Source organism: Psychrobacter pasteurii, assembly GCF_900162815.1.
Taxonomy (GTDB): domain Bacteria; phylum Pseudomonadota; class Gammaproteobacteria; order Pseudomonadales; family Moraxellaceae; genus Psychrobacter; species Psychrobacter pasteurii.
In genome coordinates, this window is record NZ_FUGD01000060.1 from 1 (window position 1) to 49,773 (window position 49,773).

Sequence of the window (49,773 nt, forward strand, 5' to 3'; positions counted from 1 at the left end):
GTCCTTGCCTATAGTATGCTATGACTTTTATCTTAAAGTCTAGGTCGTAACGCATAAAAATACCCCATAAGTTGTGTCCAACTTATGGGGTTCAGTTCAGAATCACTGGGCGCTTTTTATTCTATAAGCAGTTAACAGCTAGACAATTAGCCTAAGATATCAACCAACTCACCACGTACCATGTGCGGGCTGACGTAATCGTTAATTTTCACGGTCACAAATTTGCCCATCAGATCTTTTTTCTGTTGCTCAGTGGCTTTAAATAAGACTGAGCGGGTGTTGTCAGCGGTCCCTAATAGTTGGTCTGGGTAGCGATCAGCCACTTCTTCAACCATCACGCGTAAGGTTTTGCCGACCATCTCTTCGGTTTTCTTTAGCGTTGAATCACGAATCACTTTTTGAAAGATAGCCAAGCGCTCTTTTTTGGTCGCTAAGCTCACATCATCTGGTAATTCAGCAGCAGGCGTACCTGGACGCTTTGAATAAATAAAGCTATAAGAGTGATCGAAATCTAAATCTTTGGCTAGATTTAGCGTATCTAGGAAGTCCTCTTCAGTCTCGCCTGGGAAACCAATAATAAAGTCACTAGATAGGTGCATATCTGGGCGAACTGCCATCAGCTTTTTGATCTGATTGATATACACATCAATAGTATGGTTGCGTTTCATCGCGGCTAAGATTTTATTAGAGCCACTTTGTACGGGTAGGTGTAGGTGCGATACCAGCTGTGGCAACTTAGCATAAGCCTCAATGATGTCATCAGTGAACTCTAAAGGATGACTGGTGGTGTAGCGGATACGCTCGATACCGTCAACATGAGCCACATAGTGTAGTAACTCAGCAAAGCGGCAAATGCTGCCATCGTCTTTTTCACCGCGATAGCCGTTTACGTTTTGACCCAATAGGGTAATTTCACGTACCCCTTGCTCCGCCAAGCTATCGATTTCAGCCAGTACATCGTCTAGTGGGCGAGACAACTCTTCACCGCGGGTGTAAGGCACCACGCAGAATGAGCAGTATTTTGAACAGCCTTCCATGATAGAAACGAATGCACGGTAGCCTTCTACCTTTGGCTCAGGTAAGAAGTCAAATTTCTCGATGCTTGGGAATGACACATCGACCGTACCAATACGGTCTTTGGGCTTAACATCACGCTGATGGGTCGACTTATCATAAAGCTCAGGCAATCTGTGTAAGGTTTGTGGACCGAACACCATGTCGACATAAGGGGCGCGCTTTTGGATATTATCGCCTTCTTGTGAGGCCACACAGCCACCCACACCAATGACTAGGTCTGGATTGTCTTCTTTTAGCTTGCGCCAGCGGCCCAGCTCAGAGAATACTTTTTCTTGAGCTTTTTCACGGATAGAGCAGGTGTTCATCAACAGCACATCGGCTTCTTCGATATTGTTAGTGACCACCATGTCATGAGAGTCGCCCAGCACGTTACCCATTTTTTCTGAGTCATACACGTTCATCTGGCAGCCTTGGGTGGCAATATAAACTTTCTTCTTTGCTGTTCCTGCAGGCTGATTGGCTTGAGCTAAGCTATCCACAGCTAGGGGTTCAGCTGAGTGTGAGTTATCCGCTGGTTGCTGACGAATAGTTTTAGGGTCAAATAAAGTAGCACTCATATTAAGCAGTCCAAGATGATAGTCAGTAAAAATTATCAAATATAGATAATAAAGAGGGTATAAGACAGATACAGCGATAAAAATATCGGTAAGGGATGCCCATTTAAATGGCAATAATTGGACGTTATTATAACATAAGCTAGTGGGGGTTGAATGTTAAAGCTATCAGATATAGAGTCGATTGTTAAAAAATTAAACTTTGTAAGCAAGCCTGCAACATCAGCTTACATAAAGCATTTTGGCTCACCCTGTTTGTTGCCTATAATCTAGACGAAGACGTGTTTTGATTTAATAAGCTAACTTTTAAATTTTTTAATAATAAGATTGTATCTATGCTAAAAAAAACCTTTACTAATAAACTACCAAAACAGCTAAATACTACGATTAAAGCACGTGGTTTTGGGGCTAAGGCACCTATGGCTGTCTCCTTATTAGCCCTCATGGGTATGACCCAGTTTGCTTGTGCCCAGATCTCTTGGCCAGGCAGCAGCTCTAACTATAGCAATGACACCAGTATCAACTACTTTAATGAAGCCCTGGCAGCTGGTGAGCGCCGAGATTCAGGGGCTTTGTACCAGTATGAGCAAATGATGGGTAATGGCTTATTTGCTATGTATCCTGCTTACTGGCGCTTAAATAATGACATCTCTACCTTGCATCCCAACGTGGTAACCCAGTTTGCTAGCCAATATAGCGGCAGCGTTATGGCAGAGAAGCTGGCTGCAGACTATGCAGAAACCAAAGCTCAGTCTGGCGACTATAATGCCGTGCGCCAAGTGGCCAACTATGTTCACAATGCGGATGATAGTGAAAAATGTGCAGTGGCTTTAGGATTTAATAATGGCGGTGATGCCATGAGAGCAATGGCGCTAAAGCCAGATGTTTGGTTAACTACCAAAAAGCAGCCCGCTTTATGTAGCCAGCTTGCTACAGAAATGAATGGCAACCCGATGATTAATAACGCCGACCGTAAACAGCGCTTGTTGCGTATGTTACGGGTGGGGAATACCGGCGACATCATGGCCTTAGCACAGTCACTAGGTACGCCTATTGCTTATAGTGAACTAAGTGAAATTCAATTAAATCCTGCTGGGTTTTTAACCCGCTTTGGCAATCAGCCCAATAGTGTAAAAAACCAGTACTTATACCTTTATGCCATTGGACGCATCGCTGATAAGTCTTACCGTGAAGCGGCCATTCAAGTAGATTTCGACATTAAGCAAGATAACAATCGTCCGCAAAAACTAATTAATGAAGAGACTCGCCGTTATGCCTATCGTATCCTGGGCGTGAAGCGTATGTACTACAATACCGATGATGGCTTTAATGATGAAGCAATTACTTGGTTCCGTAACAGCTTGGGCGAATCATTTAACTATGAAGAAGCGGAAGACTATGCCACCGCAGCCATTCGTTTTAGTCAGTGGAATGATTTAATTAACGCCATTGGCAGCATGGACAATGAGGTTCAAAAAGAAAATATCTGGCAGTATTGGTTAGCGCGTGCCTACGAGCAAGTTGGAGATGGCAATAAAAAAGCCTTGGCTCGTCAGATTTATCAGCGCTTGGCCAACAACAGTGATTATTACGGGTTTTTAGCTAAAGACAAAGTCAATCAACGCTTTAGTGCGGGCAGTACCGCTTTGCCTAATGTGGCAAGTAGTGATACCAATCGTATGCTTAACGATCCTCACTTTGCCCGTGCCTTTGCTTTGTATAATGCAAATGCCAGCCGTACTTATGCCAACCGTGAATGGAACTGGGCGGTGAAAAAAGCGCGCGATAACAATGACAATAAGATGATTGTTGCAGCTTCTAAATATGCGCATGATATGGGCTGGCTAGACCGCTCTATTTATGCCATCGATAGCACAGAGGGCTTAAATGCCTTTAGTTTATCGCATCCAATGCCGCATCAAAACGAAGTGGTTCGTTACAGCCGTCAAGTGGGTATTGATCCGGCTTGGGCGTATGGCATCATGCGCCAAGAAAGTCGCTTCGTTAGTACGGCACGCTCAGGTGTGGGTGCCAGTGGTCTAATGCAAATTATGCCAAATACTGCCAAATATATTGCGCGTAACCTAGGCGAGACTTACAGTGCTAGCCGTGCCAATAATGGCGATACCAATATCCGTTATGGTACTTGGTATATGAGTGATATTATGGGTAAATTATATAATCAACCGGTACTGGCTACAGCAGGCTATAACGCTGGCCCTAATAAAGCTAAGCGTTGGCAACCTGTTTATGGCTCATTAGCTGCCGACCAATATGTAGAAAGTATTGCATATCCTGAAACTCGTAACTATGTCAAACGAGTGATGGAAAACGCCACCATTTATAGCAGTTTATTAGGTGCTAACATGTCTATTTCACAGCGTATGGGCACCATTCCTGCCGGCTATTAATAATTAGAGTAGGGGATAGCAAGAGATAAATTGCTATCCCTTATTTTTTATAAATTTACAGATAATTAGGTTTGAGCAAAATTTTGAAAGGTGCTACACTTTTACCGCATTAAAAATGTACACCGCTTTATAGAAGGCATTGTCAGCCTGCTACGATTTTTTTAATTGAATACTTGTGCTCTTATGATGATAAGTAATCAGTTCAAAGAGTCTTAGGTTAGGTTGACACTCTGGTAGTGATAGGATGCATTGTAGAGTGTGATTTGCAGCGGATGAAACAGCTGTTTAATTGGGCCCTGCTACATTTGGGCAAATGTGCCGTCACTTGCTAATGGTTGCCTATACATGACAGCTCTTGTCATAACCCAATGGAAAAAAACCTCACTAAATCTCTAGGAGAATTAAATGAAACAACCTGTTCGCGTTGCCGTTACTGGTGCTGCTGGTAATATTAGTTATGCTATGCTGTTTCGTATTGCTTCAGGCGAAATGCTAGGTAAAGACCAGCCTGTAATCTTACAGCTTTTAGAAATCACACCAGCACTTGACGCCCTAAAAGGGGTTGTTATGGAGCTTGAAGATTGTGCCTTCCCATTATTAGCGGGTGTGGTACAAACTGATGATGCTACCGTTGCTTTCAAAGACGCAGACTACGCTTTATTAGTAGGTGCTCGTCCTCGTGGTCCTGGTATGGAGCGTAAAGACTTACTTGAAGCTAACGCTGCTATCTTCTCAGCTCAAGGTAAAGCTTTAAACGAAGTAGCTAGCCGTGATGTTAAAGTATTGGTTGTGGGCAACCCAGCTAACACTAACGCTTTAATCGCTCAGCGTAATGCTCCAGATTTAGATCCACGCAACTTCACTGCTATGACTCGTCTAGACCACAACCGCGGTTTAGCTCAATTAGCTGAAGAGACCAACACTACTGTAAATGACATCAAAAAAATGATCATTTGGGGTAACCACTCATCAACTCAGTACCCAGATCTAACTGAGTGTACTGTTAACGGTAAGCCAGCTTTAGATCAAGTTGACCGTGACTGGTACGAAAACAGCTACATCCCAAGCGTACAAAAACGTGGTGCAGCTATCATTGAAGCGCGTGGCGCCTCATCAGCTGCTTCTGCTGCTAACGCTGCTATCGCTCACATGCGTACTTGGGCTCTAGGTTCTGATGAGAACGATTGGGTTTCTATGGGCGTATACTCACAAGGTGAATACGGTATCGCTGAAGGCCTAATCTACTCGTACCCATGTACTTGCAGCAACGGCGATTGGAAAATCGTTGAAGGCCTAGATACTTCATCTGAATTCTCACAAGAGAAGATGAAAGCGACTGAGCAAGAGCTTAGCGAAGAGCGTGATGCAGTTGAGCACCTACTTCCATAGTAGAGGCTTGATGGGTTTAAATTAATTTTTTAAATCCTTACTGCCATAAAAAAAGCCTGCATTTTTGCAGGCTTTTTTGTCTTTTATTTTCATAAAAATTTGAGGCGATTGGATTAAGTCGACTGACCCAAATTGTTAGAACTTAAAAGCCTTATTATTAACACAATCGCAAAGCTTCTAAATACTTTTCGCACAATCTTATTAAGGGCTTTTGCTAGAATAAATGAGTACTAAGCTATTTAAGCTATTAGCGACAATAAATAATACAAACTAAAAGCCAATAAATTTTTATTAAATAGAGGAAAAGCTATGTTAGGTGAACCAGAATATACTATGAATGAACTTTTTGCTCAGTTGGGTCTAGAAAGCTCAGATGAAGCCATTGATAAATTCGTTGCTGAGCATTTATTAGACAAAGACACTTCATTAATTGAAGCTGATTTTTGGACCGATTCACAGCGTGCTTTCTTACAAGAAGAGTGGAAAAGAGATGCCGCTTGGGTTGAAGTTATTGATGAGCTAAATGTTCGCCTACACCCTACGGCCTAATTTTTGGTCAGTAACTATTTATTCAGTAAGTTATTCAGTAGCTATTTGTATTAGTGAATAACTTATATTTGTGTATACAAAAAGGCCTTCTAATTAGAAGACCTTTTTTAATGCAGTTTTTAATATCAGCTTTTGGCTAAGATCTAGCTACCCACTATTGTGTATAGCTGTTGCTAGTAGTCCCAAAAGAGGTCGAGCTAGCCGCATAGTTTTCAGCTGGATAGCTAGGCTCTGAGGTGGCTGCGGCCACAGTATTAAACGAAGAGCTGCTGGTTTTATACAAGCTGTTATAACGATTAAGTACCCTTTGAACGTAGTTGCGAGTTTCTCTAAAAGGAGGAACCCCTCCGTATTTATCTACGTTACCTTCGCCTGCGTTATAGCCTGCTAAGATATGTTCAATTTTTCCGTTAAAGCGTCTGCTTAACCAAGCCACATATTTAGCAGCCCCTTCGATATTTTCTGAAGGGTTCCAAGCATTGACCACTGAGAAGCGGCGGGCAGTAGCTGGCATAAGCTGCATTAAGCCTTGAGCACCCACAGGAGAGCGAGCATTGGGGTTAAACGAGGATTCGGTGTGCATCATGGCTTTTAGTAATCCAGGGTCAATACCATGGCGTTTGGCCGACTCAAGGATGTAATGATCGTAGAGATTATTGCCAGACCCAATGCTACTGCTGTTTGAATTGCTTGGATTGGGGCTATTTGGCATATCACTAAAGCTTCTAGAGTTTAGCGTACTAAAGTAGCTAGGCTCTTGGATAGTTAAGGTGTTGGCCGTTGTTACATCTGCCCCTGAGTTTGGGTAGTAGTTAACTTTGACTTTCTTTGAGTATTTGTTGAAGTTACCAGAAGGATTCACATTGGTGAGGAGTACCTGACCAGAATCATCTTTATAAATGTACATATTTCCAGCATTTGCTGCCAATATGCTTGAAGAGATAATTATTGAACCGGCAACCAAACTGGCTGAACGAGTTAGAACTTTATTCAACAATTCAGTCATATTCATTATTCACTTATTTGAGGCTATACAATTTATATATTAGCAGGTTGTAATGTAGTAGTGGCTTACAGGTTTGCCGATAAGATAAGAGCAACTTATAAGCTTGCTTAAACTATATAAACTACGATAAGACAACGTAATATAGCACTATTAAACATTTATATCTAACAGATAATCCCTTCTGTATCCGATAAACAGCAGTTCAGAAAGAATAAGAAATATTGTTACTGGAAGTAAGTTTTAAGCCAGTATGGTCTGTTTATTGTTAAGAAAAACAGTATCGTTTTATGATAACCCCTCTTATAGCAGTGCCGTATAGCGATGCAGTAAAAACCTAGATTTAAAACTTATAATTTACAGCCTTACTGATAATTTACTTAAAGTATGGCCAGCAATTAAAGTAAGGCCGCCAAAAATATGGGTACCCAAACTGCAGTAACTAAGCCATTAACCGCCAAACCAAATGCTGCATATCTGCCCGCAGTCTGACTGATTTGCCAAGCTTCTACAGTACCAAAAGCGTGGGCAGCTAAGCCTAAAGCAAGCCCTTTGGCCCTATCATCTTGTACATTGCGGAATAGAGGTCTGGCTACCGCACCGCCGAGTAATCCTGACACAATGATAATGAGGTTGGCTAATGCTAGAGGGGATTTGATAATTTCCGCCACGCTTAATCCAATCGGAGTGGTCACAGAACGGGTGGCAAAGGCCAAAATTGTGTCATGGCTCAAGGATAAGGCATAAGCCATTCCCATAGGAAGTAAAGCCCCAACTAAGCTGGCTATTAATACAATAATAGACAGCTTTTTAATAGGCAATCCCTTTAGGTTCATCGTGGCCAAAGGAATGGCCAACAACACAGTCACGTAGCCCAAAAGAGGGTCAAATATGGGCTTAGCCACCGCATAGTAATGCTCATAGTCCCAGCTGAAAATAAATAAGAACACCAGTACCAACACCAAGGCGGTAATTACCATGGGTAGGCCGGCGATTCGTTTGGATAAAATGCGGGCCAACACGTGGGCTACCAAGGTCAGCATAAAAGCGGCAAATACCGTAAATAAAGTGGTGCCTTCAGGCATAAGTTGTAATAGATTCATCACTTATCGCCTTAATTATGAGTATCGTTAGAAGGGTTTGAGTTGGCCTTAGTAGAAGTTGGATCTTTTTCTACTGGGGTTATATCTTGATCAGTAGTGGCATTTTGCTCACCATTTAGCCAGACGTTAGACAGTTTTGCCAGACCCCATAAAGGAATTAAAGTACTGATAACCAGAGTTAGCATAATTCCCCATAGCTCATCGCCTAGTCCAAAGATTAGTAAGCCTGCCCCAGCAGATACCGGCAAAAATGCGAAGCCACTGTCTACCAATAAAGTGTTACTGGCATTAGTAAGCCATTCTGGAACTCCGATTGTAAAGCGCACCACCATCAGTAGGACAAAAAAAGCAATCATGCCCACAATATTGCCCGCACTGGCAAAGCCCAATGCCTGACAAACTAGCACTGCAGTTTCACGAATAACAATGACAATAGCTAGGGTTAAAAGAATGGCTATGGGAAGTGAAAGACTAGATCTGGGTTTCGACAACTGATTATTAGAAGAGTTTGAAGCGGTGGGCATGAGTCATCCTTAATAATCGAGACTAAAGCAAAGACAATAAGCTATGGAAGCTAGATTCTACCAAATCATATCAGTTAAAGGGGAAGCGTTAAGCAAATTTTAAACCAAAAAAAAGAGCCTTAAGGCCCTTTTTTAATAAAATTATGAGAATTGCTATAAATCGTTGTTATAAAACAAAGCTAAATTAATCGTTAGACTCTTGTTCAGAAAGTGACTCTGGGTTCTCGTCTAGCTCATAATCAGCAAGTTCTTCTTCTAAGTTAGCATCAGACAGTAGCGCTTGTTCAGCCTCTTGTTTTAACTCTTTTTCAAAAGGCTCAAGCTTAGGAATTAATAGCTCAGCTTGCTCTTTTGGTAATACCTCAAAAGGATCAATATCTGATTGACCTAACAACTGCTGCAATTTATCTGCAGGCAGACGCAAAGTTAAAATCTCATGACCAGACTCATCATAGCTTTCTTGTTCTACCACATCTAAGCGATACAACTCATTTTTTAGATTGCCGGCATGAAAAGGTAGGGTTAACTCAAAAGTATTTAACTTACCGGTAAGCAGTTGTTGCACTGCAGTGGTCAGCATGCTCATGCCTAAGTCTGATTTGGCAGAGACATAGACACGGCTGGGTACTCCAGGTTCACTATATTTGATGCGCGCAGGCTCATCTGTCAGATCAATTTTATTGTAGACGTTTAGCACGGGCACATCACTGTTAATCTCAGCCAATACCGATTTAACAGCTTTTATTTGCTCGTGCATATCTGGGCTTGAAGAGTCGATGACGTGCAGCAATAAGTCCGCTTCTAGCGTCTCCTCCAAGGTGGCATGGAAAGATTCAACCAATTCGTGAGGTAAGTGGCGGACGAAACCTACAGTATCTACCAACACTACGCGGCCAACACCTTGCCAGTCTAAGCGTCTAAGCGTGGGGTCTAGCGTTGCGAATAACTGGTCGGCTGCATAGATGTTTTCATCAACCAAGCGGTTAAATAAAGAGGATTTCCCCGCGTTGGTGTACCCCACTAAAGACACGGTTAATACATCAGACTTTTGACGTTTGGCTCGACCTTGAGCTCGGGTCTGCTTAACTTTATCGAGTCTGGCTTTTAGCTGCGTCACGCGAATTTGTAGTAAACGTCTGTCCGTTTCTAACTGAGTCTCACCGGGACCGCGTAAACCAATCCCCCCTTTTTGACGCTCTAAGTGAGTCCAACCTCTGACTAGGCGGGTAGCCAAGTGGTTTAATTGCGCTAACTCAACTTGGAGCTTACCTTCATAGGTACGAGCGCGCTGGGCGAAAATGTCTAAGATAAGCCCAGTGCGGTCTAACACACGACATTGTAATAAGGCTTCTAAGTTTCGTTCTTGAGAAGGGGTAAGGCTGTGGTTGAAAATAACAATATCTGCTTCTAAAGCTTGTACTTGTTCAGCGATTTCTTGCGCCTTACCACTACCAATAAAATACTTAGCATCGGGCTTTTGTCTTGATCCTGTGACTACAGCCAACTGCTCAGCCCCCGCAGAATCGACTAAGAGTTTGAACTCTTCTAAATCATCTGGGTCTGAGATTTGTCTAACTTCTAAATGTACTAAGATGGCGCGTTCACCACCTTCGTGTCTGTCAAAATACTGCAAAAATATCCACCTATTCTTAAAATTTAAGGGAGACAACCTGAGCGAAAATAGAAGTATTGAGTGATTCTCAGGTCGTTATGTCTTATTAATGCCGTTAAATGAGTGAAATTAAAAGGGGTAAGGGCAAAAATAGTACAAATATAAGACAATAAATAGTAAGCGAATCAAAACCAGTGAACAGTTGATTACTGGAATTAATTTATTTGCTATACTCTTTTATCTTAAAATTTTTTGGTTCAGAGTTTATGGTTAGGATAGGTCATCAAGCTGTTCAAGCCATAGCTTTTATATTTTTATTAATCAGTTAAGTACGGGCCTTGCTATGAGTTTGAAATCTAAAATTGAAGATGCCTTTAAGTTGACTACCAGAAATAGTGTCAAGCGGAGTAAAACAGCTGTGGGCCTAGTAGATACAGTAATTGGTGGCTATAGAGCCGCAACGAAGATTGATGCTTGGCGTGAGCCGCCAAGAGATATTTTGCCCAAGTATATTCAAGCTTTTTGTCGTAAATCAGCCAGAGCCTTAGGAGTAGAAGTCATTGAGGTTGAGCCTGTACCTAAGACACATGCGCTGTGGGCCTCTAACCATGTTTCATGGATGGATGTTCCTGTGATTGGCAGTGTTAGTCCGGCCTTTTTCTTATCGAAGGCAGAAGTGGCGAAAATGCCAGTCATGGGGCCTTTGGCTAAGGTTGCTGGCACTTTGTTTATTCAACGTGGCTCAGGGGATGCCGGCTCGGTCGCTTCACAAATGGCTACTTTTTTAAAACAAGGATACTCAGTCGTATTTTTCCCTGAAGCCACCACCACCAACGGAAGACAAATTAAGAAGCTACATGGCAAGTTACTACAAGCAGCGATTGATGCAGATAAGCCCATTCAGCCCGTAGTTCTGTGTTATGTAAACAAAGAGGGTGAGCTGGATGATACCGTGCCTTATTATGGTGGCATTAAGTTAAAAGATAGCTTGATGAGTGTTATCGATGGCGATTTGGTCACAGCTTACGTATTAGCCTTAGAGCCTTTGTACCCTGAAGATAAGACGCGTGATGAGCTGACGGCTGAGCTTCAAGAGCGTATGCAGGCAGGCTTAGAAGAGCTGCACAGTCGAGTGGTTAAAAGTAAAATGATTTCGTCAAAGTGATAAAAACAACATAATTGTAATCAAAATAGACGAAAACTGTGACATATTAACGGTGTTTTACCGCTATAGTGGCGCATAACTGATTCAATCAAGGAAGTTTTATGCAAAAAAACACTATAGCGACTGATAAAGTCCAAAACAAAAACAAACTAGGCAAGACCTCTATAAATAAGTCGATTGTCAGCAAGACGATAAAAACTAAAGCCGGCAAACTGCTGCCAAAGAAGTTAACTAAGCAGCTGAAACGAGCGCAAGTTATCAAAGGTATGGGCGAGACTATGGTCGGTGGTTATCGCGCCATCTCTAAAGTAGATGGCTGGGGTGAAGTACCGAAACGTGATGATTTACCCCGCTATAACAAGACTTTTTGTCGTAATATGGCCGCCGCCTTCCACATTGATGTTGTGGCTGTTGAACCGATTCCTGAAACTCATGGGCTGTGGGCGGCTAACCACGTGTCTTGGATGGACATTCCAGTGATGGGTAGCGTGGTACCTGCTTTTTTCTTATCAAAAGCAGAAGTAGAATCTATGCCAGCCTTTGGTCGCTTGGCCCGTGCTTGTGGTTCGTTATTTATTAAGCGTGGCTCGGGGGACTCAGGCAAAGTTTCAGGTCAGATTACTGAGTTTTTGAAAAAAGGCTATTCTATTATCTTTTATCCTGAAGGCACCACCACCGATGGCAGCCATATCAAAAAGATATACGGAAAATTACTGCAAGCAGCTATGGACGCCGACAAGCCTATTCAGCCCCTTGTCGTTTGTTATGTCAATGCGGAAGGTGAGCTAGATGATCAGGTACCCTTTGTTGGCGATACCTCATTCACCAAGAGCTTCTTAAATGTTATGGATTGTGGTCCGGTAACGGCTTATATTCTACCGCTTGAGAAAATTGAAACGGCAGGTAAAACCCGTGATGAGTTGACCCAGCTATTACATCATAACTTGCAGCAAGGCCTAGAAGACTTGCATGATAGAGTGCTTCATAAAGCTACTGACTCTAAGGCCACTAACTCAGATAATGCAAAAGAAAAGCAAAAGTCAGCGGCTTAGATCATAACTAACCGCTGAAATAAAAGCGGATTTAGTAGTAGATGTAAAAAAACCACTGGCTACTTAAAGTAACCAGTGGTTTTTGATTTATAGGAATATATTTATATAGATCAGCAGTGGCTTATATAAAGCGTGTTTGTTTCAATAAATGCTGTAACCTAAGGAGATGGGTTTGGCTGCTGAGTATGCACCGCCTCAATAGCTTGTAATACATCCTCACTCAATTCAAGATTAATACTCTCAATGTTAGATTCGAGCTGCTCAATAGAGGTCGCACCAATAATGTTACTGGTCACAAAATGACGACTATTAACAAAGGCGAGGGCCATTTGTGCCATATCCAGTCCCGCTTCTTCAGCAATACGAGCATACTGTTCAGTTGCCCATTTTGCTTCCTCATTAATGTAGCGCTGGAAGCGATCATACATGGTCAAGCGAGCCCCTTCCGGCTGTTTGCCACCTAAGTACTTACCTGATAATACACCGAAACCTAAAGGAGAGTAAGCTAGTAGGCCCACGTTTTCGCGGTGAGAAACCTCTGCTAAGCCCACTTCATACAGACGGTTAAGTAAGCTATAAGGGTTTTGAATGCTGATAGGTCCTTTTAAACCGTTTTTCTCAGCTTCCCACAAGTAGCGCATCACGCCCCAAGTGGTTTCGTTAGACAATCCCCAAGCTCTAATGCGACCTTTTTTGATTTCCTCATTTAAAGCTTCGATAGTTTCTAAAAACGGGGTTAAGTCTGATAAATCTTGTTGGGCCATTTCTTCTGTGTAGCCCAACTGGCTAAAGAAGTTGGTCTCACGCTCAGGCCAATGCAACTGGTAGACATCAATATGGTCAGTTTGCAGGCGCTTTAGATTGTCATCAAGGGCTTCGCTAATGTGCTTGGCATTAAAACGGGTTTTACCCTCACGCAAAAAACGCATGGGTGAGATTTTGCTGGCAAGAACGACTTCATCACGGCGTTTATTCTTTGCAAACCAAGTCCCAATAAAGCGCTCAGTATCGCCTTGCTTATCTTCAGCAGGCGGAGAAGGGTACATCTCTGCTGTATCCCAGAAGTTAACGCCTTGCTCTAAAGCAAAGTCCATTTGCTCATGTGCTTGAGCTTCAGTATTTTGCTGACCCCAAGTCATGGTGCCCAAACAGATTTTGGAAACTTTGTCACCAAGTTGGGGCAGGGTGGTATATTTCATAATAGATACCTTTTTCTTTATTGTATTTATTTGCTTAGTTTGACTTAGTATTTAATAAAGCCAAAAACTACATCAATTGCACGCCCACTTGACCAGGAGGGGTCACTTTAAAGATCTGGACTTTAAATAGTAGCGGTTGGCCGGCTAGAGGGTGGTTAAAGTCGACTTCTACTTCATCTTCAGTGACTTTGCTGACCACACCAGGCAAAGTGTTTTTGCCCTTATCTTCAAACTCAATCATCATACCCACTTCTGGGTTGGCTTCGGTTAAAGCAAATTGAGTGCGGCTGAAGGTTTGTACGTTGTCTTTGTTCCATTCACCAAAGGCTTGCTCAGGCTCTAAATGAGCGGTACGGGTGTCACCAGCGCGCAAGTTGTTTAATACGCTTTCAAAACCTGGCAGTAAGCTTTCATCACCGATAGTTAAGCGTACGGGCTCAGGGCGATTGAATGTTGAATCAATAACCGTACCATTTTCTAGAGCGACTTCAAAGTGAAGTTGGACTTGGCTGCCATGGGTAATACGGGTGTCTTGGTTGGGATTGATAAAGGTGGCTGAGTCTGCAGAAGCATTAGAGTTATTCATAGTTAGGTCACTTAGGATTGTTTTTAGACAATAGGGTGGCTTTAAAGAGGATATTATTCCACTGTATTTGGGCTAAGATAGTTTATCATAAAGCACAGAGTTGCAGGTTTAGCCTGCCACAAAACTGCTTAACAAAATATTATTAAAGACTGCCCCTTGAAACTTAGTAGGAATGGCCTAAAATAGGGAAGCTCAAAGCGATTTATTGTTTAATCTCAATGGTAACTGCCACTTGAGTATTCTGCAATAAGTCTATATAATATAGTGTCCGAAAAATGGGTAAGCTGTCGAAGCATTAATAATAAGCTTAACGTGGCCTAAGATTTATTCTTACAGTCATTATAAGCTTAGACCGCAAATGACGGCTTGGTAGCCCATTTTTTTGTATTTAATAAACGGGAGAAGGATGCCTTATGGCAACAACTAACCAATTGATTCGTAAGGGTCGTAAAGTATTAAAGGAAAAGTCTGGCGTTCCTGCTTTACAATCATGCCCACAACGTCGCGGTGTATGTACTCGTGTATATACTACCACTCCAAAGAAACCAAACTCAGCCATGCGTAAAGTATGTCGTGTACGTTTGACTTCAGGTTATGAAGTATCTAGCTACATCGGTGGTGAAGGTCATAACTTGCAAGAGCACAGTGTTGTACTAATCCGTGGTGGTCGTGTTAAAGACTTACCAGGTGTACGTTATCACACTGTTCGCGGCGCACTTGACTGTGCAGGCGTTAAAGACCGTAAGCAAGGTCGTTCTAAATATGGTGCTAAGAAGCCTAAAGCTTAATTAGCAAATTACTAAATAACATGCATGGGATCGGTGTTCTGCTAATTTGCAAACATACCACCATGCAGTAAGGCTGGCTGGTAACCACTATTTAAACCTATATTCGTATATGGTTATGAATGCCAGACAACCCTGAAGACAAGGAAAATTATTATGCCAAGACGTCGCGTCGTCGCTACTCGTGAGATCCTACCGGATCCAAAATTTGGTAGCCAAACAATCGCTAAATTCATCAACCACGTAATGGTTGATGGTAAAAAATCTACTGCTGAACGTATTGTTTACGGTGCATTAGAGCAAGTTGCTGAAAAACGCAACATCGAAGATCCAGTTGCATTCTTCGAAGAAGTACTTGAAAACGTTCGCCCAATGGTTGAGGTTAAAGCTCGCCGTGTTGGTGGTGCTACGTATCAGGTTCCTATGGAAGTACGCCCATCCCGTCGTACCGCCTTAGCAATGCGTTGGTTAGCTGACGCTGCTTCTAAGCGTTCTGAAAAATCTATGGCTTACCGTTTAGCGGGTGAGTTAGGCGATGCCCATGAAGGTAAAGGTAACGCTGTTAAGAAGCGTGATGAAGTTCACCGTATGGCAGATGCTAACAAAGCATTCTCTCATTACCGCTTCTAATTTAAGCAATTACTCTACAATTGAGTGTGCTTAAGCAGTAATAAGTATAGTTATCACGATTTAGGGCTATTAGGAATAAAGATTCATAATAGCCTCTTACAAAAAAAGTTACATAATATATGGTTTGCTTAACTGCCTAATTTGGTAAATTACAGTGAACGATATAACCGTAATACCGTTAAGTTTTGAGAAGTAATGGTGAGTTGGGAAAACTGCCTACAATACAGACAGTTTCATTCTAGCTAATCGATGATCTAGCCATGAGTACCCAAGCTGATAGTCTGTATAACCTCCATCAGCCCAGTATCATAAAACTGTCATCTTTTGAAGCTACTCTAACCTCCTGCCTATCTCAAGCTATTACAACGAAATAAATTATAAAGACATTCCATTAGGAAAAAATTATGGCACGTGCAACCCCCCTAAACCGATATCGTAATATTGGTATTTCAGCACACATTGATGCTGGTAAAACAACCACGACCGAACGTATTCTATTCTATACCGGTGTAAACCATAAGCTAGGTGAGAGCCATGACGGCGCAGCTACTATGGACTGGATGGAACAAGAGCAAGAGCGTGGTATTACTATTACCTCAGCAGCAACGACTTGTTTCTGGTCAGGTATGGGTCAGCAATTCCCACAGCATCGTATTAACATCATTGACACCCCGGGCCACGTTGACTTCACGATTGAAGTAGAACGTTCAATGCGTGTACTTGATGGTGCATGTATGGTTTATTGTGCGGTTGGTGGTGTACAGCCTCAGTCTGAGACTGTATGGCGTCAAGCTAACAAATATAAAGTACCTCGCTTAGCATTCGTTAACAAAATGGACCGTGTTGGTGCTGACTTCTACCGTGTTAAAGAACAAGTTAAAACACGCCTAGGTGGTAACCCAGTTGCTATGGTTATTCCAATTGGTAAAGAAGACGACTTCGAAGGTGTTGTTGACTTAATTACCATGAAAGCTATCTATTGGGATACAGCTTCTCTAGGTATGGAATACGAAGAGCGTGAAATTCCAGCTGAATTACAAGACAAAGCAGAAGAGTACCGTAGTGAATTAGTTGAAGTTGCTGCTGAAGCAAACGAAGAGCTAATGAACAAGTACTTAGAAGGCGAAGAGCTAACTGAAGAAGAAATTCATGCCGCTATCCGTCAGCGTACTATCGCTAACGAAATCATTCCAATGTACTGTGGTACTGCCTTTAAAAACAAAGGTGTACAGAAGATGTTGGATGCGGTAATTCAGTATATGCCAGCTCCTCAAGACGTACCTGCAATTAGAGGTATCCTTGATGACAAAGACGAAACTGAAGGTACTCGTGAAGCTTCTGATGAAGCACCATTCTCAGCACTAGCGTTCAAAATCATGAACGACAAGTTCGTTGGTAACCTAACGTTCGTACGTGTTTACTCTGGTGTTATCAAGCAGGGTGAGAGTGTTTACAACCCAGTTAAGATGAAGCGTGAGCGTATCGGTCGTATCGTACAGATGCATGCTGAATCACAACAAGAGCTTGAAGAAATCCGCGCTGGTGACATCGCTGCCTTAGTTGGTATGAAAGATGTAGGTACTGGTGACACTCTATGTGATGAAAAAGAAATCATTACTCTAGAGCGTATGGAATTCCCTGATCCTGTAATCAGTCTAGCAGTTGAACCTAAGACTAAAGCTGACCAAGAAAAAATGTCAGTAGCTCTAGGTCGCCTAGCTAAAGAAGATCCATCGTTCCGTGTACACACAGACGAAGAATCAGGTCAGACCATCATCAGTGGTATGGGTGAGCTTCACTTAGAAGTACTTGTTGACCGTATGAAGCGTGAGTTCAAAGTAGAAGCTAACATCGGTGCTCCACAAGTAGCTTACCGTGAAACTATCCGTGGTACTGTTGAGCAAGAAGGTAAATTCGTTCGTCAGACTGGTGGTCGCGGTAAGTTCGGTCACGTTTGGTTGAAGCTTGAGCCTCTAGATCTAGATGAAGGCCCAGAGTACGAATTCGCTGAAGAAATCGTTGGTGGTGTTGTACCAAAAGAGTACCACAGTGCGGTTGATAAAGGTATTCAAGAGCGTATGAAGAACGGTATCCTTGCCGGCTACCCAATTGTTGGTGTTAAAGCGACTTTATACGACGGTTCTTACCATGACGTTGACTCGGATGAGCTATCGTTCAAAATGGCTGGTTCTATCGCATTCAAGAAAGGCTTCATGAATGCTAACCCAGTACTGCTTGAGCCAGTGATGAAAGTTGAAGTTGAAACTCCAGAAGAATACATGGGTGATATCATGGGTGACTTAAACCGTCGCCGTGGTATGGTTCAAGGTATGGACGACTTACCTGGTGGTACTAAGCAGATCCGTGCTGAAGTTCCATTAGCTGAAATGTTTGGTTATGCAACTAACCTACGTTCACAGTCGCAAGGTCGTGCAACATACTCTATGGAATTCCAAAAGTATGCTGAAACACCTAAGTCTGTAGCTGAAGAGATTATGAAGAAATTCTCTGGCAAAGATGACGACGAAGAGTAAGATCGATTAAGTTAAAGCTTGATAAGAGGGGTAGCTAACCATTAGCTACTCCTTGAAAATAAAAAGTAATTACAAGTTCTTGGTATTCCTAAGCGGAATACATTGTAAGTAGTTGATGAATTTATGACCAATTACGTATCAAGGGCTTGTCATTTACTGTTGTTTTCTTATATCATTTGCGACTGACTTGATCACCATTTTCAAGGATCATTATTTTTAAGAACCTTATTTTCTGACAGTCCTAAAATAAATAGTGTTATTTATGACAATTATTTATCCGCTGTCTTAATTGAATTAGTATTAATAAGAGGACATACTCATGGCAAAGGCCAAGTTTGAACGAAGCAAGCCACACGTTAACGTTGGTACAATCGGTCACGTTGACCACGGTAAAACCACTCTAACTGCAGCGATCGCAACAGTAGCAGCTAAGACTTCTGGCGGTGACGCTAAAGACTACGCAGCTATTGACTCTGCACCAGAAGAAAAAGCACGTGGTATTACAATTAACACGTCACACATTGAATATGACACTGAGACACGTCACTACGCACACGTAGACTGCCCAGGTCACGCTGACTATGTTAAAAACATGATTACTGGTGCTGCACAGATGGACGGCGCTATTCTAGTAGTATCAGCGACTGACGGCCCAATGCCACAAACTCGTGAGCACATCCTACTATCACGTCAGGTTGGTGTACCATACATCATCGTATTCATGAACAAATGTGACATGGTAGACGACGAAGAATTACTAGAGCTGGTAGAAATGGAAGTACGTGAATTACTTTCAGACTACGACTTCCCAGGTGATGACACTCCAATCATCAAAGGTTCAGCACTAGAAGCCCTAAACGGCAACGACGGTAAGTACGGTGAGCCAGCAGTAATCGAATTACTAGAAACTCTAGACACTTACATCCCAGAGCCAGAGCGTGACGTTGATAAGCCATTCCTAATGCCTATCGAAGACGTATTCTCAATCTCAGGTCGTGGTACAGTAGTAACTGGCCGTGTTGAGTCAGGTATCGTACGCGTTGGTGACGAAATCGAAATCGTTGGTATCAAAGACACAGTTAAAACAACTTGTACTGGTATCGAGATGTTCCGTAAGTTACTAGACGAAGGTCGTGCTGGTGAGAACTGTGGTGTACTATTACGTGGTACTAAGCGTGAAGACGTACAACGTGGTCAAGTACTAGCTAAGCCAGGTTCAATCACTCCACACACTAAATTTGACGCAGAAGTATACGTACTGTCAAAAGAAGAAGGTGGTCGTCACACTCCATTCTTGAATGGTTACCGTCCACAGTTCTACTTCCGTACTACTGACGTAACTGGTGCAATCCAATTACAAGAAGGTACTGAAATGGTAATGCCAGGCGATAACGTTGAGATGAGCGTAGAGCTAATCCACCCAATCGCTATGGACAAAGGTTTACGTTTCGCAATTCGCGAAGGTGGCCGTACTGTAGGTGCTGGTGTTGTTGCTAACGTTAAAAACTAATTTTAGTTTAACGTAGTAAAGCATTATGCTAAAAAAGACCGTCTCTTTGAGATGGTCTTTTTTTATGGCTAATTTTTAGTTGATCACACTTGCTTCCGAAGATATTAAACCTAGAAGAGGGGAGTTTTGTGACTTGAGGTGGTAATAGTCTAGGGCAGGGCAGATAAATGAGCTTAGCCTTATGAAATTATGATAATACCGCTTAAATAACAGCGTTAATATCAACAAAGCGAGTGATTTAGTCAAAAGTGACTTGAGTTCATCTCAATAAACGCTTAAAATGTCGCCACTAATGACTACGATCAACACAGTATTTCATTGGCTGTGTCTTATTTTGAAAGAAACCTAATGAGTATTACTCACAAGGGTTGCATTCCACAAAAAAGATTGTATAATAGTCAACCTTAACTAAAGGCGATTGGCTCAATTGGTAGAGCATCGGTTTCCAAAACCGAGGGTTGGGGGTTCGAGTCCCTCATCGCCTGCCACTTTATTACTGTTTGAGCTTAACGAAGTTCTAAGCTTAATAGCTTGCTAAGCCTAATAGTACCAAGCACTCTTCTTTTACCATACAGATAGGCGGCATTAATTCTATCGTCTACGTCGTAAGGCAATTCAACTATGAGCAAACAACAGGATAACCTAGAAAGAAAGGTATCTGACGCTAGGCAGGGCGCTCATAATACGTTAGGCAAAGACCTTTCTGGTAAAAGCGCAGTGGAAGTTGCAAAAACCCGTTCGCCAAAAGATATGGCGCTTTGGGGTATTGCCTTAGCCTCCTTAATTGGGGCTACCTTGGTTAACTATAAGCTACCAGGCATTTGGCAACCCGCTAATGATCTGTGGACTAGAGTTGGTATTATTGCTGCTCTGATTATTTTAGCCATTATTTGTTTGGCATTAACCAATCAGGGTCGTAGCTTTAAGGTATTACTTAAAGATGCCAGCATTGAGTTACGCCGTGTCACTTGGCCAAGTAAGAATGAAACCATTCAATACACTTGGCAAAGTTTACTAGTGATTGGTATTGTTGCTGTCATAGTATGGTTGTTAGATAACTTATTTAACTGGTTGGTTGGTATCTTTATTGGCTAGATAGGCCACAGTTAGCCACCAGTAGTGTGAAAATATATAAGGGTGTTGATTCGTTGGCTCCCTTTTAAATGGCTACAAGAAGTAGCACTAGAATAAAGAATTGTTAGGGCTGGGCTTCATATAGTGATTATATAAGCAATACAGCCTGTTTTTTTAATCAGCAATCGTTTGATTGACGTCATGGAGAAACCTATGCGCTGGTATATTGTGCAAGCATTTTCAGGCTATGAAAAGCAGGTCCAACGCTACTTGACGGATCGTATCAATCGCAGTGAATTCGCTGATAAATTCGGTGAGGTTTTGGTACCAACCGAAGAAGTCGTTGAAATGAAAGACGGCAAAAAGCGTAAAAGTGAGCGTAAATTCTTTCCAGGCTACGTATTAGTAGAAATGGAAATGAATGATGATACTTGGCACATCGTCAATGACTGCCCGCGTATTACAGGCTTCATCGGCGGTACTCCAGAGAATCCAGCACCTATTACTAAAGTTGAGGCAGATCGCATCTTAAATCGCCTTAAACAAAGTGAAGAAGCACCGCGTCCTAAGACCTTATTTGAGCCAGGTGAAGAAGTTCTGGTTATCGATGGACCATTTACAGATTTTAAAGGTCTGGTTGAGAAAGTAGATTACGAAAAATCGAAATTACAACTGACCGTAAACGTATTTAACAGACCAACTCAGGTCGAATTAGAGTTTAGTAAGGTTGAGAAATTAAGCTAATTGGCTTCTTAAAACTCAACTGAGCTAAATATTTTAACCCCCGGGGAGCGGATAGCTCTGCTTATCAGCTTGCTTTAACAAATTTGGTAAGTGTGAGCAGTAAGCGTTATCACCCGTAAAGGAGAAAACTCATGGCTAAGAAGATTGATGGTTACATCAAACTACAAGTGCCTGCTGGCAAAGCAAATCCTTCACCACCGATTGGTCCTGCACTAGGTCAAAAAGGTGTGAACATCATGGCATTCTGTAAAGAGTTCAACGCTGCAACTGCTAGCATGGAACCAGGTCTGCCAATTCCTACTGAAATTACAGTATACGCTGATAAATCATTTACATTTATCATGAAGTCACCACCTGCTGCGTTCTTGCTGCGTAAAGCTGCTGGCATCGCTAAAGGTTCTGGTGTTCCAAATACTACTAAAGTAGGTAAAGTTACTCGTGCACAGCTAGAAGAAATCGTGCAAACTAAAAATGCTGATTTGACTGCTGCTGACCTGGACGCTGCTGTACGTACCATCGCTGGTACTGCGCGTTCAATGGGCATCGATGTGGAGGGTGTGTAAATGAGTAAGCTTACTAAACGTCAAAAATTGATCGCTGAGCGTGTAGACAACGAAAAGTTATACACTCTTGAAGAAGCGGTAGCTATTTTAAACGACCTACCACCTCTTAAATTCAAAGAGTCAGTTGATATTGCTATCAACCTTGGTGTAGATCCACGTAAATCAGACCAAGTAGTTCGTGGCGCAACTAACCTACCTGCAGGTACTGGTAAAACTAAGCGTGTTGCTGTATTCGCTCAAGGCGCTGCTGCTGACGCTGCTAAAGAAGCTGGTGCTGACGTAGTTGGTATGGAAGATCTTGCAGAACAAGTTAAAGCAGGCAACCTAGACTTTGACGTTGTTATTGCAGCTCCAGACGCAATGCGTGTTGTAGGTCAGTTAGGTACTATCCTAGGTCCACGTGGCCTAATGCCTAACCCTAAAGTTGGTACAGTTACTCCTAACGTTGCTGAAGCAGTTGCAAACGCTAAAGCAGGTCAGGCTACTTACCGTGTAGATAAAGCAGGTATCATCCACACCACTATCGGTCAGGTTGGTTTCACTGTTGAACAAATCCAGCAGAACGTACAGGCTTTATTATCAGACATCCGTCGTGCTAAGCCAGCTACTTCTAAAGGTATCTACCTTAAGAAAATTACTATCTCAAGCACCATGGGTCCTGGTATCGCATTAGATCCAATCCCATACCGCACAGCTAAGTAATTTAACTAATTTATTAGTTTTTAGTGATGATTCGAGCTCTACTGATTTGTATCTCGAATTATCACCCAGATTTTAAAGTTTTAAAATATTAGGTCAGCTTAGCCAAAGCTATGCTGTCTAAGACCGTAGGTAGGTATGTTAAGGTTGCAATTCTTTTAGAATTAAGATTGCAGGCATACTGTTAATTGATGTCAGTGTTATTTTTCAACTATTTATAGTTGTTCTATAGCCTAATATTGGCCTACGCAGACGGTGACCAAAAAAGTTTGATCATGGGAATTAAATAGAGTTTATCCATTTAATTTCTTATTCATTCTGATAAAGGTGCCGTATTCAGCGTTACTAGAGTGGTTGGACATTATTTATTTAATATCGAGCCATTAGCTTTAGTAATAGAAACGTCAATTCGGCATTGTGAAAGCAATGTTGAAGAGATCAAGGAGTCAACTCATGGCATTAACGCTAGAACAGAAACAAAAAGTTGTGGCTGAAGTGTCTGAAGTTGCTGCAAATGCTTATTCAGCAGTTGCTGCTGATTATCACGGCCTTGAAGTAGCACAGTTAACTGCGCTACGTGAACAAGCTCGTGAGAAAGGTGTTGTACTTAAAGTTGTTAAAAACACGCTAGCTAAGCGTGCTTTTGAAGGTACTGACTTTGAGTGCATGTCAGATAAGATGGTTGGCCCATTGTTATTGGCTTTTTCTACTGAAGATTTAGGTTCTGCAGCTCGTGTAATCCACGAATTCGCTAAAGAGAATAAAGCTTTAGAAACTAAGCTTGTATCAGTTGGCGGTGAGTTGTTTGGTCCTGAGGAACTTGAGCGCGTAGCTAAGCTTCCAACACGCGACGAAGCACTATCTATCTTGATGGCAACAATGAAGGCACCAGTAACCAAGCTTGCACGTACTATGAAAGAAGTACCAGGCAAGTTTGTACGTACTGTTGCAGCAGTAAAAGACGCAAAAGAAGCTGCTTAATCACTATTAGCTGTTTTCGGTTAATACAGTATGATCAACGCCTAGTGGCATAATATTTAACTGTATTGACCTTAATAATTAACTTTAAATTTATCAGAATATGGAGAAATCCCATGGCACTATCTAGAGAAGATGTGTTAAACGCAATCGCTGAAATGTCAGTAATGGACATCGTTGAACTAATCAGCGAAATGGAAGAAAAATTCGGCGTAACAGCTGCTGCTGCTGTTGCTGCTGCACCTGCTGCTGCTGCTGGTGGCGCTGCTGCTGCTGAAGAAAAAGACGAGTTCGACGTTATTCTTGCTAGCTTCGGCGACAAGAAAGTTGGCGTAATTAAAGCAGTTCGTGAAGCTACTGGCCTAGGTCTAAAAGAAGCTAAAGAACTAGTTGAAGGCGCTCCAGCTCCAATCAAAGAAGGCGCTAACAAAGCAGAAGCAGAAGAGCTTAAGAAAAAGCTTGAAGAAGCTGGTGCTACTGTAGAACTTAAATAATAGAGATTTATCTATTATGAGTTCGGTTAAGTAGGGGTCAAACCTTACTTAGCCATAAAGCCAACAATGTAATATGCATTGTTGGCTTTTTTATTGCTACTCGGATTTACTAGGTTGTGAGAGGGTTGCTTTTATAGAAAAGTTATTGTATACTCTCGCACTTGACCTTTTGTATTAGCCTAAATGGTTGGCAAGCGTCACGTTAATATCTTATCAACATCAGCTTAACGAACGTTTAGCGATTAATACAGACCAAGGGACAGACAATTTGCATGTTTAAAACATCGTTAGCTTCTATCCTTTTTATTTAGACCTAGGTACGCTCGTGCTTGGGGTTTTTTTGCATCTGTCGTTTGGCTTCTTTTTTAACCTAAATTAACAACTTTTTTGTAATAATTCGTTTCAATAACCAGCAAGAACCATTAGCTATTAACGTTTGTAATGGGTTTGGCGGCGTCGACACTCAAATATTGAGTAAAAACGTCATGATTGTATGCACAACAGGCATTATCAAAGGTCATTCTCACTGTTTCAATCTGATGATTCCTATTTAGAACTTGAGTAATAAGTTAATTATTAACCGCTTAATTTTTAAAAATGAATCATTTTTATTTTACTGTCTACTGTAAGGACTCTCGATGGCATATTCCTATACTGAAAAAAAACGTATTCGCAAAAGTTTTGCCGAGTTGCCACATGTGATGGATATCCCGTATCTATTGGCGATTCAAGTGGATTCCTATGAGCAATTTTTGCAGGAAAATAAAAAGCCTAAAGCGCGTGAGAATACCGGCCTTCAAGCTGCATTTTCATCTATTTTCCCAATCGAAAGTAACTCTAACAACGCTGAACTTCAATTTGTTGAGTACTATTTAGGTGCACCAGAGTTCGATGAGCGCGAGTGTATTTCTCGTGGATCAACGTATGCAGCACCCCTACGTGTCAAAATCCGTTTGGTTATCAAAGACAAAGATAGCAAAGACAAAAATAGCAAAGCGGCTATTAAAGACATTCGTGAGCAAAACGTATACATGGGTGAAATCCCATTAATGACCGACAACGGTACCTTTATTATTAACGGTACTGAGCGTGTTATCGTATCTCAGTTACACCGTTCACCTGGTGTGTTCTTCGACCACGATAAAGGTAAATCTCACTCAAGTGGTAAGGTGCTTTATAACGCCCGTATCATTCCTTACCGTGGTTCATGGTTAGACTTTGAGTTTGATGCTAAAGACTTAGTATTCGCTCGTATTGACCGTCGTCGTAAGCTACTAGGTACTATTATCCTACGTGCGCTAGGCATGGACACCAATGAAATTCTAGATACTTTCTTTGAAAAAGTGTCTGTCTATAAAGGTGAAGAGCAATTCGAAATCGATTTAGTTGCTGATCGTCTACGTGGCGAGATGGCTCAGTTCGATATCGTATCACCAGACGGTGAAGTTCTAGTTGAGCAAGGTAAGCGTATTAACGCTCGTCGTATTCGTCAAATCGAACAGTCTGGCATGAAAAAACTGGCTGTACCTGATGAGTACTTATATGAGCGTATCTTGGCTGAAGACATCGTTGTAAACGACGAAGTTATCGCTAAGGCAAACACGTTAATTGACCATGAATTATTGGTTAAGTTAAGTGCGTTTGAAGCCAGTGAGTCAATCAAAGAGTTTAAGATCCTATTCACTAACGACATCGATCACGGTACTTACATCGCTGATACCTTACGTGCAGACAGCACAGGTAGCCGCGAAGAAGCGCTAATCGAAATCTATAAAGTGATGCGTCCAGGTGAGCCGCCAACGATTGATACTGCTGAAAAATTATTTGAAAGCATGTTCTTCAACGCCGATCGTTATGACTTGTCAAACGTAGGTCGTATGAAGTTCAACCGCCGTTTAGGTCGTCCTTTTGAAAACAGTGATGATCCAGATGTTAAACGTGAGCAAAGCGTTCTAACTAAAGAAGACATCATCGATGTATTAAAAGAGCTGATCAATATCCGTAATGGTATTGGTGAAGTCGACGATATCGACCACTTAGGTAACCGTCGTATTCGTTCAGTGGGCGAAATGGCAGAGAACCAATTCCGCGTGGGTCTAGTACGTGTTGAGCGTGCCGTTAAAGAGCGTTTAAGCTCTGCTGAGTCTGATAACTTGTCACCACAAGACTTAATTAACTCTAAGCCAGTAGCGGCAGCGGTTAAAGAATTCTTTGGTTCGAGCCAGTTGTCTCAGTTTATGGACCAAAACAACCCATTGTCGGAAATTACCCACAAGCGTCGTATCTCAGCTTTAGGTCCAGGTGGTCTAACTCGTGAGCGTGCAGGCTTCGAAGTACGTGACGTTCACAATACTCACTACGGCCGTGTGTGTCCGATTGAGACACCAGAAGGTCCAAACATTGGTCTAATTAACTCATTAGCAACATTTGCTAAGACCAACGAATTTGGTTTCTTAGAAACCCCATATCGTAAAGTTGTTGACGGTAAAGTAACCGACGATATCGAATACCTATCAGCTATTGAAGAAGTAGGCACCGTTATCGCTCAGGCTGACTCTGAGTTAGATGAAAACGGCGTGTTAGCTGAAGAAATGGTAATGGTACGTAGCGGTGGTGAATCTGTACGTATGCCAAGTGACAAAGTAACGCATATGGACGTATCACCAAGTCAGGTTGTATCAGTTGCTGCTAGTTTGATTCCATTCCTAGAGCATGATGATGCTAACCGTGCCTTGATGGGCTCGAACATGCAACGTCAGGCGGTTCCTACACTACGTGCTGATAAGCCGCTAGTAGGTACTGGTATGGAGCGTCACGTAGCCCGTGACTCTGGTGTTTGTGTTATCGCTAAACGTGGTGGTGTAATCGAAGATGTAGACGCTTCTCGTATCGTTGTTCGTGTAAATGAAGATGAGATGGGTGCAGGCGAAGCGGGTATCGATATTTATAACTTAATTAAATACACCCGTTCTAACCAAAACACTTGTATTAACCAGCGCATCATTGTTAACCAAGGCGACGAAATTGCCAGTGGCGATATCCTAGCTGACGGTCCATCAACTGACTTAGGTGAATTAGCCCTTGGTCAGAACATGCGTGTGGCGTTTATGCCATGGAACGGTTACAACTTCGAAGACTCGATCTTGTTATCTGAGCGTGTGGTTAAAGAAGACCGTTTCACGACTATCCACATCCAAGAGTTAACTTGTGTGGCACGTGATACTAAGCTAGGTACTGAAGAAATCACTGCGGATATTCCAAACGTTGGTGAAGCAGCTCTATCTGCTCTTGATGAGTCAGGTATTGTTTATATCGGTGCTGAAGTAGACGCAGGCGACATCCTAGTTGGTAAAGTAACGCCTAAAGGTGAGACGCAACTAACGCCAGAAGAGAAACTACTGAGAGCCATCTTTGGTGAGAAAGCAGCAGACGTTAAAGATACTTCTTTACGTGTGCCAACTTCTACCAAAGGTACGGTTATTGACGTTCAAGTCTTTACCCGTGATGGCGTAGAAAAAGACGCTCGTGCTAAAGCAATCGAGAAGTCACAGCTAGATAACTACCGCAAAGACTTAAAAGAAGAGCTTCGTATTTTTGAAGAAGCTGCACGTAGCCGTATTAGTCACTTACTAGATGGTAAAGCCATCAGTGGTGGTGCAGGTCTTAAGTCAGGTACAGTATTGTCTGAAACTGAGCTGCTAGAAATGTCATTAGAAACTCTATTAGACATTCAGCCAGTAGAAGAAGTTATCGCTGAGCGCTTGACTCAAATTCAAGAGTTCTTGGTTGATAAGCAAAAAGACATCGACACTAAGTTCGCTGAGAAAAAACGCAAGCTAACTGCTGGTGATGATCTACAGCATGGCGTACAAAAAATCGTTAAAGTTTACTTAGCGGTTAAGCGTCGCATTCAGCCTGGTGATAAGATGGCCGGTCGTCATGGTAACAAAGGTGTTGTGTCACGCATCATGCCAATTGAAGATATGCCATATGACGAACATGGTAATCCAGTTGATATCGTGTTGAACCCACTGGGTGTACCATCGCGTATGAACATCGGTCAGGTACTAGAGACTCACTTAGGTATGGCGGCCAAAGGTCTTGGTGACAAGATTAATGGCATGCTTAAAGCCCAAGCTGCAGTAGCTGAGTTACGTGAATTCTTAGATAAGATTTACAACAAGGTAGGCGGTGAGCAAGCTGACTTAGACAGCTTGAGTGATGAAGATATCATGGCGCTTGCACAGAACTTACGTGAAGGTGTCCCTATGGGTACCGCTGTATTTGATGGCGCACGCGAAGTTCAAATTGATGAGCTGTTAGAGCTTGCAGGCTATCCAACTTCAGGTCAGCAGACTTTATATGATGGTCGTACTGGTCAGAAGTTTGACCGTCCTGTAACTGTAGGCTACATGTACATGCTGAAACTGAACCACTTAGTGGATGACAAGATGCATGCTCGCTCAACAGGTTCATACTCATTAGTAACGCAGCAGCCTCTAGGTGGTAAAGCACAATTTGGTGGTCAGCGCTTCGGTGAGATGGAAGTTTGGGCACTAGAAGCATACGGCGCAACTTACACGTTGCAAGAGATGCTAACAGTGAAGTCGGATGATGTTGAAGGTCGTACGCGTATGTATAAGAACATCGTCGATGGTGAACAGTACATGGATCCAGGCATGCCTGAGTCATTCAACGTACTGACCAAAGAGATTAAGTCATTGGGTATTAATATTGAGCTAAAAGAAAGTAATTAGTCTTATCCTTTAACTCAGCCTAATTCATTGCCTTCAACGGTAAGTTAGGTCATTACTTAAGATGTATTATTGAATATAAATAATAGTGATGACCCGACTACCGTGAACACATATAACGGAGAAGCAACTTGAAAGATTTACTCGATATTATGAAAAGCCCTGCCGACAACGGCAAACGTGAATTTGATAGCATTCAGATTTCATTGGCTGCTCCTGAGACTATTAAATCATGGTCACATGGCGAAGTAAAAAAACCAGAAACTATTAACTACCGTACTTTCAAGCCTGAGCGTGACGGTCTATTCTGTGCCAAAATCTTTGGTCCAGTAAAAGACTTTGAGTGTCTATGTGGTAAGTACAAACGCCGTAAATTCCAGGGCGTAATCTGTGAAAAATGTGGCGTAGAAGTGACCACAGCTAAAGTTCGTCGTGACCGTATGGGTCACATCGACTTAGCTAGCCCAGTGGCTCACATTTGGTTCTTAAAATCATTACCAAGCCGCATCGGTCTACTACTAGATATGACATTACGTGATATCGAGCGCGTATTGTATTTCGAAAGCTATGTGGTAACCGATCCAGGTATGACTTCACTAGAGAAGTATCAGCTTCTTGATGATGAAGATTACTATAAAGCTCTAGAAGAGTTCGGTGATGAATTCATCGCTAAAATGGGTGCTGAAGCGGTTCAAGACCTATTAAAAGACATCGATATTGATCTTGAGATTGATGATCTACGTGAAGCGATTCCAAATACCGGTTCTGAAACCAAGCTTAAGAAGATGTCTAAGCGTCTAAAATTATTAGAAGCTTTCCGTGACTCTAATAACAAGCCTGAGTGGATGGTAATGAGCATCTTGCCAGTACTACCACCAGATTTACGTCCTCTAGTACCTCTAGAAGGCGGCCGCTTTGCAACATCAGATCTAAACGATTTATATCGCCGTGTTATTAACCGTAACAACCGTCTAAAGCGTCTATTAGAGCTTAATGCTCCTGATATCATCGTACGTAACGAAAAACGTATGCTACAAGAGTCAGTGGATGCGCTATTAGATAACGGTCGTCGTGGTCGTGCTATTACTGGCAGCAACAAGCGTCCATTAAAATCGCTTGCTGACATGATTAAAGGTAAGCAAGGTCGTTTCCGTCAAAACTTACTTGGTAAGCGTGTTGACTACTCTGGCCGTTCAGTAATTGTTGTGGGTCCAACTCTACGTCTACATCAGTGTGGTCTACCTAAGAAAATGGCACTTGAATTATTCAAGCCATTTACTTACTCAAAATTGTTATCACACGGTATGGCGACAACCATTAAGCAAGCTAAGAAAATGGTTGAGCGTGAAGAGCCACAAGTTTGGGATATGCTGGCCATGGTTATCCGTGAGCATCCAGTACTACTAAACCGTGCGCCAACACTTCACAGATTGGGTCTGCAAGCGTTTGAACCTGTACTAATTGAAGGTAAAGCTATCCAGCTTCACCCGCTTGTATGTACCGCGTTTAACGCCGACTTCGACGGTGACCAAATGGCAGTACACGTGCCATTGACCTTAGAAGCACAGCTTGAAGCTCGTACCTTAATGATGTCGACCAACAACATCTTGTCACCAGCTAACGGTGATCCGATTATTGTACCGTCACAAGACGTTGTATTAGGTCTGTACTACATCAGCCGCTCGTCAATTAACGCCAAAGGCGAAGGCATGATCTTCGCAACTGTTAACGAAGCGCTGCGTGCGATTGGTTCAAACGACTTACATGTAAACGCTAAGATTAAAGTTCGTGTTACCGAAACCATCATTGATGAAGAAGGCAACCGTACTAAGCAGACATCACTACAAGATACTGTAGCCGGTCGTCTATTAATCTGGAATGTTATGCCTAAAGGTATACGTTTTGAAGAGTGTAACGTTGAGATGACTAAGAAGAACATCTCAAAACTAATGAACTCTTGCTACCGTACTCGTGGTGTGAAAGAAAGTGTTATCTTCGCTGACCAATTGATGTACCTAGGTTTCGCTCAAGCGACGCTATCAGGTGTGTCTATCGGTATTGAAGACATGGTTATTCCACCTAAGAAGAAAGAGCTTATCGAAGCGGCTGACGCTGAAGTTCGTGAAATCGAACAACAGTTTGAGCATGGTTTCGTAACGGCTGGTGAGCGCTATAACAAAGTTGTCGATATTTGGTCACGTACCAACGATAAAGTTGCTAAAGCGATGATGGATAACTTATCTACGGATAAAGTTATCAATGCGCAAGGTGAAGAAGAAGAGCAGAAGTCATTCAACTCTATCTTCATCATGTCAGACTCTGGTGCTCGTGGTAGTGCGGCTCAGATTCGTCAGTTGGCCGGTATGCGTGGTCTGATGGCTAAGCCAGATGGCTCAATTATTGAAACGCCAATTAAAGCTAACTTCCGTGAAGGTCTATCAGTACTTCAGTACTTTATCTCGACTCACGGTGCGCGTAAAGGTCTAGCGGATACCGCACTTAAGACGGCTAACTCAGGTTACTTAACCCGTCGTCTAGTAGACGTGGCGCAAGACTTAGTTATCACAGAGAACGATTGTGGTACTGAGAAAGGCGTTCGTATGACACCGCACATTCAAGGTGGTGAAATCATCGAGAAGCTAGGTGACCGTGTATTAGGTCGTGTGGTAGCAACAGATGTTGTTAACCGTGAAGATGAGATTATCTTACCAGCAGGTACCTTGATTGATGAGCAAGGCGTACAGCTAATCGATAACAATGGTGTCGATGAAGTATGGGTACGTTCAGTAATTACTTGTGATGTACCTCATGGTGTGTGTGCTCAGTGTTATGGTCGTGACTTGGCCCGTGGCCACAAAGTGAACATTGGTGAGTCTGTGGGTGTAATGGCTGCTCAATCAATTGGTGAGCCAGGTACTCAGTTAACGATGCGTACGTTCCACGTGGGTGGTGCTGCAAGTTCTACTTCAGTTGACAACAGCATCTCAGCACGTAACACAGGTTTCATCCGCTTCCATAATATGAAAACGGTTGAACACGTTGATGGTCACTTAGTCATCGTTTCTCGTTCTGCTGAAATCGGTATTGCTGATGAAGTAGGTCGTGAGCGTGAGCGCTATAAAGTACCATACGGTTCAAGTGTTCTAGTGAAAGACGGTGATGCGGTTGAAAGTGGTCAGGCCATTGCTAAATGGGATCCGCACACTCACCCAATTATCACAGAATTCGCCGGTAAAGCACGTTTCAGCGATATTATCGATGGCTCAACTGCTACCGTTAAGATTGATGAAGCGACAGGTATGAGCTCGTTTGAAATCTTGGGTTCAAAAGACCGTCCAAGTAACTCAAAAGACTTACGTCCAGCGATCATTCTAGACACTACTGGCGGTAAAGAAGTGGTTTACTTCCTACCTGCTGAGACTATTATCCGTGTTTCTGACGGTGAAGAAGTTACTGCCGGTTCGGTATTAGGCCGCGTACCACAAGCAACTTCTGGTACGAAAGATATTACCGGTGGTCTGCCACGTGTTGCTGACTTATTTGAAGCACGTCGTCCGAAAGATCACGCTATCATGGCAGAAATGTCTGGTGTGGTAAGCTTCGGTACTTCGACGAAAGGTAAGAACCGCTTCATCATTACCAATGAAGATGGTGAAGTTCATGAAGAGCTGATTCCAAAATGGCGTCAAATCAACGTATTCGAAAACGAAACTGTTGCCCGTGGTGAAGTTATTGCAGATGGTCCATTAAATCCGCATGACATCTTACGTCTACAAGGCGAAACGGCACTGGCTAACTACATCGTTGACGAAGTACAAGAGGTTTACCGCTTGCAGGGCGTTAAGATCAACGATAAGCACATTGAAGTTATTATCCGTCAGATGCTACGTAAAGTAGAAGTTACTGACGCGGGTGATTCTAACTACTTCAAGGGCGATCAGGTTGAATACGCTGATGTGAAAGCACTGAACGAAAAACTACTTGCTGAAGATAAGTTCCCAGTACAGTTTGAGCGTCAGCTGCTAGGTATTACTAAAGCCAGCTTGGCGACCGAAAGCTTCATCTCAGCCGCTTCGTTCCAGGAAACTACGCGTGTACTAACTGCTGCTGCCGTAACCGGTAAAGTGGATGAGTTACGTGGCCTGAAAGAAAACGTGGTTGTGGGTCGTCTGATCCCAGCGGGTACAGGTCTTGCTTACCATGCGGCTCGTAAGAAAGCCAAAGAAGGTAAGCCTGTGTACGACGTAGAAAGTGCTCTAGATGCTGCGTTTGATTTAGAAGCAAACAGCACAGCTCAAGATTTCAGAAGCTTCGATGAAGCCTTTGCTCAAGAGCTTAGCCAAGACAAACCAGGTCAGTAAGCATTAATTACTCACTTGAGTAAAAAATAAAATTAATCGTTATAAAAAAATCCGGCATTCGTGCCGGATTTTTTTATGCAAATAAATAGTGAAATATCAGTTGCTTATTAAGAAATAAGCTTGTTTTTAAATAAAAAATTAAGCTTATATTGCCAAAAGGTCAGTTGGTAAAACAGGAAATGAACTTGATTCGGTCTTAATAAGCCTTTATAACTATAAGAAGCGCAGTTAAGTAACTAAATTAACCAAATATACTATTTGTTTAACTTCTCTGTATTATATGAATAGTAAACTACTGCATTTATTTATTAACAAATCAATAATGACACAAAAATAGTATTATTTATTTTGATTAAATTTTTGAGGCGATCATGAGAAAGCTTATTCTATTAATATCTGCCTTGTTTTCAGCAGGGACGATGAGTAATGCGTATGCTGAAAATAAAACGCCAGACTGTGATAGTTTAAATATCATGTTAATGTCTATGCAAGAGGAGTTGGATATTAATGCCAACTGGCGTACAGCAGGCTCATCACCTCAGAAATTTAAGACGGTAAGTGTCGGCGACTCTAGTAAATCAGCGGATCCTAGTTTTGATATCAACTGCCCTAATTTAAAAGCCAGTTATGATGGCAAAGTACTGAAGATGAAGGCAGACAGTTATAAAGGGATTACGGATCATCTGTATAAGCAGTTGAATCGTGGTGTGGATTTATACAATTATCGTTGGTATAGCGATCCAAAAATAAAGACCGATTTTAAAGTAGATAAGTATAGCTTTGACTTAGAAAGATTATTGCTTACCGATGGTTATATTAAAATGCCAGAGGGGAGCAGTATTAGCAACAAGCAGTCTTTTATTCCCACTACGGCGGTTATCAGTTATAGAGTTAATGGCGGCGCGTTAAAGCCATTATTGGTTAATAAAAGTGTTACCAAATACTCTTCAGACTTTAAAACAGCCAAAACCATCGATATTTACCACAAAAATTCAGATATGAGTCGAAGAGGTTTTGGGGTAGAAAGAATCTTTATTGATAAAGAAAACGGCGTGTTGGAAATTTATAAAGAACACGTTTTCCCGCCCAAATAGATTTTTTAAGATTTTAGTGCTTGTGTCAAATTATAGAAAGCCTGCTGATATTGAGCAGGTTTTTTTGTTTTTAGCGAGGATGAGTGGCATATAAATAACTTATTTATGGTACATTTATCTTTTATATAAGTAGGGTGTGAGAGTAAAAATGGCAGACAAAGGTAGAGTGGCCCGTTATCAAGCAGACCGTACCAATCAGAAATTTTATTTTTGTAGAGTCGCGTGTAAGCAAGCCGGGGAGACGGCAGATAAACAGCTGTACCAAGCACATTGTGAAACGGCTATTTTTCATCTGCAAGGGGCGTTGTGGGCGTTTTTACAAGAATTGGCGCATTTTTATAATCTAGATACCAGCCAGCCCAGTATTGATTACATCGAGACTGCCTTAGAGAAAAAAACGCTAATTTCACCAGAGCTACAGCGAATTAAAATCTCCTTAGAGTCTGGGGTATTGGCCAATATCAGTAAGGCTTATCAGCGCTGTCAGTACGCACCTGCTCCAGATAGTAACGGTATTGAAACCTCAAGCCATGACTTAATTGTCAATGTGGTGACGCTGTCTAATCAGTGGTTGCCTGATGAGCAGACCATTCGAGATTGGCGTACCGAGTTTATGGCTCTGGTAGATGAGATGCGCGGTGGTATGGTTGAGTATTAGCCCTATTAGAGGTTCTGTTATAGACTATAAAAAAAGGCACTACTGGTAACAGCGGTGCCTTTTTGATTGAGCTTGATTAAGCCACTAAGCCATGAGAGGGTAGATTGAGTTTATTTGGCTCTACCTTCACGGCGCTGTTTTAGCTCAGATTTTGGAATCCAGGCCCAAGTCATTTCTACAGTAATCGGATCTCGATCGCTATCTGAATTACGGTCCTCGATAACACAAGGGATTATCATCTCACCTTTAGGAGTGTCTAGGATATATTGACGCTGCTCGTCACTTAATGTTGCTATGGCGGCCATCTGTCCTTTTTTAATCGGACGATAGAAGTTCACTTCATAAGACTTAACCAACAAGATTCTATCTGAAGGTAGGTTAATACCCAAAATAAAACCAGTGGCGGTCTCGGCCAATAAAGTCACTGCCACAGCATGTACCGAACCAATGTGGTTTTGCACTGCTTTTTTATTTTCTAAGCTAACCACCAGTTTATTTGGCGTCACTTCTTCGTAAACAATGCCAGTGGTGCCGACATAAGGTACAATCTTACTAAAGGTTTTGGTCAGTACAAAAGATTGAGTCGACTTAGGCAGCAATTGCACGGCATTCAAGATTTTGGTAAAAGGATTACTAATCTGTTCGGAGTTGTCGCCATCAGCAGCGCCTTGATTGGCTCCATCATTTTTTGATTGACTTGCTGGAAAAGGTAGATTTAGTTGAGCGGCTATTGTGGCTGCTTTTTCAACCGTGGCTTTTTTTGTCGAAGATACTTGCTGTATAAGGTTTGATAACTGGCTCATAACGCGTCCTTTCATAGTTAGAGGGGAATAATGAGATTGAATAAGAGTGGATGCAGTATAGCAAAACCATAAACCAATAAGAGATGATACAGCGGTCACAAAAAGGGGTTGCTGATTGCAAATAAACCCTATCACTAATACTTTAAAAATGCGAAGAGATACTTTTAATCAAGAGAAGAGATACTTTTAACTAAGAGAAGATATACTTTGAACCAAGATTTGAAATCCGATTTAATGCCCATGCCGACTGAGCCTACCAATATCATTTTTACTGGTGTGGCGGGCACAGGGAAGACTCATAGGTTGCTTGAGTTACAAAAGCAATATGATGAGTCTATTGATGCTTCTTGGGAGACCTGGCGGATACAGCAGGTCAGTCATTACGGCTGGTGTGAGGTGGTGTGTGCGGTACTTCTTCTAGAAGATAGATTGATGACGGTACCTGAGATGATGCGTCATCCGTTAGTTCTGGATAAATCAGCGGCCAATAAACGCAATGAAAACATTAATCAGACCTTATGGGTTCAGCTGAACAAACATGCTCATCCAGAATCCGTCACAGTAAATACCAGTCAGCGCTCTGCCAATTCGTATTTTGACAAAACACCAACCAGTCAGTGGTTCTTATTGGACGAAATGAAGCAGATGCTACGCAGTCAGTTGTCTGAGCTATTATCGCTGTATGATGGGCAAGGTAAACAGCATGACAGCCAAGAGTTTGTAGTGAGTCGAAGCTGTCTGGTGAGCTTTCATCAGTCTTATGGCTATGATGAGTTTGTTGAGGGTATCCGCCCTCGGATTAACCCGCAAACCGGTCAGATGCAGTACGAGATACAGCAAGGGGCTTTTTTGGAGCTTTGTGCTAAGGCCAGCAATGACCCCAATCACCGTTATGCAATGCTGATTGATGAGATTAATAGGGCCAATACCTCACAAGTATTTGGTGAGCTTATGAGCGTTATAGAGCCGAGCAAGCGAGCAGGGGGAGCAACCCCTATGGCAGTGCGTTTGGCTTACTCAGGGCGTCAATTCATTGTGCCTAGCAACGTTGACATCTATGCCACCATGAATACTCAAGATAGATCCTTAGCGACGCTAGACACGGCCTTTAGAAGACGCTTTGAGTTTGTCACTTGTTATCCTGACAGTTCGCTTTTAACACAGGTCGAGGATAAGGCAGCAGACAGCGTTAACTTAGCGGCTTTGATGCAAGCTTTAAATCAGCGGTTATTTGCTTTGTTTGGGGCTGAAGCTCAGCTAGGTCAGTCTTATTTTATGGGTATTAATGAGATATCTGAGCTTGCCAAACGCTTATATCGCCAGATTATTCCGCAAATCATTGAATATATAAAGCTCAGCGCTGTGCCGGCGCAAATCCCTGGGCTATTGGCACAGGTGCTATATGGTGAATTGGCCTTAAATGATGGCTTAACTTCAAATAATTCGCTTAGTTTGCTGCAAACGAATGTCGCAAGTAATAGGCAAGAATCGCAGTGGTCACCGGCTATACAAGGTCAGGCTTCTGCCCCAATTGGCCTAAACCCTGACTTCATTGCTGCTGCAACAGTAGGAAGTATGGAGGCAGAAAACTTGTATTTAACAGCCAAACCTTACCAGCTGCTATATACCCGTTATCTTTCTGCCCAGGAGTAAGTTTCTTTGTATTCTGGCTTAGCTGTGCAAAATACTGATAGACAGAGGCTACTTCACCTCAGTGATAGTAATGGGGTGGTTAGCTGCTTTGAGCATCAGCGTCTGAGTCGAGAAGACTTTGCACATGCTGCAGACTTTGAGTATTTGATTGAGCAAGAGTTGCCTTGTTTTAGCATAGAAGTTAAGCGAGGCCAGCTCAGCTTGGTGATCAGTCATTATTTGGCAAAAATAATTTTGCCCAGTGGCTTAACTCTAGAGATATTACCAAAGATTAGTCTGGATGAAGCTAGTAACGCGAAAAGTAATTCCTTAAAATCACAACCTGAACTGGCTAAACGGCAGGCAGATATAGTTCATGCTCGGCAGTGGGTGACTGTCATGCTTGAAGATATCAGTACAGATAATTTAGCAAAGCAGATAACAGCGCTAAACCTAGCAGCTAAAGCTGATTTTTCTATCCCCTCTTATCCCAATATACCGTTTCAATTGGCAAGCACATCACTATCGCTAGATAAGCCTTGGTATGAAGGCTTGCTGGCAACAATCCGTGAAGCGCTGCAACAAGCGGCAATGATTTTGCCCAATCGTTATCAGACTCAAGTAAATAACCAACCTAAAGCGCAAGGTAAGATTAATCTTGCTGCTCAGCTAAAAAACAATTGGCATCGTCCGCATTATTTATACACTGAGCAGGCTGTATTTGAGACAGACCAAGTCTTGGCCCAGTTTTTGGCTACGGCTTGGCAACAGTTGCAGAAACTGTCTTCACAGCCGACACTCAATGAGACAAGCTTTGATCAGAAGTTGCCCAGTAGTTTGCAGGGAGTTATGGCTTTACCTCCTCAAAGCTGGGCGCCCACTTACCAACAGCTGAGAAATAACGCAGCCATTTGGCGCAGCCAGTTTGGAGTCCTGCAAGCACAGACCGTGACTCAGGCCATAGAGTGGGGGTGGTGGTTATTGACCCAAGGCGGGGCAGGCGAGTCGATATACAGCACTGACAATCCATCAGCGGCAGAGTTACCTATTGCAGCGTTAATGATAAATATGAACCATGCGTTTGAGCGGTGGGTGCTAGGCAAGCTACAGAATTGGGTCGCTCAAAATTTAGCAAATAGCCAACTTATCATACAGCCCAGCTTTGATTGGTTATATTTAAAACCTACCGCCTCTAACTTAGACCCAAACATAAAGGTTATCCAAAAACTGATCCCTGATGCTTGTATAGTGACCAAAGATGGCGCAATTAGTCATGTGTTAGACATCAAATACAAAGCACTTTCTCAAGCGAATCAAGTAAGTGGGGCGGATTGGCAGCAGCTTTATAGCTATAAACAGCACTTAAAATGTCAAAATGCCTGGTTAATTTATCCAAAAGCAAAAAATTTTACACAAAGGCTTGACGTTTATGACAATTTCAACGAGAATAGGCACTCAAATCAGGAAGGCAATGTTCTAAAGGGTGTTACACAAATGAGTGTGATTCCATTTGATCCCCAACAGGGTTTGCTACTGATTTGAGGGTTCTATAATAGATTCAACATTTTTTGAAAATAATTTAAAAAAAGTGTTGACAAGATTCAAGTTAAGTCCTATTATATGCACCTCGATAGCGATGACACAGATGATTAAGTTAATTATTGAGTTATCAAAATCGTAAAAAAGAAAAGTAAGATATCGGAGTGTGGCGCAGTTTGGTAGCGCATCTGGTTTGGGACCAGAGGGTCGTAGGTTCGAATCCTATCACTCCGACCACTTTTTACTAGAGCCTTACAGGCTTTTTTTTATGCTTTAAATACGACATTTGTTGATTATTACTCTATATGTGTTTTAATAGCAGTGTAGTTCAATAACAACGATGTTAGCACTATGAGCGCCTGTAGCTCAGTTGGATAGAGCATCTGCCTTCTAAGCAGGTGGTCGCAGGTTCGAATCCTGCCAGGCGCACCACTTTCGCCTGAATTGTAGTACCTATAACGTTAGGTAAGACATTGCACTTTCAATACACTCTGTGTTGATTATGGCGGCTGTAGCTCAGTTGGTAGAGCCCCGGGTTGTGATCTCGGTTGTCGTGGGTTCAAGTCCCATCAGTCGCCCCACTTTTTATCCTTTCTTTTTATATCTCAAAACTCAATATTATATCATTTGCTAATCTAGACGATGTCTTGGTTGGTTTTTTTGCATTTCCGTTTTTTAATTCTATGGCCTAGGGCTGTTTTTATTGATTAATCGAAACTATAGCGGCTACCAAAGTGCCTATGAAACTAAGATGTCCAGCATTAGCAATAATGCTATGATAAAGGAATCTTAAAGAGGGTCGAGGTACTATTATGGCAAACCGTCCAATAACGATTACCGCACGAATTCAGCCGAAAAACGAGGTCAGCTCCGAGCCTGTCGCTCCCAAGCAGGAGCAAGTAGAAGACGTTCAAGCTGTGGATGAGCCTATGACCATGCCAAAGACAAAAGCAGAGTTGATCGCTTTATACCAAACCGAAGCTTTAGAGATAAACAACTCTGTCCAAGCTAAGGAAATGGAAAAGGTGGCTCGCCAGCGGGTGGCGCTGTATGAGCGTCAGCTAAAACGGACTGAGTTTTTTTATACCATTAAGCCCTTATTACGTCCCACTTATATGGTGCAGACATTAAAGTCACAGTTTGTTGAGTACCAACAGTTCCAAATGGCCAGAGCTCTCGATCAGCGTGGCATTATTGATTTAGATAAAAACGAAATGATGTGGCAGCAGTTGCACATCGTTGATGATCTTATTGCAGATATTGTGCATCACATGCCCGCCCAGCAGCCTGTAGGGTGGCAACTGACTTCAGTAAACCGCAACCATCTAAAATTTCCTAACGTAGGTCGACTCAGAGATAAAGACAGCGTGGCCGACCAAGCCAGTCTCAACAGCTATGTATTGGGTCATTTTGGAGTAATGAGCTATACCTATGACCGAGCCTATTTTATTGGTCATGTCTTGGGTTATTTATTCTGTTGCTATTATCTAGCCCACTTGTCGATAGCTTATGGGGTAACACCTCTACCTGAAACTGCAGTGGCGAATTATAAATACTCGTCATTAGAGACCGCGAAGCTGGTCAGGTTATTGCACAGCGTTGATGTCTATTGTAAGCGTCGTATTTATCAGTTGGCCGTACTTTGCGCCCGACTAAGCTGCTATCAACTGGATAAGTATATTGAAAAAATGCTGATCGCTGAGGTCAATGAGTTTGATAAAAAACAACAAATTGAGCATTTAGACGCGTTATTCATACAAGGTATAATGCCAGAGATGCCAGATAGTGTAGATTTGAAACAGTTCCCTGGCGCTTTTGGAGATGAGGGTAAATCTTAATATTAGGCACCGTTAATATTTATTATACAAAAATATATTATATGGTAAGCTCAATGAATTATAGTCGTTAATCGTTTGTGGCTATTACTATTGCGGTTATCAGTATAAAGAGCCGTGGACCTATTTACCTATTACTTCCACCCACTTGACCTTATCGAGCCCTAATAAGGTCACCTTGCTTTTATGAAATGACTTTAATGAAAAACTCAGCAGAAATAAAAGATACTTTGTCCTCTCAGTCCACTTCCGATTCGAATCAAAATAAGGGCTGGGCAACCAAACAACGACTAAAAACCAACCCATCTCGGTTTATTGGCCGAAAAGCTTTAGCGGCTTCATTGGCATTATCATTAAGTTTTGGATTGGTTCCAGGTGGGGAAAGTAATCAGGCTCAAGCGGCAAGTCTGGCAGATTTATTTAGCAGTGCTGAGACTCAGGGTGGTCAAGAGAAGTTCTTAAAGGTAGACCAAGCTTTTTCGGTTAAACCTAGCCAAAGTGGTAATAAAGTTAACATTGCCCTAAAAATCACTCCAAAACATTATCTATATAAAGATAAGCTGTCTTTAAAACTGCCAGAGGGCGTAACGGCTTCTGCAATTAAGTTCTCTCATACGCCACAGAATATTGATGACCCAACCTTTGGTAAGGTAGACGTCTTTAAGCAGCCTCAAGTCACCGCAACGGCGACTTTGACCAACACCACTGCTGCTGCGATTAATGAAGATATTACGGTTACCTGGCAAGGCTGTGCTGATGCTGGGCTGTGTTATCCCCCGCAAACAGAAACATTGGCCATAAGTTTACCGGCTTCTACTTCAGCAAGTGCTGCAGGGCAAAAGAAAAGTTCTGAAGAGACTGCTACGCCTAAGTCAAAAGAGTCAGCTGCGGCTAAAAGCACGACGAGTAGTTCTAAAGCAGCTGCCAGTGAAAAAAGTGCTAGCACTGAGGCAGATACATCTGCTAAACCTAATAATAACTCAGCCGAATCTCAACAAAAGGCGCAGACAGCAACGATTGCTGCGGCCAGTGCTACTCAGGCAGTGGCTAATGAGTCCACAGACGAGGAGTCATCGGCACAAGATACAGAGTCAGAGGATATCACTGATATAGAAGGTGAAGAGGCTCTAGTCACAGATGAAGATGAGCAAGATTTAGAAGCAGCTGAAGACAGTACAGAAGCTGCTTTAATGGGCCAAGACGGCTCTTTAAGTTCAGGCTCAAGTGAGTCTGGTTTGCAGTTAGGTAGCGAGGGAGTGGTTGACCAAGATCCTTTCGGTCTGGCGAAGCACCCTTGGTTGGCTCTCTTATTATTATTTTTGGCAGGTTTGGGTTTAGCCTTAACGCCTTGTGTGCTGCCTATGTTGCCCATTGTCAGTAACATCGTAGCACGACAGCATACTCCTACCGCCAAAAAAGGCCTGATACTAAGTGGTAGTTACGCCCTAGGGGTAGCCATTGCTTACGGTATTTTAGGGGCAATTATCGCTGTATTCGGCCAGCAACTTGGTATTATTGGCTGGTTACAAAACCCGGTTATTCTATTAGTATTTGCAGCGATATTCGTTGTTTTAGCCTTATATATGCTAGATGTGGTTAGGATTCCTGTACCCAACGCCATTCGTCAAAGAACTCAGTCTTTAAGTCAAGCAGGTGATAAGTATTTGGGCAGTACTTTTGGTAGCTTTATTGCCGGACTGCTATCGGCACTTGTGGTTTCTCCTTGTGTTTCAGCACCGTTGTTTGGTGCCTTATTGGCTGTTTCGACCATTGGTAATCCGCTATTGGGTTTCGCTGCCTTATTCATGTTAGGGTTTGGGTTATCAGCCCCGCTGATGCTACTTGGTGTTAGCCAAGGTAATCTAATGCCAAAAGCAGGCGAGTGGATGAATTGGGTTAAGCAAGGGTTCGCTTTATTACTATTTGCTGTGGCCTTGCTATTGGTTGAACGGGTTATGATTAGCCCTGTTATGCTGATGTTATGGGCAATGTGGTTCATGGTAGTAGCTGTATGGGCTTGGAAGTGGAGTGGCCGAGGACAATTATTTACTAAGCCGTTGGCCCTTGTTTTAGGTGGCTGGGCAGCTCTGACTTTAGTAGGGGCAGCTGCAGGCAGTAAAGATTCATGGCAACCTTTGGCTGTATTTTCGCAGCCTAATTCCGCCTTAATCAGTGCTAACTCACAAGGGTTGGCTTCTGCTGGAGCAACTGGTGTTCATAGTGGTGATAAACACATCTATACCTTAGATGAGCTAATTCCTATTATTGAGCAGAACCCTAAAGTATTGGTAGATGTTACGGCAGAGTGGTGCGTTGAGTGCCGAATTATGGACAAAACCTTGTTTACTAATCGACCAGCTGCGATGCAACAGTGGCAATTGGTTAGACTGGATGTGACTGAAACTAATGAAGAATCTGCGCGTATTTTATCTGAATTAAGCTTATTTGGACCGCCTGCTTTATTGTATTTCGTCGATGGTAAGTTGCAGGTTCAGCAGGTAGGGACGGTTGAGCGTAATCAATTTGAGGAAACTTTAAATAGATTTTAAGGGGCTAATTGGTTTAGAATAGCTGTATTATATATTTTAAGTTGAAGGCGTGCTTCAAAATAGCACGCCTTCTTATTGCCCTTAAGTAACAGGTTAAGTTAAAACTATTAGGCATGAAGCCTTAACTTGTTATTACTTGATAAGTACATAATTTTACACTATATTGCTTAACACGTTATCTTTGAAGGCAATGACTGTGAAAAATAATCTGGTACATGACCGTTGTCATATTAGAAAAGCTAATCAAAATGGCAACCGTAAGTTTCAATATTTGATTGCTAAGCTTGGGCTAGCATTAGTGTTAAGCTCTGGTCTGGTATTGAGTGCTTGTGAACCTAATACTGGGGAAACGATAGGCTCGTTAGACAGCAGTTCCAAGCTTAGCAAGATTGAGATAAACTTAGATAACCCCTCTGCTGTTGCTGACGCTAAAGATCTTAACGCATTGCCCATGACTTGCCGTAATAGTGTGATTATGGAAGCTTTTGATCAGCAGCGATCTGCGGTACAAGTGAAAGGCTGTGGTAAGGTAGTAGCAGTGCTGGCTGACGATAATGAAGGCAGCCGTCATCAACGCTTCATTGTTCAATTAGAAGGGGTTCAGCCTAAGCATACCGTGCTTATGGCTCATAATATTGATTTGGCCCCAAGAATTGATGCCCTACAAAAGGGAGATGATGTGGTCTTTTATGGGCAGTATGAGTATAACCAACAAGGTGGGGTGGTACACTGGACGCATCATGATCCGGCCGCTCGTCACCAGCATGGTTGGATAGAGCATAGAGGCCAGCGTTTCCAATAGGCCCAATTTGGATTTATTTATTGGGTGTACTTAATTTTTCAATTACAATTTTGCTCACTATTTTTGTGACTTCTAGCTTTTCATATTAGTCATTGCTTAGTCACTTATAGAGAGTAGTATTATTTTTAGTTAATAGTTTTCTTTATCTTTAACAGTATAATGATTCTTTTACCCTATTTATCAGGAATGCGCATGATTACTTTGCCGGCATTAGTACAGACGTCGAGACTGTCTTCTTCAAAACTTAAGTTTTTGACCCTTTCTGTTGCGGCAGTTTGTTGCGCGCCACTAACCTTTAGTGCTGCCTCTGCCGAGACTGGTGATTCAGCATCGGTTGCAATAGACTCAAACAACGCCCAGCAAGTGGCTGTTGATGCCTTTATGAGATGTGCTGATTTGAAATTAGCAGCAGCTCGTTTGGCGTGTTATGACAAAGTTACCGCTGGAGAAGAAGTTACTGTAGGTCGTGAAAAAGTACCTCTGGATTTGGCTGGAAGCGTCAAGGCTAGCTTTAGTGACTTCCGTCCCACTGCAGTTTTTGCAGCTGAGGAGGATGAAGAGTCAGAGTTAGCAGCTGAAGCAGAGGGTGTAAAATCACCTGGTGCACCGACTGCTGTTGGTAATGAACGATTGGCCAAAGCAGGTGTTACGGTTGATGATTTTGCCGCTTACACGCCACTGAGTCTGGCTTATGACTTAGATAAAAATAGCGAGCAAGGTACTTGGACAGTTAGACCTCATAATCCGATCTACTTGCTGCCAGCCTATGTTCAGTATGATCCCAATCGTCACCCAAAAACGCCTACTCAAGATCCTAACGCTGATGAGCTTATAGACTATCAAAATAAGTATGACGATAGGTTAGAGCTTAAAGCGCAGATTTCTTTAAAGACTAAGATTTTAGAAGACGTGTTCGATACCAACGCGGATGTTTGGTTTGGGTATACCCAGCAAATGCATTGGCAGGTGTATAACGAAGAGCACTCACGTCCTTTTAGAGCCACCGATTATATGCCTGAGGTATTTATTACTCAGCCCGTAAAAGCGGACTTACCTTTTAATGGTCGTTTGCGTATGTTGGGTGCAGGGGCCATTCACCACTCGAATGGTCAGTCTGATCCTTGGTCACGTTCTTGGAACCGTCTATATTTAATGGGCGGCGCTGAGTGGGGCAAGCTTAGTGTCATCCCTAAGATTTGGACGCATGTCAAAGAAAAAGACAGCTCTAAGTCTAGTGACAACCCTGATATCACAGATTACTATGGTCACGGGGAGCTTCAAGCACTATATGACTTCGGTCGAGGAGAGACCTTATCAGCAACAGGCCGTTATAACTTTGATACCGAAAAAGGTGCTCTACAGTTAGATTATACTTTGCCCCTATCGCGTGATGTACATGGTTTTATCCAGCTTTTCCATGGTTATGGAGAGTCAATCATTGACTATAACGAAGAGACCACGGCGGTCGGTGTTGGTCTTTCTTTAAACGATTGGAAGGGATTATAGAGGTCATTGACTGTCACTCAGCAAATTTTGCAACACACTGTGCCTGCCTTTTACCAGCTTGGTATGTGGCGGGTACAATATCTACAAAGTGCTTGTTGTGTCTGTCATAGTAATCCTGCGGTTTCAAAAAAAGAGGGCTTAAAATTTAAGCCCTCTTTTTTTTCGTCAATCATTTGCCAGGCGTGTCATGAGGGGATTCATTGGCAGCCTGATCTGTTGCAGCATCTCATATCTGTTGAGAATAATAATACTCTTGTTAATCAATTAGCACAGCCACTTACTTTACCTATCCAATCAGCCGCTGCGCATGTCAGCTATATTCGTGCGGCTATCATTGCTTTTAAATATAAAGAGCAGGTCGATGCTTTGCCGGTATTGGTGCATGCCATACAGCAGCTTCCCAGACCTAAAGGTTGCCATGCAACCAATAGTGTCATTGTACCCACACCAACCACCTCAAATCGGCTGAGAAAGCGGGGTTATGACCCTGTATCAGTATTGGCTTATTATTTATCTAAGCACTGGAAAATTCCCTTATGGCATGGGGTAAGTCGTATTGATGATGTGACCAGTCAGCAGGGTTTAGATAGGCATGAGCGTCAAGCTAATATAAACAACACTTTTAATATCAACGCAAAGCCTCCTGTGACACGGTTGTTATTATTTGATGATGTGGTGACCACTGGAGCGACCTTAGCAGCCATTGCTAGCACCATGACTCGGACTTTTCCTGATACAAAAATCAGAGCTTATTGTGTATCTCACGGTAAATAAATCCCCTTTTGTCATCAAAGTTAGTTATTATAATATTTAATTTAACTTAACTGTATTTTTTGTTTAACCACTTAATGTTGTAGATTAAGCTTTATACTATTCGTAATTATTTCCCACTAGCCACTATTAAGATAAATACCCACCACTATAGGGATAGTTGCCAATGGGCAGGGGCTCGCAATCATTTTATGGCTTTAAACAGCAGCATGGGCTAGGCCTTATGGAAGTCTTGATGGCTCTATTCTTATTTAGTAGTGCTGCTTTGGGCTATGCTGTTTTGCAAAGTCAGGCTATGAGTAATATGAATCGCTCAATGATGCGCTTACAGGGGTTGATGATATTGAGTGAGTCTTCAGAGCGCATAAGAGCCAATAGTCAGCTGCAGGACTTTAGCGTTTACCAAGAACATTTTAATGCCACAGGGCGCATTGCAACTATGGATTGTCTACACAGCAATGGATGCAGTGCAGAACAAGTGGCACAAAATGATGTCGCAAACTTAAAACAGCAAGCAATTAGTCAAGGCTTCAGGCTCGGCATGATTGATTGTCCCATAGTGAAGGGCAGTTCCCAGTCGAAGTGTCTAGTTGTGGCTTGGAGAGAGACCATAGTAGGGAGTCAGGGAAGTGTTAATAATGAAGAGGGCCATGAGCCTGGTGACTTAACCCGCTGTCTTAAAGCAGATGGTAGTTATGTAAACCAAGCTGATTGTGTTTTCGTTGAGATTAACTGATGCCTTATGAATTCAATACTAAAGAGCCTTGTAATAAAGCTTTAGCCAGAGTCCCATACAAATATGAGACCAAAGCTCAGCTAACTGAGCAAGGATTTACTTTAGTAGAATTAATGCTATCCCTGAGTCTAGGTTTGGTAATAACCTCTGCGGCCTTTCAGCTTTTTGCCCACAGCATGACCACTCAAAAGGTGCAACGTTCTTTCTCTGAAGTTCAAGATGCAGCTGTTTTTGGATTTACGGCGATGGCCAAAGAAGTTGCCCATGCTAATTTAGGTGCTTCAAATTCCATGCGACAACAAACGGCCGGGACAGGGATTGTGTTTACCGGATCTGAGGATAGCTCCCAATTAAGTTTAGCGGGCAAGCCGTTTAAAGTAGGTAACTTAAGAGGAATACGTGGTATTGAGCCTAGGCTTTTAACAAAAAGTGGAGCCGGCCCTAGTAATCTGATAGCCCCTATAACCAGTGACCAGTTGACCATACAATACCGTGCTGCCTTTGACAGCTATGACTGTGAAGGTAAGAGGGTTAATAAAGGCGATATGATTATTGAGCGCTATTTTACGCGTACAGACAATCAGCGTGCCGATAAAGAAACCAAAGCGTTGGCCATTGTCTTGGCCTGTGATGCCGGTAGCTATTCATTAAATGAGAGTCAAAGTGCCAACAACATAACTACCGATAGTCTGACTATTAAAGGTTTTGGCGATAATGGGGTGGTGCTGATTAATAGAGTCGATTACTTCTCAGTTAAGTTGGGGGTTAAGCTTGCTCAGGGATTGGCTTATATGCCTATTGATACTTATCTGTCGAAACGTTCTTCGAGTCAAAGTAAGGTGCCCTTTGCCTCAAGCTATGTTTATGATGCGCCTATTGTGGCGGTTGAGCTAGGAATTATAGGCCGAGGGATTGGTGAGGTAGGTACAGAAAACGATAAAACTATGAAATCCAGTTTTACTCTGCAAGGAGCAGAGTATCAAATCAGAGAAAAAACACCTCACTATATACGCCGAACCCTACAAAGGGTGATAACGCTGAGAAATAGTCGGCTAAGCCAGTGATGGTAAGACGACAATGAAAAAGGCTGAAAATCTTAACCTCCAGCGCAGCTCTCTAATGAGTTATGCCCTCAATGGCCAAGAACAACAAGGGGCGGTATTAATGATAGTGCTGTTTGTTATGTTATTAATGGCCAGCGCTAGCCTTATTGCTTTAAGAAGTACTAGGACCTCTTTGGATTTGACCACAACTTTTCAGGTCAATCAGTTGTTATTTCAAGCATCTGATGCCCCACTGAGGCAGTTAGAAAAGCTGGCTCAAGATAAAAAGCAACTGGGCTTATTAATTGCCGAGTCTGGGCCTTTTGGTTATCTAGCAAAAGAGGAGGCCGACTCAGTACTGACAGAATATACAGTGTGTTATCAACCAAAGCTGTATTCCGCAATTTATAGCGCCTCTACTGTAAAAATAATGACGGCTGGCAAGGCGCTTATAAATCCTAAGAGCTACTGCAATATTGCTGATAGTAATATCAATAATTTTGTCAGTGATCGAAAAATTATCGCTACCCAATTAACCTTTGTTCGACTCAATGCCGCAGGTCAGCATGCCTTCGAGCAGTCACAGTCTGAGAATATAGCTAAGACTCATACACGTACTCCATTTTCTAGCCCCTCAGGTCAGGATTTAAGTCGTAATAAGCAAACCCACATTCGGGTTTATCACTAGTCGCCGTAAAACCACCCACTTCAGGGCATAGGTATCTACACAATTTATCATTGAGCATAAATTTGATAAAATAGCGCAGTATGGTATAGAGAAAATGATCCTAGATACGAGACTTATTAAACGATATCAACAACTCGTACACAATCACACTCACCCAAACGGTTATCTACATGCTGGTATGAAAGCAACTATGGATACTAAAAGCAGTTTTGCTCAGACCCAAGCGTTATGGCGATTTGTGCATAATGACAACATCAGCTATCAAGAGCTTAGTAAGCCGTTACTTGAAAACAGCTTACAAGGATGTCGAGAGGACTGCAAACGCTATGGGCTAGTAATGCACGACTGGTCGCGTCTGTCACTTACGCAGCACAATAAACAAGACACCTATGCGATGACACATAACTTAGATGTTGGTTATGAATTACAATCAAGCGTATTAGTTAGCGATATCAATGGCAGTCCTATAGCAACGCCTGCTCAGAATCTTGTAACAGCTAATGGCGTTCATAGTAGTTATCAGGACACTCCTGCCAAACAAACCCATCTTAATGAATTAACCACACGCATTGAATATTTAGAGCAGCAAGGATTTGATAAACCTTTAATTCATATTATCGATAGAGAAGCTGACTCAGCCTATCACATGCGTCAATGGGATGAGCATGATTACAAGTTTATCACTCGAGTCAAAGCAGGCTCCTACTTAAGTTATGAGGGTAAGTCCCAGCGCTGTAGCCAGATAGCTGGGCAACTTAATTTTAGCT

At 42.4% G+C, this 49,773-nt stretch carries 37 protein-coding genes, 4 tRNA genes and 1 pseudogene; 34 read left to right on the forward strand and 8 right to left on the reverse strand.

Annotation, left to right across the window (positions count from 1 at the left end; all coding sequences use genetic code 11):
• Positions 1-146 precede the first annotated feature (146 nt).
• The gene (gene miaB, locus A1232T_RS03750) at positions 147-1,634 is read right to left on the reverse strand and encodes a tRNA (N6-isopentenyl adenosine(37)-C2)-methylthiotransferase MiaB (RefSeq protein WP_077448131.1); all 1,488 of its coding nucleotides are present in this window, start codon (positions 1,632-1,634) and stop codon (positions 147-149) included.
• A gap of 416 nt (positions 1,635-2,050) precedes the next feature.
• Between miaB and A1232T_RS03755 the strand changes: the two genes are divergently transcribed.
• From A1232T_RS03755 to A1232T_RS03765, 3 genes are all read left to right on the forward strand, one after another.
• Positions 2,051-4,042: a lytic transglycosylase domain-containing protein gene (locus A1232T_RS03755; protein ID WP_077448162.1), complete on the forward strand. Its 1,992-nt coding sequence runs from the start codon at positions 2,051-2,053 to the stop codon at positions 4,040-4,042.
• A 405-nt stretch (positions 4,043-4,447) separates the two neighbouring features.
• Positions 4,448-5,431 carry a malate dehydrogenase gene (locus tag A1232T_RS03760; protein WP_077448132.1) on the forward strand — a complete coding sequence of 328 codons (984 nt, stop codon included), beginning with the start codon at positions 4,448-4,450 and terminating at the stop codon, positions 5,429-5,431.
• Positions 5,432-5,740: 309 nt separating this feature from the next.
• Entirely contained in the window at positions 5,741-5,980 is a 240-nt protein-coding gene (locus A1232T_RS03765) for a DUF2789 domain-containing protein (RefSeq protein ID WP_077448133.1), read from the forward strand.
• Between the two features lie 154 nt (positions 5,981-6,134).
• On the opposite strand, the gene A1232T_RS03770 is transcribed toward A1232T_RS03765, so the two are convergent.
• The 4 genes from A1232T_RS03770 to hflX form a co-directional block, all read right to left on the reverse strand.
• On the reverse strand, positions 6,135-6,986 hold the full coding sequence (locus A1232T_RS03770; RefSeq protein WP_095532724.1) for a lytic transglycosylase domain-containing protein: 852 nt from the start codon (positions 6,984-6,986) through the stop codon (positions 6,135-6,137).
• Between the two features lie 395 nt (positions 6,987-7,381).
• Complete coding sequence (locus A1232T_RS03775) at positions 7,382-8,086, reverse strand: LrgB family protein (protein ID WP_077448135.1); 705 nt, start codon at positions 8,084-8,086, stop codon at positions 7,382-7,384.
• Between the two features lie 11 nt (positions 8,087-8,097).
• Positions 8,098-8,610 carry a CidA/LrgA family protein gene (locus A1232T_RS03780; protein WP_077448136.1) on the reverse strand — a complete coding sequence of 171 codons (513 nt, stop codon included), beginning with the start codon at positions 8,608-8,610 and terminating at the stop codon, positions 8,098-8,100.
• Between the two features lie 184 nt (positions 8,611-8,794).
• A complete protein-coding gene (gene hflX / locus A1232T_RS03785; protein WP_077448137.1) occupies positions 8,795-10,243 on the reverse strand; it encodes a ribosome rescue GTPase HflX in 1,449 nt (482 codons plus the stop codon).
• Positions 10,244-10,565: 322 nt separating this feature from the next.
• Between hflX and A1232T_RS03790 the strand changes: the two genes are divergently transcribed.
• Positions 10,566-11,387 (forward strand): lysophospholipid acyltransferase family protein, encoded by an 822-nt coding sequence (locus A1232T_RS03790; RefSeq protein ID WP_077448138.1) that lies wholly within the window; start codon positions 10,566-10,568, stop codon positions 11,385-11,387.
• Between the two features lie 101 nt (positions 11,388-11,488).
• Complete coding sequence (locus tag A1232T_RS03795; RefSeq protein ID WP_077448139.1) at positions 11,489-12,439, forward strand: lysophospholipid acyltransferase family protein; 951 nt, start codon at positions 11,489-11,491, stop codon at positions 12,437-12,439.
• A 158-nt stretch (positions 12,440-12,597) separates the two neighbouring features.
• On the opposite strand, the gene A1232T_RS03800 is transcribed toward A1232T_RS03795, so the two are convergent.
• Together A1232T_RS03800 and A1232T_RS03805 are read right to left on the reverse strand one after the other, a co-directional pair.
• Entirely contained in the window at positions 12,598-13,638 is a 1,041-nt protein-coding gene (locus tag A1232T_RS03800) for an aldo/keto reductase (RefSeq protein ID WP_077448140.1), read from the reverse strand.
• 67 nt (positions 13,639-13,705) lie between these two features.
• Positions 13,706-14,224: an FKBP-type peptidyl-prolyl cis-trans isomerase gene (locus A1232T_RS03805; protein ID WP_077448141.1), complete on the reverse strand. Its 519-nt coding sequence runs from the start codon at positions 14,222-14,224 to the stop codon at positions 13,706-13,708.
• Between the two features lie 413 nt (positions 14,225-14,637).
• On the opposite strand from A1232T_RS03805, the gene rpsL reads away from it, so the two are divergent.
• The 15 genes from rpsL (at position 14,638) to A1232T_RS03880 (ending at position 35,102) form a co-directional block, all read left to right on the forward strand.
• On the forward strand, positions 14,638-15,012 hold the full coding sequence (rpsL, locus tag A1232T_RS03810; protein WP_007395523.1) for a 30S ribosomal protein S12: 375 nt from the start codon (positions 14,638-14,640) through the stop codon (positions 15,010-15,012).
• A 153-nt stretch (positions 15,013-15,165) separates the two neighbouring features.
• Positions 15,166-15,639 (forward strand): 30S ribosomal protein S7, encoded by a 474-nt coding sequence (rpsG, locus tag A1232T_RS03815; protein ID WP_077448142.1) that lies wholly within the window; start codon positions 15,166-15,168, stop codon positions 15,637-15,639.
• A 404-nt stretch (positions 15,640-16,043) separates the two neighbouring features.
• Complete coding sequence (gene fusA, locus A1232T_RS03820; RefSeq protein ID WP_077448143.1) at positions 16,044-18,173, forward strand: elongation factor G; 2,130 nt, start codon at positions 16,044-16,046, stop codon at positions 18,171-18,173.
• Between the two features lie 319 nt (positions 18,174-18,492).
• The gene (tuf, locus tag A1232T_RS03825; RefSeq protein ID WP_077448144.1) at positions 18,493-19,683 is read left to right on the forward strand and encodes an elongation factor Tu; all 1,191 of its coding nucleotides are present in this window, start codon (positions 18,493-18,495) and stop codon (positions 19,681-19,683) included.
• Positions 19,684-20,095: 412 nt separating this feature from the next.
• Positions 20,096-20,171, forward strand: a tRNA-Trp gene (locus A1232T_RS03830).
• Between the two features lie 133 nt (positions 20,172-20,304).
• Positions 20,305-20,778, forward strand: a complete 474-nt coding sequence (gene secE / locus A1232T_RS03835) for a preprotein translocase subunit SecE (RefSeq protein ID WP_077448145.1) — start codon at positions 20,305-20,307, stop codon at positions 20,776-20,778.
• 192 nt (positions 20,779-20,970) lie between these two features.
• Positions 20,971-21,501 carry a transcription termination/antitermination protein NusG gene (gene nusG / locus A1232T_RS03840; protein ID WP_011961254.1) on the forward strand — a complete coding sequence of 177 codons (531 nt, stop codon included), beginning with the start codon at positions 20,971-20,973 and terminating at the stop codon, positions 21,499-21,501.
• A 131-nt stretch (positions 21,502-21,632) separates the two neighbouring features.
• Complete coding sequence (gene rplK, locus A1232T_RS03845; RefSeq protein WP_007395730.1) at positions 21,633-22,064, forward strand: 50S ribosomal protein L11; 432 nt, start codon at positions 21,633-21,635, stop codon at positions 22,062-22,064.
• Positions 22,065-22,766 carry a 50S ribosomal protein L1 gene (rplA, locus tag A1232T_RS03850; protein WP_077448146.1) on the forward strand — a complete coding sequence of 234 codons (702 nt, stop codon included), beginning with the start codon at positions 22,065-22,067 and terminating at the stop codon, positions 22,764-22,766.
• A 450-nt stretch (positions 22,767-23,216) separates the two neighbouring features.
• On the forward strand, positions 23,217-23,744 hold the full coding sequence (gene rplJ, locus A1232T_RS03855) for a 50S ribosomal protein L10 (RefSeq protein ID WP_077448147.1): 528 nt from the start codon (positions 23,217-23,219) through the stop codon (positions 23,742-23,744).
• 113 nt (positions 23,745-23,857) lie between these two features.
• A complete protein-coding gene (gene rplL, locus A1232T_RS03860; protein ID WP_028858896.1) occupies positions 23,858-24,235 on the forward strand; it encodes a 50S ribosomal protein L7/L12 in 378 nt (125 codons plus the stop codon).
• Positions 24,236-24,873: 638 nt separating this feature from the next.
• Entirely contained in the window at positions 24,874-28,992 is a 4,119-nt protein-coding gene (rpoB, locus tag A1232T_RS03865) for a DNA-directed RNA polymerase subunit beta (RefSeq protein WP_077448148.1), read from the forward strand.
• A 128-nt stretch (positions 28,993-29,120) separates the two neighbouring features.
• Positions 29,121-33,350, forward strand: a complete 4,230-nt coding sequence (gene rpoC, locus A1232T_RS03870) for a DNA-directed RNA polymerase subunit beta' (protein ID WP_077448149.1) — start codon at positions 29,121-29,123, stop codon at positions 33,348-33,350.
• Positions 33,351-33,721: 371 nt separating this feature from the next.
• Entirely contained in the window at positions 33,722-34,444 is a 723-nt protein-coding gene (locus A1232T_RS03875; RefSeq protein ID WP_077448150.1) for a hypothetical protein, read from the forward strand.
• 148 nt (positions 34,445-34,592) lie between these two features.
• A complete protein-coding gene (locus tag A1232T_RS03880; protein ID WP_077448151.1) occupies positions 34,593-35,102 on the forward strand; it encodes a DUF6586 family protein in 510 nt (169 codons plus the stop codon).
• A gap of 110 nt (positions 35,103-35,212) precedes the next feature.
• Here the strand turns inward: A1232T_RS03880 and A1232T_RS03885 are convergent, their stop codons facing one another.
• Positions 35,213-35,905: a DUF4442 domain-containing protein gene (locus A1232T_RS03885; protein WP_167367031.1), complete on the reverse strand. Its 693-nt coding sequence runs from the start codon at positions 35,903-35,905 to the stop codon at positions 35,213-35,215.
• A gap of 207 nt (positions 35,906-36,112) precedes the next feature.
• On the opposite strand from A1232T_RS03885, the gene A1232T_RS03890 reads away from it, so the two are divergent.
• The 14 genes and pseudogenes from A1232T_RS03890 to A1232T_RS03955 all read left to right on the forward strand — a co-directional run.
• Positions 36,113-37,558: an McrB family protein gene (locus A1232T_RS03890; protein ID WP_244152362.1), complete on the forward strand. Its 1,446-nt coding sequence runs from the start codon at positions 36,113-36,115 to the stop codon at positions 37,556-37,558.
• A 24-nt stretch (positions 37,559-37,582) separates the two neighbouring features.
• The gene (locus A1232T_RS03895; RefSeq protein WP_167367032.1) at positions 37,583-39,079 is read left to right on the forward strand and encodes a 5-methylcytosine restriction system specificity protein McrC; all 1,497 of its coding nucleotides are present in this window, start codon (positions 37,583-37,585) and stop codon (positions 39,077-39,079) included.
• A 157-nt stretch (positions 39,080-39,236) separates the two neighbouring features.
• A tRNA-Pro gene (locus A1232T_RS03900) sits at positions 39,237-39,313 on the forward strand.
• 118 nt (positions 39,314-39,431) lie between these two features.
• Positions 39,432-39,508 (forward strand) — tRNA-Arg (locus tag A1232T_RS03905).
• A gap of 73 nt (positions 39,509-39,581) precedes the next feature.
• Positions 39,582-39,657 (forward strand) — tRNA-His (locus A1232T_RS03910).
• A 231-nt stretch (positions 39,658-39,888) separates the two neighbouring features.
• Positions 39,889-40,914, forward strand: a complete 1,026-nt coding sequence (locus A1232T_RS03915) for a hypothetical protein (RefSeq protein ID WP_077448154.1) — start codon at positions 39,889-39,891, stop codon at positions 40,912-40,914.
• A gap of 197 nt (positions 40,915-41,111) precedes the next feature.
• The gene (locus A1232T_RS03920) at positions 41,112-43,460 is read left to right on the forward strand and encodes a cytochrome c biogenesis protein CcdA (protein ID WP_077448155.1); all 2,349 of its coding nucleotides are present in this window, start codon (positions 41,112-41,114) and stop codon (positions 43,458-43,460) included.
• Between the two features lie 196 nt (positions 43,461-43,656).
• Positions 43,657-44,262, forward strand: coding sequence for a DUF3465 domain-containing protein (locus A1232T_RS03925; protein ID WP_244152363.1), 606 nt, complete (start codon positions 43,657-43,659; stop codon positions 44,260-44,262).
• Between the two features lie 192 nt (positions 44,263-44,454).
• Complete coding sequence (locus A1232T_RS03930; protein WP_077448157.1) at positions 44,455-45,768, forward strand: phospholipase A; 1,314 nt, start codon at positions 44,455-44,457, stop codon at positions 45,766-45,768.
• Positions 45,769-45,831: 63 nt separating this feature from the next.
• Positions 45,832-46,542, forward strand: coding sequence for a ComF family protein (locus A1232T_RS03935; RefSeq protein WP_244152364.1), 711 nt, complete (start codon positions 45,832-45,834; stop codon positions 46,540-46,542).
• A 163-nt stretch (positions 46,543-46,705) separates the two neighbouring features.
• Positions 46,706-47,275 carry a type IV pilus modification PilV family protein gene (locus tag A1232T_RS03940; protein ID WP_077448159.1) on the forward strand — a complete coding sequence of 190 codons (570 nt, stop codon included), beginning with the start codon at positions 46,706-46,708 and terminating at the stop codon, positions 47,273-47,275.
• Positions 47,275-48,339: a prepilin-type N-terminal cleavage/methylation domain-containing protein gene (locus A1232T_RS03945; protein ID WP_077448160.1), complete on the forward strand. Its 1,065-nt coding sequence runs from the start codon at positions 47,275-47,277 to the stop codon at positions 48,337-48,339. The genes A1232T_RS03940 and A1232T_RS03945 overlap by 1 nt, the downstream gene beginning before the upstream one ends.
• A 13-nt stretch (positions 48,340-48,352) precedes the next feature.
• Positions 48,353-49,006: a pilus assembly PilX family protein gene (locus A1232T_RS03950; RefSeq protein ID WP_077448161.1), complete on the forward strand. Its 654-nt coding sequence runs from the start codon at positions 48,353-48,355 to the stop codon at positions 49,004-49,006.
• 94 nt (positions 49,007-49,100) lie between these two features.
• Positions 49,101-49,773: pseudogene (locus A1232T_RS03955) on the forward strand (transposase); the annotation flags it as partial.

Bases quoted from the DNA above. Each gene is read 5' to 3' on its own strand.
- miaB (WP_077448131.1), bottom strand. From the start codon at position 1,634: ATGAGTGCTACTTTATTTGACCCTAAAACTATTCGTCAGCAACCAGCG.
- A1232T_RS03755 (WP_077448162.1), top strand. From the start codon at position 2,051: ATGGCTGTCTCCTTATTAGCCCTCATGGGTATGACCCAGTTTGCTTGT.
- A1232T_RS03760 (WP_077448132.1), top strand. From the start codon at position 4,448: ATGAAACAACCTGTTCGCGTTGCCGTTACTGGTGCTGCTGGTAATATT.
- A1232T_RS03765 (WP_077448133.1), top strand. From the start codon at position 5,741: ATGTTAGGTGAACCAGAATATACTATGAATGAACTTTTTGCTCAGTTG.
- A1232T_RS03770 (WP_095532724.1), bottom strand. From the start codon at position 6,986: ATGACTGAATTGTTGAATAAAGTTCTAACTCGTTCAGCCAGTTTGGTT.
- A1232T_RS03775 (WP_077448135.1), bottom strand. From the start codon at position 8,086: ATGAATCTATTACAACTTATGCCTGAAGGCACCACTTTATTTACGGTA.
- A1232T_RS03780 (WP_077448136.1), bottom strand. From the start codon at position 8,610: ATGCCCACCGCTTCAAACTCTTCTAATAATCAGTTGTCGAAACCCAGA.
- A1232T_RS03790 (WP_077448138.1), top strand. From the start codon at position 10,566: ATGAGTTTGAAATCTAAAATTGAAGATGCCTTTAAGTTGACTACCAGA.
- A1232T_RS03795 (WP_077448139.1), top strand. From the start codon at position 11,489: ATGCAAAAAAACACTATAGCGACTGATAAAGTCCAAAACAAAAACAAA.
- A1232T_RS03800 (WP_077448140.1), bottom strand. From the start codon at position 13,638: ATGAAATATACCACCCTGCCCCAACTTGGTGACAAAGTTTCCAAAATC.
- A1232T_RS03805 (WP_077448141.1), bottom strand. From the start codon at position 14,224: ATGAATAACTCTAATGCTTCTGCAGACTCAGCCACCTTTATCAATCCC.
- rpsL (WP_007395523.1), top strand. From the start codon at position 14,638: ATGGCAACAACTAACCAATTGATTCGTAAGGGTCGTAAAGTATTAAAG.
- rpsG (WP_077448142.1), top strand. From the start codon at position 15,166: ATGCCAAGACGTCGCGTCGTCGCTACTCGTGAGATCCTACCGGATCCA.
- fusA (WP_077448143.1), top strand. From the start codon at position 16,044: ATGGCACGTGCAACCCCCCTAAACCGATATCGTAATATTGGTATTTCA.
- tuf (WP_077448144.1), top strand. From the start codon at position 18,493: ATGGCAAAGGCCAAGTTTGAACGAAGCAAGCCACACGTTAACGTTGGT.
- secE (WP_077448145.1), top strand. From the start codon at position 20,305: ATGAGCAAACAACAGGATAACCTAGAAAGAAAGGTATCTGACGCTAGG.
- nusG (WP_011961254.1), top strand. From the start codon at position 20,971: ATGCGCTGGTATATTGTGCAAGCATTTTCAGGCTATGAAAAGCAGGTC.
- rplK (WP_007395730.1), top strand. From the start codon at position 21,633: ATGGCTAAGAAGATTGATGGTTACATCAAACTACAAGTGCCTGCTGGC.
- rplA (WP_077448146.1), top strand. From the start codon at position 22,065: ATGAGTAAGCTTACTAAACGTCAAAAATTGATCGCTGAGCGTGTAGAC.
- rplJ (WP_077448147.1), top strand. From the start codon at position 23,217: ATGGCATTAACGCTAGAACAGAAACAAAAAGTTGTGGCTGAAGTGTCT.
- rplL (WP_028858896.1), top strand. From the start codon at position 23,858: ATGGCACTATCTAGAGAAGATGTGTTAAACGCAATCGCTGAAATGTCA.
- rpoB (WP_077448148.1), top strand. From the start codon at position 24,874: ATGGCATATTCCTATACTGAAAAAAAACGTATTCGCAAAAGTTTTGCC.
- A1232T_RS03875 (WP_077448150.1), top strand. From the start codon at position 33,722: ATGAGAAAGCTTATTCTATTAATATCTGCCTTGTTTTCAGCAGGGACG.
- A1232T_RS03880 (WP_077448151.1), top strand. From the start codon at position 34,593: ATGGCAGACAAAGGTAGAGTGGCCCGTTATCAAGCAGACCGTACCAAT.
- A1232T_RS03885 (WP_167367031.1), bottom strand. From the start codon at position 35,905: ATGAGCCAGTTATCAAACCTTATACAGCAAGTATCTTCGACAAAAAAA.
- A1232T_RS03915 (WP_077448154.1), top strand. From the start codon at position 39,889: ATGGCAAACCGTCCAATAACGATTACCGCACGAATTCAGCCGAAAAAC.
- A1232T_RS03920 (WP_077448155.1), top strand. From the start codon at position 41,112: ATGAAAAACTCAGCAGAAATAAAAGATACTTTGTCCTCTCAGTCCACT.
- A1232T_RS03930 (WP_077448157.1), top strand. From the start codon at position 44,455: ATGATTACTTTGCCGGCATTAGTACAGACGTCGAGACTGTCTTCTTCA.
- A1232T_RS03935 (WP_244152364.1), top strand. From the start codon at position 45,832: ATGTGGCGGGTACAATATCTACAAAGTGCTTGTTGTGTCTGTCATAGT.
- A1232T_RS03940 (WP_077448159.1), top strand. From the start codon at position 46,706: ATGGGCAGGGGCTCGCAATCATTTTATGGCTTTAAACAGCAGCATGGG.
- A1232T_RS03945 (WP_077448160.1), top strand. From the start codon at position 47,275: ATGCCTTATGAATTCAATACTAAAGAGCCTTGTAATAAAGCTTTAGCC.
- A1232T_RS03950 (WP_077448161.1), top strand. From the start codon at position 48,353: ATGAAAAAGGCTGAAAATCTTAACCTCCAGCGCAGCTCTCTAATGAGT.